The sequence below is a fragment of the Proteus cibi genome, assembly GCF_003144405.1.
In the GTDB taxonomy this organism is placed as follows: domain Bacteria; phylum Pseudomonadota; class Gammaproteobacteria; order Enterobacterales; family Enterobacteriaceae; genus Proteus; species Proteus cibi.
The window spans coordinates 1-57,671 of record NZ_PENW01000003.1; the positions used below are offsets into that span (position 1 = coordinate 1).

Sequence of the window (57,671 nt, forward strand, 5' to 3'; positions counted from 1 at the left end):
CATTTAGTTTAAAATCAAGAGAATATTTAGCCATAGAAAAACACCCCAAAGTTGGTGTCCAACTTTTGGGGTGCAGTTCACATAAGCGTCGCTGTTTTGAAGAAAAGAAAAAGAGAGATAAATTTATTTAGAGGTGTTGCTGTCGTCACTTTTTGTGAGCATTTTTTCTACTTGGTCGCCACCTAAGTGGCGGAAATCATGGCCTTTTACGTAATAGAAAATAAATTCACAAATGTTCTGGCAACGGTCGCCAATGCGTTCAATTGAGCGCGCACAAAATAGTGCAGTTAACACACTTGGAATGGTGCGAGGATCTTCCATCATGTAAGTCATTAATTGACGAACAATACCCTCATATTCGTTGTCAATTTTGGCGTCTTCACGATAGATGCGTACGGCTTCATCCAAGTCCATACGCGCAAATGCATCAAGAACATCATGAAGCATTTGTATGGCGTGTTGACCCAAAGATTCTAAACTTACGAGTAGCGGTTGATGCTGGTGTGAAAACTTTTCAAGCGCCGTTTTACAGATTTTTTCAGCAACATCACCAATACGTTCTAGCTCAGCGATCGTTTTTGATATCGCCATAATTAAACGTAAGTCACTCGCGGTTGGCTGGCGTTTAGCAATAATTCGCATACACGCATCATCAATGGCAACTTCCATCATATTGACGTTATGGTCACCTTGAATAACTTCATTTGCCAATGCTTGGTCTTGGTTATGCATTGCCATAATCGCTTTTTTCAGTTGCTCTTCAACAAGCCCACCCATAACCATCAGCTCGGTACGGATATGCTCTAACTCAGCATTAAATTGACCAGAAATATGCTTGTTGTGATTTAAATTATCCATTGATTGCCTCGTTATCAGCCATAACGCCCAGTGATGTAGTCTTCAGTTTGTTTTTTCGCAGGACGCGTAAATAATGTATCCGTATCGCTAAATTCAATTAACTCGCCTAAATACATAAATGCAGTGTAATCAGAACAACGTGCCGCTTGTTGCATGTTATGTGTCACGATCACGACGGTATATTCTGATTTGAGTTCGCTGATAAGTTCTTCAATACGACCTGTTGAGATTGGGTCAAGTGCTGAACAAGGCTCATCAAGTAATAAAACTTCAGGACGAATAGCGATACCGCGTGCTATACATAAACGCTGTTGTTGACCGCCAGATAGACTATATCCACTCTGATGTAATTTATCTTTGGTTTCGTTCCATAATGCGGCTTTAGTCAAAGCCCACTGAACACGTTCGTCCATATCCGCGCGAGACAATTTTTCGAATAAGCGTACACCAAAGGCGATGTTGTCATAAATTGACATCGGGAAAGGTGTTGGTTTTTGGAATACCATGCCGACTTTAGCGCGTAATAGCGCAATATCTTGCTTATCTGTCAAGATATTGTTGCCATCTAGCAGGATTTCGCCTTCTGCACGTTGTTCGCCATAAAGCTCATACATTTTATTAAAAGTACGCAGTAAGGTCGATTTACCACAACCTGAAGGGCCGATAAATGCAGTCACCTTATTTTTGGCAATATCTAAAGAGATATTTTTCAGCGCATGGAATTTACCGTAGTAGAAGTTCAAATCACGAACTTGAATTTTATTTCCTGCGTTATCATTAGCCATAATCATTCAACGTCTCTCTTGCTTAACTTTCTGCGTTAACCGTGTTTGCGTTTAGCAAACAGCACGCGCGCAATAATATTGATAAATAGAACACAGAGGGTGATAAGTAATACGCCAGCCCAAGCAAGCTCTTGCCATTGTGCAAAGGGACTCATGGCGAACTTAAAGATAGTGACAGGTAAGTTAGCTATCGGTTCGTTTAAGTCTGTGCTCCAGAATTGATTTGATAGTGAAGTAAATAACAGTGGTGCAGTTTCACCCGCAATACGTGCAATCGCTAATAACACACCCGTGATAATGCCTGATACCGAGGCTTTTAAGGTGATTTTAGAGATCATTTTCCACTTTGGTGTTCCTAATGCGTAAGCAGCTTCGCGTAAGCTATCAGGGACTAACTTCAACATATTTTCAGTGGTACGAATAACGATAGGAATTTGCAGTAATGCTAATGCGATAATCCCCGCCCATCCTGAAAAGTGCTGCATCTGTGCAACAACAATGGTGTAGACAAAGAGTCCAACAACGATTGATGGTGCTGACAGCAAAATATCGTTAATAAAACGTGTTGTTTCAGCAAGCCATGAACGACGACCATATTCAGCAAGATAAATTCCGGCAAGAATACCTAACGGTGTACCAATCACGGTCGCCCATAAAATCAGTAATCCACTACCGACAATGGCGTTTGCCAATCCACCACCATCAGTATTTGGTGGTGGTGTCATTTCAGTAAAAAGCGCAAGTGACATGCCATCAAAGCCTTTGGTGAACGTAGAGAATAGAATCCACGTTAACCAGAAAAGACCAAATGCCATCGTCGAAATCGATAAGAACAGTGCGATACGATTCTTTTGGCGACGCCAAAGTTGGCGTTTATGACGTATACGTAATTCACTTTCAGTCTGAACTTGTAATGAAGAAGAGGATGTTTTAGACATATCAGCGCGCTCCTTCATTTTTTGATAAACGTAATGTCATAAACTTAGAAATCGCAAGGACGATAAAGGTGATGACAAACAGGATAAGCCCTAATTCCATTAATGCGGCAGTGTGTAATCCTGTTTCTGCTTCAGCGAATTCGTTCGCTAATGCCGACGTGATACTGTTACCCGGCATAAACAGCGAGGCAGAGTCTAATTGGTAGGTATTACCGATGATAAAGGTTACCGCCATGGTTTCACCTAAGGCACGTCCTAATCCCAACATAACACCACCGATAACGCCATTACGGGTATAAGGTAGAACGATATTCCAAATCACTTCCCATGTTGTACAGCCAATACCGTAGGCAGATTCTTTCATCATGACGGGCGTCTGTTCAAACACATCACGCATGACAGAAGCGATATAAGGAATGATCATGATAGCGAGGATAACGCCCGCAGCTAAGATACCGATACCAAAAGCAGGGCCAGAGAAAAGTTCGCCAACGATAGGAATGGAAGAAAGCACATTACCAACCGGCTCTTGGAAATAGGTTGCAAAGAGTGGTGCGAAGACAAATAGTCCCCACATGCCATACACAATACTTGGAATCGCTGCGAGTAACTCAATCGCGATACCTAATGGGCGTTTTAACCAATTAGGGGCTAATTCAGTTAAGAAAAGCGCGATACCAAAACTGACAGGAACAGCAATTACCAGTGCGATGACGGAGGTAACAACGGTACCGTAGATAGGGACTAGTGCACCAAATTCCTGAGCAGGAGGGTCCCACTCTTTCGACCATAAGAATGAAAGGCCGAATTGTTGAATGCTTGGCCATGAGGCGAAAATCAGTGAAACAATGATACCTGTTAAAAGCAAAAGTGTAATCAACGCAGCTAGGCGAACCAGTGCGCTGAAAATAACGTCCCCTCGTTTACTAGGGGCCTTTATTACCGTTGTGTGCTCGGCCATAAAGCCTCTTTTAATTTATTACCCCCTGTTTAGCAGGGGGTGAACGTTAACTTATCTCTTAATGATTGCCGGTTTTATTAGTAAATCGGTTTACCATTACTGTCTTTAATACTTGTTTTCCATGCTGCACGAATTTGTTCTACAACTTCTACAGGTAATACTGCGTAATCTAGATTTTTCGCTTCTTGATTACCTTTGTCGTATGCCCAGTTGAAGAAATTCAGCACCTCTTTACCTTTTTCTGCATTTTGCTGTTTCTGATGCACTAAGATAAAGGTGGTTGAAGTAATCGGCCATGCGTTTTCACCTTTCTGATTAGTCAGGTCTTGTGCAAAGCTTTTACTCCAATCAATTTTTCTTGCCGCCGCACTGAAACTGTCTGCTGTCGGAGCAATAACTTCGCCGTCAGCTGTAACTAATTTAGTATAAGCAAGATTGTTTTGTTTCGCGTAAGCATATTCAACATAACCAATTGAACCTGGTACACGTTGAACGAATGCCGCGATACCATCATTCCCTTTTCCACCTAAGCCGGTCGGCCATTTAACGGTGGAACCTGCGCCTACTTCATCTTTCCATGCGCTATTAACTTTTGATAAGTAGCTCGTGAAAACGAAAGATGTTCCTGAACCATCAGCACGACGAATAACCGCGATATTTTGGTCAGGTAATTTTATGCCTGGATTGAGTTTAGTGATGGCAGGATCGTTCCATTTTTGGATCTTGCCTAGATAGATATTACCGATAGTGTCGCCATCTAAGGTCAGTTCACCTGATTTGATACCAGGAATATTAACTGCCATAACAACGCCACCAATCACGGTAGGGAATTGGAATAAACCGTCAGCTTGTAATTTGTCGTCTGCTAATGGTGCATCAGAAGCACCAAAATCAACGGTATTTGCAATGATTTGTTTAACACCACCAGAGGAACCAATGCCTTGGTAGTTAATTTTGTTACCCGTTTCTTTCTGATAGGAATCTGCCCATTTAGCATAAACTGGGGCGGGGAACGTTGCGCCAGCACCAGTCAGCGAGGTCGTTGCCTGTGCAGAAAGAGCGGTCATTGAAAACGCAGCGGCAATGACACTAGTCAGGGTGGTACGCATCAGTTTCATAATCCCTCCTGTGGGATAGGTAGAATAAATTTCGACATCTATCAACTTCGGTTACGGTACGCACAGACAATAGGTCAGTTTGATGACAATTAAATGTCTTAATTGTGACAGTTTTATGACAAAGCAGAAAAATGATGAAATATTTATAGGGAGAGTGAAATTAGAATGGAAATAGCGTAATAAAAAGGACTTCAATATTTGAAATAGAGAGGACTAATCATCCTCATCTTCGCGCTCTTTTAATGGGAAGTTAGCACGAATTAATAATCCACCTTTAACGCTATCATCAAGTTCAACATAACCACCATGAGCATCCATAATACGGCGAATAATGGATAATCCTAAACCCGCCCCTGTTGAGCTACGAGCTTGCTCACCTTGAACAAAAGGTTGGAAAAGACGTTGTCTATCTTCTTGTGGAATACCAGGACCATCATCTTCAACTTGGAACCAAGCATATTCTTCATTTTTTCCACTTGAAACGCTTATCCAGCCATTGCCATAGCGAGTAGCATTCACCACCATATTGGCAAGTGCTCGTTTTACAGCAATAGGGTTAGCTGTGATATTAATGGGTTCAGGATGAAGATGTTCTTCACTAATTTTTCCTGAATTAGATTCAGCGGAAATGACTTCTTGTAATAGATTATTCATATCACACAGTTCTAAAGACATCTCTTTACCTGTGCGCATATAGTCTAAAAATTGCCCAATAATGGCATCACAATCTTCGATATCTTTATTGATAGAGTCTGCGAGGTAGCTATCTTCGGGACTCATCATTTCAGTTGCCAAACGAATTCGAGTTAGTGGTGTACGTAGATCATGACTAACACCTGCCATAACCAGCGTTCTATCATTATCTAATGAGCGAATGCCTGAGGACATCTGGTTAAAGGCACGAATAATTGAGCGCATTTCAGAAGAGCCAGATTCAGGAATCGGTGGAGGAATAACGCCTTTTCCGATGCGGCGTGCTGCATATTCTACTTCATTGAGTGGGCGATTTTGAAAACGGCTATAAAGCCAGAAAAAAGCGACAACAATAATAATAAAAATAATCGCTTGTCGATAAACAGGCAGTAAGAAGTTTTGCCCTAATTCAGTCAGTGGTACGCGGATCCAAAGAGAAGGGGAAATATGTGTATTGACCCATAAAACTGGATATTCCAGCGTATTCTCGATCCAAATTTCGGTTTTTCCCCCAAGATACTCAGTCATTTGTTCACTTAATGCATCATCTATTTTTGCCCAATAGAGCCCTTCCTCAAGTGCCACGTCTCTATCAAAGAAAGAGATACCCAATTCGTTATAGATTTTATTGCGTAAAGCAGGGGAAATTTTTAGCGGAGTGCCATCGACGAGGATCAATTCTTCAGGCATCAATGTGCGTATTTCATATGCTAATACTTTATTAAATTGCTGAAGGCTTGGCCCAACAATAAGGTGCTGCACAACGATATAACTGGCTATCAAGCTAAAAAAAAGTAGCGAGATAACCAGAAATAACGAGCGTGTCAGTTTATTGTGAGGGGAAAGCCTCAGTCTTCTCATTGAACGCTGGTTCCATCAGGAACAAAGACGTAACCAAGTCCCCAAACTGTTTGAATGTAACGAGGATGCGTTGGATCTTCTTCAATCATGCGGCGTAAACGGGAAATTTGAACGTCAATTGAGCGCTCCATTGCACTGTATTCGCGGCCACGAGCAAGGCTCATTAACTTATCACGAGAAAGCGGTTCACGAGGGTGTGATACCAATACTTTCAATACCGCAAATTCACCACTTGTCAGAGGCATATGCTCTTCTTCGTGGAACATTTCACGCGTACCAAGGTTTAACTTGAACTTACCAAAAGAGATAATGGCGTTATCTTGTGATGGTGCACCAGGGAGTTCATTCGCTTGGCGACGAAGAACGGCGCGAATGCGTGCCAGTAATTCTCTTGGGTTGAACGGTTTTGAGATGTAATCATCAGCGCCAATTTCAAGCCCTACAATTCTATCAACCTCTTCTCCCTTTGCAGTAACCATAATAATAGGAATAGGGTTATTTTGGCTTCTTAAGCGACGGCAAATAGATAAGCCATCTTCACCTGGAAGCATTAAATCGAGCACAATAAGGTGGATAGATTCACGCGTGAGCAGACGATCCATTTGATCAGCGTTTGCAGCAGTACGGATTTGAAAACCCTGCTCTGTCAAATAGCGCTCGAGTAGTGAACGTAGACGTAAATCATCATCCACGATTAGCACTTTATAACTTTCTTGCATTTTTTAAGCTCCCGGAGTGCAAATGCTTTTGTTAGCGAATTCTATCATTGATAAGAATATTAAACCAAAACCAAAGAATAAATGTTAATAATTTATAGATAAAACTTGTTCCTTGGTGAGAATAAAGAGAATAAATCTATTTATTTGTCTTATTCCGAATGATACTTGATAGATAATACGCAGTAATTAACTTCACCACCTGGTGTTTGCACACTAATTTCATCATCAACTTGCTTACCAATAAGCGCCCTGGCAACAGGGGAGTCAATAGAAATCCACTGCTTTGCTGGATCAAATTCATCGGGACCCACAAGTCTAAAGGTTTTCACATTTTCGTCATCATCTTCAAGCGTGACCCAAGCACCAAAATAGACTTTTCCCTCTTGGCGAGGATCTGGATCAACGATTTTTAGTTCATCGAGACGTTTTGATAAAAAACGAACACGTCTATCAATTTCGCGTAATCGCTTCTTTCCATAAATATATTCAGCATTTTCTGAACGGTCACCTTGTGCTGCTGCTTCTGAAACCGATTGTGTGACACGCGGGCGCTCTTCTTTCCAAAGATATTTTAGCTCTTTGTCTAAAGCATACCAGCCATCACGAGTAATATAGTTACTTTTTGCCATTACAAATAAAAACTATCATCAACATTGAATTTCATAAAGGTACTATAGCGTGAATGTTAAAATAATCTGTTAATTTCCTCATAATTGTCGAGCTGGATAGGAAATTTGCCAAATTTTTTTAGTGTTCTGCGTGTATAATAGCCATCTTTTTTTAACTATTCCTCTCGGTAGGTAAATATTTTATGAATGAATCATTAAGCCGAATTATTGCAGATGAGCTCTCAGTTAAGCCCCAGCAAGTCCTTTCGGCTATAACGTTACTGGATGAAGGGAATACGGTGCCATTTGTTGCCCGTTATCGTAAAGAGGTCACCGGCGGATTAGATGATACGCAATTACGTCAATTAGAAATTCGCCTCAGTTATCTACGGGAACTCAACGATCGCCGCCAAACAATTTTAAAATCAATTGAAGAGCAAGGAAAACTGACGCCAGAATTGCGCTCTTCAATTAATGAAACGCAAAGTAAAACAGAGCTTGAAGATCTCTATCTTCCCTATAAGCCTAAACGTCGTACTCGTGGTCAGATTGCGATTGAAAATGGATTAGAACCCTTAGCAGATTTACTGTGGAATGAACCACAAAATAATCCGGAAGAGGCAGCAACTGCTTATATCAACACAGAAAAAGGGGTTGATGATACGAAAGCTGCTTTAGATGGTGCGCGTTATATTTTAATGGAGCGTTTTTCAGAAGATGCCGGATTATTGGCGAAAGTTCGTCAATATCTATGGAAAAATGCACACCTTGTTGCCAAAGTGATTGAAGGTAAAGAAGCGGAAGGGGCGAAGTTTAGTGATTATTTTGATCACCATGAGCCTATCTCTAATGTGCCTTCCCACCGCGCATTAGCGATGTTTCGCGGTCGAAATGAAGGGATACTTCAATTATCGCTTAATCCAGATCCGCAATTTGAAGAAGCCCCTAAAGAGAGTTACGGTGAACAACTGGTTACGGAGCATTTAGGGTTACGTTTAAATAATCAACCAGCAGATAGTTGGCGTAAAGCTGTTGTAAGTTGGACTTGGCGCATAAAAGTTTTAATGCATATTGAAACAGAACTGATGAGCCAATTACGCGAAAAAGCGGAAGAAGAAGCGATTAATGTTTTTGCTCGTAACCTTAATGATCTCTTGATGGCAGCTCCTGCGGGCATGCGAGCCACAATGGGGCTTGATCCTGGTTTACGTACGGGGGTTAAAGTTGCGGTTGTTGATAGCACAGGTAAATTAATCGCCACAGATACTATTTATCCACATACAGGACAAGCGGATAAAGCGGCAGCAAGTGTCGCGGCGTTATGTATCAAGCATAATGTTGAGTTAGTCGCGATTGGTAATGGTACGGCTTCTCGTGAAACAGAACGCTTCTTTGCTGAAACAGTAAAACGCTATCCAGAAGTAAAAGCGCAAAAAGTGATTGTGAGCGAAGCGGGTGCATCGGTGTATTCAGCGTCAGAGCTTGCAGCTAATGAATTCCCTGATTTAGATGTTTCTATCCGTGGTGCCGTTTCTATCGCGCGTCGCTTACAAGATCCTCTGGCTGAACTTGTAAAAATTGATCCTAAATCAATTGGTGTGGGTCAATATCAGCACGATGTTAGCCAAACATTATTAGCGAGAAAACTGGATACTGTCGTTGAAGACTGTGTGAATGGCGTTGGTGTTGATTTAAATACAGCATCAGTACCGTTATTAACGCGTGTTGCAGGGCTTAGCCAATCTATTGCGCAAAATATTATTAGCTGGCGCGATGAAAACGGTCGTTTTGTTGATAGAAAACAGTTACTCAAAGTAGCGCGTTTAGGGCCAAAAGCGTTTGAACAATGTGCCGGTTTCTTACGTATTCGAGGGGGTAAAAACCCGCTTGATGCCTCAACAGTTCACCCTGAAGCATACCCTATTGTTGAAAATATCCTGCAATCTACCCATCAAAAAATTGATGATTTAATGGGGAATAGCACTTTAATTTCACAAGTCGATGCAAGAGCCTTTATTACGGAGCAGTTTGGTCTACCAACGATTAATGACATCTTAAAAGAGTTAGCTAAACCGGGACGTGACCCACGTCCCGAGTTTAAAACGGCGACGTTTGCTGAAGGTGTCGAAACGATGAATGATTTAGTCAGTGGCATGATCCTTGAAGGAACCGTGACTAACGTAACTAACTTCGGTGCCTTTGTGGATATTGGTGTACACCAAGATGGTTTAGTCCATATCTCTTCTTTAGCCGATCGATTTATTGAAGATCCTCATACTGTGGTGAAAACCGGAGATATTGTTAAAGTTAAAGTTCTTGAGGTTGATTTAGCTCGTAAACGTATTGCACTGACTATGCGTTTAGACGAAGTCGCGGGAGATAGTGATAAAAAACCATCATCATCAAATAACACGAATTCTGGTAGAAATAACAAAGGGCAAAAACCCGCACGTAATAACCGTCAGCCAATGAATAATGGTAACAATGCAGGAAATAGTGCAATGGGGGATGCTTTAGCTGCCGCGTTTGGGAAAAAACGCTAATAGCGCATTTATTACTGTCGTATAAGTCGTTAAAAACAACGAAAATAGTGCACGTGATATAACCAATATTGGTTATATCACGTTTTTTTAATGACACCTTATTTAGGTGTTTTCTTTAAATAAAGATATTTATAAGAATTAATTAAATAGCCAAATAATATAAATTTACATTCATTTTTTTATAGGTTTAATTTTAAGCTGACTTAAGGGATATTGAAGAAATAATAGATAAATCATTCTCTGTTTTATCTCTATATTTATTTGTTATTCTGTTTATCATCGATCTACTATTCTCCCTTTCGCTGATTGCCTTTATATTATCAAATAAGAGTTGATGGTCTTTTATCCTTATTATTATTGAGGTTTTTAACGGCGACTCTCACGAGCTAAAACTGAAAAGTATTATTTCTGTTTATATCAACTCTACTTCAATTAATAGAATGAATATCCATGGGTTTATTTCACCTTTATTAGGTTATTAATATGAATTTAAACAAATTATCGTTTGGTTTGATTATGATTTCTGCTTCCCTACTCACAGGGTGTGCATCAGAATCTTCACGCTCTTTAGAAGTCGCTAAAGTGGCAACCTATAACACAACGTATACAGGTGCTAAAAGCGCAATTTCTATTGGTAAGTTTGATAACCGTTCTAGTTATATGAATGGAATATTCTCTGATGGCGTTGATAGATTAGGAAATCAATCTAAAACTATTTTAATGACGCATTTACAACAAACAGGGCGTTTTAATGTATTAGATAGAGCTAATTTATCTGAATTAAAAGAAGAAGCTGGCATTAAAGGGCAAAATCAACAATTGAAAGGCGCTACTTATGTGATCACTGGCGATGTGACAGAATTTGGTCGTAAAGAGGTCGGTGATCGTCAATTATTCGGTATTTTAGGTCGCGGTAAAACACAAGTTGCTTACGCAAAAGTGAATTTAAACGTTGTGAATGTGAATACATCAGAAGTGGTGTTCTCATCTCAAGGTGCAGGTGAATATGAGCTTTCTAACCGTGAAATTATTGGGTTTGGTGGAACAGCAAGTTATGACTCAACACTTAACGGTAAAGTGCTTGATTTAGCGATCCGTGAAGCGGTTAATAACTTAGTTGCGGGTATTGAGAGTAATGCTTGGCAGCCTTCAAAATAATACGCGTTTATAAGGATATAACGATGTCTAAATCATTAATAAGCCTTGTTTTGGGGGCATTATTACTGACGGGCTGTGCAAGTGGCCCTAAACCACTTTATAACTGGGACAGTTATCAACAAGTGGTATATCAGCACTATCAACAAAGTGAAAGTGATCCTCAAGCACAAATTGATGCATTGAAGAAAAGTATTGAGCTTTCTCGTGCTAAATCATTAGGTATTCCGCCAGGATTACATGCGCATTTAGGGATGTTATATGGTGCGACGGGCGCATTAGATTTAGCAATGGCAGAATTTAATGAAGAAAAAGTACTTTACCCTGAATCAGCGGAATTTATGGATCGCCTGATGAAAAATAAAGGAATGCAAAAATGAGTCGTTTATTCACTTTAATTTGCTTGGCTTTTGCGTTGGTATTAACGGGTTGCGCTCAGCCCGCTAAAACAGATTACACGGCATTTAAACAGAGTAAACCAAAAAGTATTTTAGTTTTAGTACCGCAAAACCATACAACGGAAGTCGGAGCGGGGCACAGTTTCTTATCTCAAGTGACATATCCTTTGGCTGAAGCGGGATATTATGTTTTCCCTGTTGCTGTCGTTGAAGAGACATTTAAGCAAAATGGTTTATCCATGGCTGGGGATATTCATGCAGTAAGTCCTAATAAGCTACGTGAAATCTTTGGTGCTGACGCTGTTTTATACTTAGATATCACAGAGTTTGGAACGTCATATCAAATTATTTCCAGTGATACGAGAGTGACTGTGACTGCTAAGCTTGTTGACCTACGCAATGGTGGTATGTTGTGGAGCAGTTCTGCAACGGCATCAAGTACAGAAACAGAAGGTTCGTCAGGCAGTTTAGTCGGAATGTTGGTTTCAGCTGTTGTGAATCAAATTGTGAATACAGTATCAGACAAAAGCTACCAAATTGCAGGTATAACAAGTGTACGTTTACTTTCAGCAGGAAAAGCGAACGGTATTCTTTATGGTCCTCGTTCTCCTCGTTACGGTAAAGATGCAGAATAAGCAAATGTAATAAAATAAGTATAATAATGAAAAGGCTCTGTTTAATTAGTTTAAAATAACAGAGCCTTATTTTATTCATGGATAATAATTATTCTTATTTGAGGTTAGATAATACTACTTATATTTATCACAGAATAAGTATGAAATAGAGAATCAATAAGAAAGAGGGGGGGATTGAAGAGATAAACCATCCTTGGTTGCTAGTCCGTTTCCTTCCGTGGTTAATAATCCATAATTCGGGTATATAAAAGAGACTGATTAAATAAGAGAAACGTCAATGAGAATAAGATAAGGTATGGGGGATGCTATCTTTCCTTGTAATATAGCGACCTTTATTCTTTAAATAGTCCTCAAATTTAAATCAAAACACGACATAATTGGATATTAATCAATGTTTGTCTCTAGGATATGTAATATTATAATTCAGGTAAAGATATAATTGTTAATATTATTATAATCATCGAATTAAGAAGGAATAAAAGAATAATAAAACTAATATAACGAGATATTTAATTAATTTAAATCGTATTTTGAGTAATATATCGTTTTAAACTCGGTGTGAAAGTCTTCTTCTGATATTCCACGATGAATTTAAACGACTAACATATTGAATAAGCTTAATTTATTCATGCATATATTTAATGGATAAGACTATTTTTACATAATGTGATTTACGTCACGTCATATATTGGCATGTTATCGCCTATCAATAAGAAGAGAGGGATTTATATTATACCTCTTTCAATCATATTCAGTACCCGATTTATTGGTTACACTATCCTTTCAGATATTCATGATGTCTGTTTGCTGGTATGAATACCCAGCGGTTCACTTTTGGAAGGTAGAAGCATGTCAGAACAAACAATTATTTGGGATCTTGACCTGATCCATAAGTATAACTATTCAGGTCCTCGCTATACATCATATCCAACAGCATTAGAGTTTAATCAGCAATATGGCGATGATGATTTTATCAAAGCGACTCAACGTTATCTTGAGCGCCCTTTATCGCTTTATATTCATATCCCTTTCTGCCATAAGCTGTGCTATTTCTGTGGCTGTAATAAAATTATTACGCGCCATAAACACAAAGCAGATGAATATCTTGATGTTTTAGAAAAAGAAATTATTAATAGAGCACGCTATTTTAAAGACAGAAAAGTCACTCAAATGCATTGGGGTGGAGGGACACCGACTTTTCTGGATAAGCAACAAATTAGCCGATTGGTTTCGCTATTACGCCACCATTTTCATTTTGTCGATAATGCAGAACTCTCTATTGAAATTGATCCTCGTGAAATCGAGTTGGATGTTATCGATCATCTACGTCATGAAGGATTTAATCGCCTGAGTATGGGGGTGCAAGATTTCAATAAAGAAGTGCAGCAAAAAGTAAATCGTGAGCAAGATGAAGCATTTATTTTTGCATTGGTAGAACGTGCGCGTGAAGTGGGTTTTCACTCCACCAGCATTGACTTAATTTATGGCTTACCGAAGCAAACCAAAGAGAGTTTTGCCTTTACATTAAAACGTGTTATTGAACTGTCGCCAGATAGATTGAGTGTTTTCAATTATGCACACTTACCTAATTTATTCGCAGCTCAGCGTAAAATTAAAGATGAAGATCTCCCTTTAGCAGAAGAAAAGCTAGAAATATTACAAGAGACCATTTCGACACTGACAACAAACGGCTATCAGTTTATTGGTATGGATCACTTTGCTAAACCTGATGATGAATTAGCGGTTGCTCAGCGTAAGGGTATTTTACACCGCAATTTCCAAGGCTATACCACTCATGAAGAGTGTGATTTATTAGGTATGGGCGTTTCTGCAATAAGTATGTTAGGTGATAACTATGCGCAAAATGAAAAAGTATTAAAAGAGTATTATGCGCGAGTCAATAGCGAAGGAAATGCACTATGGCGAGGTTTATCTCTGACTAATGATGATTGTATTCGTCGTGATGTGATTAAAACTTTAATTTGTAATTTTAGTCTGCGTTTTTCTGATATTGAAAAAATGCACAATATTGTCTTCCATGACTATTTTAAAGAAGATTTAGAATTACTTGTGCCAATGAAAGATGACGGTTTAGTTGAAATAACAGTAGAGGGTATTCACGTTACACCACAAGGACGTTTGCTTATTCGTAATATCTGTATGTGTTTTGATACCTATTTACGAAATCAAATGCGCCAACGTCAATTCTCGCGTGTTATTTAATGGATGAAGGGGTGGAGGATCAATATTCCTCTATCCCTAACTCTTTTAATTTACGGGTTAGCGTATTTCTGCCCCAACCTAATAATCTTGCTGCATCTTGTTTATGTCCTTGCGTATATGCCAAGGCACTGAGTAAGAGTGTGCGTTCAAATTGAGGTAGAGCATCTGTTAAGATGTTTTCTTTTCCTTCTCCTAATGCTTCATCTGCCCATAATGAAAGATGTTGTGACCAATGTTGAGAAGAAGCTATTCGACTAATATTTTTGTCTTTTTCATCAGGTTGGCGAATTTCTTGTGGTAAATCTTGAGGCATAATTTCTTGGCTTGCCGTCATTACCGTTAACCAGCGACATACATTCTCTAATTGTCTGACGTTACCTGACCAGTTGTATTCCATCATGATTTGCAAACTTTGCTGATGAAGGATCTTGGTTTCGACGCCCAATTCTTTTGCTGTTTTTTGCAGAAAATAGCGCGCCAAACTGGGAATATCTTCGGTTCTATCGCGTAATGGTGGTAACTGAATGCGTATTACATTGAGTCGATGATAGAGATCTTCACGAAAATCACCGGCTTGAACCCGTTTTTCTAAGTCTTGGTGTGTCGCGGCAATAATACGCACATCGACTTTTACAGGGGCATAACCACCAACTCGATAAAATTGTCCTTCAGCAAGAACCCGCAGTAAACGTGTTTGAATATCAAGAGGCATATCGCCAATTTCATCAAGAAATAGTGAACCGCCATTTGCTTGTTCAAATCGACCTTGACGTACTTGAGATGCGCCTGTAAATGCCCCCTTTTCATGACCAAAAAGCTCTGATTCAATTAAATCTTTCGGAATTGCCGCCATATTGAGGGCGATAAAAGGGGAGGAAACTCTTGGGCTGTGGCGATGTAATGCATGTGCCACTAACTCCTTTCCTGTACCCGATTCCCCATTAATAAGGACACTAATTGAAGAGCGAGAAAGCCGACCAATAATGCGGTAAACCTCTTGCATTGCAGGTGCTTCACCAATCATATCTGTCACTGATTGTAGCGAGGTTTCGTCGGTATTCGGTTGTTTTTGTTCGCGATAATGAGTAATGGCGCGGTCAATTAATGCTAATGTTTCGTCGATATCGAACGGCTTTGGTAAGTAATCAAAAGCCCCTTGCTGATAGGCATTAACAGCGGCATCGAGATCCGAATGTGCCGTCATAATAATAACGGGCAGAGTTGGATATTGTTCTTTAATTATTTTTAAAAGAGATAAACCATCAATATCAGGCATACGAATGTCTGATAACAATACATCAGGTATTTCTGTATTGAGTGCATTAAGCACATCATTCGCATGTTCAAAGGCTTTACAAGACATACCTTCACGAGAAATGGCTCGTTCAAGTACCCAGCGAATAGAGCTGTCATCATCAACAACCCATACATTTCCTTTTTGCATTGGTTATCTCCTACTTAATTGGTAAATAAATAGAAAACTCAGTATTTCCGGGCCAACTGGTAAATTCAATTTTACCTGCATGTTGATCCACTAAATTACGTGCAATAGAGAGTCCTAACCCATTACCCCCCTCTCTACCACTCACCATGGGATAAAAAAGCGTATCTTGTAGATGAGGAGGAATGCCATCACCTGTATCAATGACATCTATACGGGCAACAAGGCGATGACGCTCGCCATGAAGTGTGATTTGAAAAGCAGTACGGGTACGCAAAATAATCGTCCCTCCTGTTTTTTCAACCGCTTGTAAGGCGTTGCGTGTAATATTAAGCAGTACTTGTTCTATTTGATCTGGGTAATGTGATAACTCAGGTAAGCTGGGATCGTAATCTTTTAACAAGGTGACATTCTCAGGGCATTCAAGTGAGATAAGCTGAGCAACGCGCTCAACAACATGGTGAATGCTTTGATATGTTTTTGTACCGGGATGTTGGGGACCCAGTAATCGGTCAACCAGTACTCGTAGGCGATCAGCTTGTTCAATAATGACTTGCGTATATTCCGTTAAAGCAGGATCAGGTAGGGATTTTGCTAGCAATTGAGCCGCGCCCCGTAATCCTCCTAACGGATTTTTAATTTCATGTGCCAGCCCCCTAACCAATTCCCTAGCAGCCATTTGTTGGGCTTGTTGTATCTGCTCTTGGCTTAACCGGCGTTGACTATCCATAGGCGCCAGTTCCAGCAAAATATGTTGCTCGGAAATAGGTTGGGCACTGAGCGACATTGTGTGTGATTGGTTATTTACAACCAGTATCACTTCATTGTCGGTAAAGCTTTGTCCATTCGCTAATGTTTCACGCATTAAATCAGCATCAAAAGAGTAATAGCTGAAAAGGGCGGTGAAAGGTGTTTCAAATAATTTTCGACGGCTTTGCGCTAGCACCTGTAACGCAGAATGATTTGCGTAACAAATAATAAACTCTTTGTTGATAACCAATACAGAGTGTATCAATGAGTCTAAAATTAATGTGTTGTCAGGTAAGCCCGCCGTTTCCATATTGAATACCTCATTGCACCATTTTAGTGCATCTTACCTTTATTACATTTATGAACCAATGCGTAAGTGAAAAGACTGACTCCTTAAATGGGAGAAAAGTGCCCATCCGAAGATGGGCAAAATAGCTTCACGGCAAAAAAAACAGTTTTATATCTAGGCTTAAGTGTTTATCAATAAAAAGAGTCTTAAGCGCTGTAATACATTTCAAATTCAAGAGGATGCGGAGCCATACGTACACGTTGAACATCCGCACGTAATAATTCTAAATAAGCATCAATAGCATCATCCGTAAATACACCACCGCGGGTTAAGAATTCACGATCGGCATTCAATGTATTTAATGCTTCTTCTAATGAACCTGCGACAGTTGGGATCTCTTTCGCTTCTTCAGGCGGTAAGTCATAGAGGTTTTTATCCATAGCATCACCTGGGTGAATTTTATTGATAATGCCATCAAGACCAGCCATTAACTGCGCCGCAAACGCAAGATAAGGGTTTGCTAAAGGATCGGGGAAACGTACTTCAATACGGCGTGCTTTCATGCTGGCAACCACAGGAATACGAATTGACGCTGAGCGGTTACGTGCAGAGTAAGCTAGCATTACAGGTGCTTCAAAGCCCGGGACTAAGCGCTTGTAAGAGTTCGTGGTTGGGTTAGTAAAGGCATTTAGCGCACGAGCGTGTTTGATAATACCGCCGATGTAATACAGCGCCATTTCAGATAATCCGCCGTATTTATCACCTGCAAACAGGTTTACACCGTTTTTAGACAGTGACATATGGCAATGCATACCTGAACCGTTATCACCAACGAGTGGTTTTGGCATAAAGGTCGCTGTTTTACCAAATACGTGAGCTACGTTTTGTACCACGTATTTATAAATTTGGGTTTCATCTGCTTTTTTGGTCATGGTATTAAAGCGAGTAGCCACTTCATTTTGACCCGCAGTTGCAACTTCATGGTGATGAGCTTCAACAACTAAGCCCATTTCTTCCATAATGTTACACATGGTAGAACGAATATCTTGTGATGAATCGACGGGTGGTAGTGGGAAATAACCCCCTTTAACCATTGGGCGGTGACCTTTGTTGCCATCTTCATATTGGGTATTGGTGTTCCATGCCGCTTCAATATCGTTGATAGCGTAAGATGCACCGGAAATATCGTTTTTGAAACGAATATCGTCAAATAAGAAGAATTCTGGCTCTGGTCCAAACAACACTGTGTCTGCGATACCACTTGATTTTAAATAGTCTTCAGCACGTTTTGAGATAGAACGTGGGTCGCGATCGTAACCTTGCATTGTGCCCGGTTCTAAAACGTCACAACGAATAATCAGGGTTGGATCTTGGAAAAATGGGTCAAGCATTGCGGTTGTTGCATCTGGCATCAGTACCATGTCTGATTCGTTAATGCCTTTCCAGCCACCAATAGAAGATCCATCGAACATTTTTCCTTCTTCAAAGAAATCATCGTTAACCTGATGAGCCGGAATAGTAAGATGTTGTTCTTTACCGCGGGTATCAGTGAAACGTAAGTCAATATATCTAACTTTATGTTCTTCAATCATGGATAATACATGTTCAAGGGACATAGGAACTCTCCTGGCGAATGGTTTTATTGAGTGCAGTGGCCTTACACATTTTTCGGTGAATTTTTTGCTCACCCAAATTCTATTGCGAAAAGCATGCCAACTTATCTAAAAAGGGATATATACTGTATTGATGAAGTTTAGTGTAGAATATCCCCTGTGATTTTTTAATTATTGCACAAAGTTGGTGCAAATTAAGCCTAATTAGTTGCACTGTTTTGGTGCAATCGAACGGATGCTACTAAATTCTGAGGCGTGAAAAGGATCACAATTCAATTAATTGCATATTGTTAAGCAATCATTATTGTGATCTTGTTTAGTCTCTCGTCTAAAGCGTGTACAATACTGCGCTTATTTCTACAATGCCTGAGGCAAATTTTGTGATCGAAAACTTGCGTAATATCGCCATCATCGCCCACGTTGACCATGGTAAAACAACTATCGTCGATAAATTACTACAGCAATCTGGTACGTTCGGTGAACGTGAGACCGTTGCTGAGCGTGTGATGGACTCAAATGATCTCGAAAGAGAGCGCGGAATTACTATTCTTGCGAAAAATACAGCGATTAAATGGAATGACTATCGTATCAATATCGTAGATACCCCAGGACACGCCGACTTCGGTGGTGAGGTAGAACGCGTTATGTCTATGGTAGACTGCGTTCTATTGCTGGTTGACGCGATGGATGGCCCAATGCCACAAACTCGTTTTGTGACACAAAAAGCGTTTGCTAACAACTTAAAACCAATTGTTGTTATCAATAAAGTTGACCGCCCTGGTGCGCGTCCAGACTGGGTTGTTGATCAGGTATTTGACCTGTTCGTAAACTTAGGTGCAACTGACGAACAACTTGATTTCCCAATTATCTATGCATCTGCATTAAACGGTATTGCGGGAACAGATTACAATGACATGGCTGAAGATATGACTCCGTTATATGAAGCTATTGTCAAATATGTAGAGCCACCAAAAGTGGATCTGGAAGGCACATTCCAGATGCAAATTTCTCAGTTGGACTACAACAACTACATGGGTGTTATCGGTATTGGTCGTATCAAGCGTGGTAAGGTTAAACCTAACCAGCAAGTCACTATCATTGATAGCGAAGGTAATACTCGTAACGGTAAAGTCGGTAAAGTATTAGGTCACTTAGGCTTAGAGCGTATTGAAGTTGATGTTGCAGAAGCAGGCGATATCATCGCAATCACTGGCTTAGGCGAACTGAACATCTCTGATACGATTTGTGAAACAGGTGCTGTTGAAGCATTACCAGCATTAGCTGTTGATGAACCTACTGTTAGCATGTATTTCTGTGTTAATACTTCACCTTTCTGTGGTCGTGAAGGTAAGTTTGTGACTTCTCGTCAGATTTTAGATCGTCTGAAAAAAGAGTTAGTTCATAACGTAGCATTACGTGTTGAAGAAACTGAAGATCCAGATGCATTCCGTGTATCAGGTCGTGGTGAGCTTCACCTGTCAGTTCTGATTGAAAATATGCGTCGTGAAGGTTACGAATTAGGCGTATCTCGTCCTAAAGTTATCTTCCGTGATATTGACGGTCGTAAACAAGAGCCTTTCGAACAAGTGACTATCGATATTGAAGAACAGCACCAAGGTGATGTGATGCAAGCGATGGGCGAGCGTAAAGGCGAAATGCGTGATATGCAACCAGATGGTAAAGGACGTGTACGTTTAGACTACATCATTCCTAGCCGTGGTCTGATTGGCTTCCGTACTGAATTTATGACTATGACATCAGGTACGGGTTTACTGTATGCAACATTCAGTCATTACGATGATGTTCGTCCAGGTGAAATCGGTCGCCGTAATAACGGTGTTATGATCTCTAATGGTCAAGGTAAAGCCGTTGCTTACGCACTGTATAGTTTACAAGATCGCGGTAAATTATTTGTTACTCATGGTGCAGAGGTTTATGAAGGTCAAGTGATTGGTATTCATACTCGTTCTAATGACTTAACAGTAAACTGCTTAACGGGTAAAAAACTGACGAACATGCGTGCTTCTGGTACTGATGAGGCGACAACGCTGACTCCACACCTGAAACAAACATTAGAACAAGCGTTAGAGTTTATTGATGATGACGAGTTAGTTGAAGTCACTCCGCAATCAATCCGTTTACGTAAACGCTATCTGTCAGAAAATGATCGTCGTCGTGCTTACCGTAGCAAAGACTAATTGATTATTTAGACAACATAATTCTTAGGGCGCGTTTAGCGCCCTGAGTTTATACTCTTGATGAGTATATGTTGCTATAAAAGACGAATGCGGTGGAAAATAATCTCTGCCGCATAAGTTTTCTATCAATCCTTTCTTTCTTCTCGTCTCTTTTTTTAGCTCTCCCTCTTCTGGTTTTATGTTTTACAAAAAAATTAAGTGTGATTATTGTACTTTTTTGGTGTTTAAGCCTGTTCAGTAAAGCGATTTATGATTAAAGTAAAATGAGTTTTCTATTATGGAGAGGATTTATGCTTTATATCTTTGATATGGGTAATGTGATTATTGATATCGATTTTAACCGAGTATTTGCAGTATGGAGTAAGCTGAGTGGTGTTCCATTAGCAAGCATAAAAAAGAATTTCACAGCCGGCGAAGTATTTAAATTACATGAGCGCGGTAATATTACAGATATCGAATTTGCTGAAGAAATTAACTCAGAGCTTGGCATGAACTTAAGTTTTGAGCAATTTGCTGAAGGATGGCAGGCTATTTTTATCGCAGTACGACCTGAAGTCATTGATATAATGAATAAATTAAGAGAACAAGGACATCGGGTTGTGGTGTTATCAAATACTAACCGTTTGCACCAAGATTATTGGCCAGAACACTATCCTGAAATTGCGGCTTCCGCTGATTTTCTCTACTTATCGCAAGATCTTGGCATGAGAAAACCTGATCCTGAACTCTTTAAGTATGTTTTAGAATCTGAAGATGTTGAAGCACAAGATGCTGTTTTCTTTGATGATGTACAAGCCAATGTTGATGCCGCAATTGCGGTGGGTATGAAAGGTGTACATGTCATTGATAAACAGACTGTCATTGACTATTTCAAAGACTATGATTTTTCTCTCCCAGTAGAAGAATAATGCTATTGTAAGGATAGCAATGAATTGAATTTGTTATCCTTTTTTATTGATTTATTTTGGAGAGAGTATGATCGCGTTAATTCAACGAGTGACACAGGCAAAAGTGGATATTGCAGGTGAAACAGTCGGCGCTATTAATCAAGGCTTATTGGTTTTATTAGGTGTAGAGAAAGACGACAACGAACAGAAAGCCAAAAGATTATGTGAGAAAGTATGCGGCTATCGTGTATTTAGCGATGAAAATGACAAGATGAACCTAAATGTGCAACAAGCAGGTGGTCGTTTATTAGTTGTCTCTCAATTCACCCTTGCTGCAGAAACACAAAAAGGCATGCGTCCAGGATTTTCGAACGGTGCGTCTCCAGAATTAGCGAAAAATCTCTATCATTACTTTATTGAACAATGTCAGCAACAAGGTTTAGAAACGCAAACAGGCCAATTTGCCGCGGATATGCAAATCACACTGACGAATGACGGTCCCGTCACCTTTTGGTTACAGGTATAACGTTGAACGTACAGTGATGTTAAAAGGAGCTCAGATATGTACCATTTACGAACCCCAAAAACAGAGGCAGAATTTGATGCCTATTATGCTTTTCGCTGGGAAATGCTTCGTAAACCTCTACATCAACCTGAAGGCTCTGAAAAAGACGGTTATGACACCTTTGCACATCACCAAATGGTTGTTGATGAAACAGGGCAACCTGTTGCAATTGGACGGCTTTATATTAATGCGGATAACGAAGGTGCTATCCGCTTTATGGCAGTACGTACAGATGCACAAGGTAAAGGCTTAGGTACTCTTGTTGCCATGGCGCTAGAGTCGCTGGCTCGCCAAGAGGGTATAAAACGAATAGTGTGTAGTGCTCGAGAAGAGTCTGTAAGCTTCTTTGAAAAATTGGGTTATGAAAATTGTGGTCTTGTTACAGGCCCACAAACCACACCTATTAAGCACTTTTTTATGAAAAAAAGCATTGCGTCTTTGGATGATATTCTTCATCGACCAGATTGGTGTGCTGAATTACAAAAACAGTGGCACCAACATATTCCTTTAAGTGAGAAAATGGGGTTACGTATCACTCAATATACGGGAACCCGTTTTTATACCACGATCCCAGAATCAGGCAATCAAAACCCTCACCACACTATTTTTGCAGGTAGCCAATTTTCACTCGCAACATTAACGGGTTGGGGATTGATTTGGTTATTAATGCAAGAGCATAAGTTGCAAGGTGATATTGTGCTGGTGGATGCCCATATTCGTTATCGCAAACCTGTCTCGGGTCGTCCTGCCGCCGTTGCCGATATGGAAAATTTAAGCGGAGATTTAGGGCGATTAGCGAAGGGAAGTAAAGCACGAATTAAGCTAGATGTTGATATTTGTGGCGATGAAGGGGTCGGTGCTGTTTTTAGTGGTACTTATATTGTTTTACCTTCACAAAATAAGCAGTGCTAATTCAGCTAGCTATCTTTAGAGTAACTTAAAGGGAAATAACGATTTTCTTTTGGGTTACTTTTTCTATTTTTTGCATTTTTAATTAAAAAACCAGAGTATAAAAAATCTATTCTTGAATGCTGATGTTATAGAGTTTCTATCCCTATCCAATTGATGTATATTTCGCAGTTTACGGAGGGAAGCATGGACACCAATTTATCTACTCGTCTTAATAAATATATCAGTGAAAGCGGGATCTGCTCACGTCGTGAGGCTGACCGTTATATTGAGCAAGGACTTGTCCTTATTAATGGCAAACGTGCCGGTATTGGCGACCAAGTATTTGCGGGCGATGAAGTCAAAGTCAATGGTCGATTGATTGAAGCACAGGATAACTCTGAGCTGGTTTTGATTGCGCTGAATAAGCCTGTGGGCATTGTGAGTACCACAGATGATGGCGAAAAAGATAATATTGTTGACTATGTTAACCACAGTACCCGTATTTTCCCAATTGGACGTTTGGACAAAGATTCACAAGGATTGATTTTTCTGACCAACCACGGCGATTTAGTCAATAAAATCCTACGTGCAGGTAATGATCACGAAAAAGAGTACCTTGTGACAGTGAATAAGCCGATCACCGATGAGTTTATTCATGGAATGGGGGCGGGTGTTCCTATCATGGGACAGAAAACCAAGAAATGTAAGGTCAAGAAAGAAGCGCCAATGGTGTTTCGCATAACCTTAGTTCAAGGGTTAAATCGCCAAATTCGTCGTATGTGTGAATATTTTGGTTATGAAGTCACTAAGCTTGAACGCATTCGTATTATGAATGTTAGCCTATCAGGATTACCTGTTGGCGAATGGCGAGATCTGACCGATGATGAGCTGATCAAACTTTTTGACGCAATTGAAAAATCAACATCAGAAGCGCCACCTAAAGCGAAGCAAAATAAGCCCAAAAAACAAATCAGTAGTAATGCGAAAGCATTGGGTATTCATATTCCTCAAACAAAAACCAAAGAAACGGAAAATAATTCCCGTAAGCGTTTTGTTCAGCCCGGTCGTAAAAAGAAAAAACGTTAATGTTATTGGTGAAGATGCGATAAAAACAAAAAAACACCTGAAAGGGTGTTTTTTGTTTGTTCTATTTAAGCAAATTATAGCATCGACCAAATTAGTCTAAATTAAGATCATCTAATTTATTTTGGCGACGTTCAAGTACGATCGCTGCAAGTTCGGCATCCATAACTCGTTCAATCAATGCATCATAGTCTTCTTTAGAAAGGCAATAGAACAACGGAGTTTTGTTGTCATCACACACAAGCAGTGTGCTGTTATCTTCAAGTGCAGTTAAAGGAGATTGTTGAAACAGATTTAAAGATATTTTTTCAGGGGAAAAATCTTCGTCAGACATGAAAACTCCACAATAAAGAAAAGGGCAATAGCGCATTGTAACGCTTTTTATCAAGGGAGCAATCCGTGCTCCTGCGAAAGATCAATATTACAGGTGATTAATTATCTCACCATTTTGTATCACTGAGTTGAGTATTTGTTGATCACCCTTATTTCCCGTTAATGTACCATTAAGTGTTGATACCACAGGGTTTGAACGTAAATTACCTTTCAATTTTAGTGTGAACTGGCCTATTTCATCAGAGTAGGTTGTTTTTAAACCTAATGTATAAGGCGTTGATAAAGGGACATTTAGACCATTAGCAATAAGTGAAAATTGGCGCTGTTGGTTAGATTGCATTAAACCGGCTGAACCTCGAACAATACCGTCACCTATGAATGCTGAATATTGCTCAACAATAGCGTTATCTTGTTGAGTGACAAGGTTTAAATCAGGGCGACGTAATTCAATGCGATTTAACGTACCACTATCGGCATTTAATACGGCGGAACCTTGCCATAATCCCCATTCACCCTCTTTCGCAACCACTAAGTTTTGCAGTTTCCCTGTTAAGTTAGTGAATTGGAATGGAAATTCTGGTGTGATATCAATCAAAATAGATTGGTTGATAGATAACTGTTCGATAGTGATATTTTGAATATTACTCTTGTTATCTATTGGTTTCGCTAAAAAATTGAGCCAATTTTCAGGTAGTGTATATAAAAGGCCTGATAGCGTGGCGTCTTGGATCGTGATGGTTTTATTGTCTTTATTCCAATGACCTGCAAGTTTAATTAAGCCTTTTTCATAGCGTAGACTAAGATTATCTAGATTAAGTTGATTGTTTTGCTGGTTGAGCGTTGCGATAAGATCAGTGAAGTGTTCATCTTGAAAAACAACATCATTTGTATTGAGTTCGCCAGTTGTAAATGAAATAGCGTTATCCCAACTAAATTGAGAAAATTGCCCATCAAAGCCACTAATCGCCCACTGTTTTCCTTCCGCAGTAAAATCAACAATATTGAGTGCTCTTATGCTAATACGGGGATATTCAGAGAGAGACTGAATTAATTCATTAAAGGTTTTCGAGGATTGCCAGCGCAAGCCATTCATATACACTTCATCAAGTTTCCATTGATTATCTTGATATTGCCCGCTCAAGGAGAGTGAGCCATTCAGTAGGCGAGTACCTAATTTTTCTATTTGAATGTTATTCGGCTGATATTGCCCAGAAATAATAAAATTACTGAATTCATTATTATTTATCATGCCGTTAGCAATGGAAAATTGAAAATGACCTGCTCCAATTAAGTCGGTTGATGTCGGAACCCAAGGTGTGATCCCTCCGGTTACTTTCTTGGCATCAAAAGAAAAATCACTTTTTTCACTGCTTAATGCCATGTTTTTAAATTGTAAGATATCGGCACTTAACGGTATTAAAGGTGTTTTGTCTGCAAAATCAATATTGCCATTTTCTAATGTAATTTTTTGCAGATGAGAAGGGGAGGTAAAAAATTGCCAATTCAATCGAATTTGTGCTGATTTTGCCGACACAGTAGCTTTATTCTGTTTAGGATTGACGAGGAGATCACGAACAATGACTTGCTCGGGTTGCATAAGATCATGTTCAATACCTGAGAAGCGAATATCATAGTCAGTGTATTGTGTCAGCCATTCACTGGTTTTTTGTGCGCCCCACTGAGTCTGAATAAAAGCGTAAATTATAATAATAAATAAAATAACGATAAGTATCAGAGATACCAAACTTTTCATCAGCCAGCGCATAGCCCTTCTCCTGTTTTATACTCCATCAAAACAGTATACAGTTATGCCTGAAAACTAGACGATGCTCAAGTATTCATCACGATATAAACCGATATTATCTAACTGTCAGTTTATTTATGACGTCGGGTAGCTTGTTTCTCAATTCGATAGTGGAGTGACTCGTTTTATTCTGTATTTCGGTGTTAATTTCCTCCAATATTTTCTTTATAGAACTCTTATTCTGTTGTTCTTTATCATTTAATTCTTCTTTTATTAACTTATTGCCATAGTTAATAAGTTGAGAGATGAGTTCATTAGGTTCAAGGTTACCGGAATGATAAGTATCGTAAAAATTAGGGAGGATACCTGCTTGTGTTGGTAAGTATTGAAACTGATATGCCAGGGATCCCTTTTTATCTTTATCTTTCTGATTATTAAGGGAAGGATTTTGTAAAAACGCCACTAAGTCTGTTTTAATATGTTCTAAGTTGAACTCAGAAATAGACTTACTTCCTAAATGAGTAAATTTATGATCACTATTAAACAATGAAAGAATGGAATCTTTGAGATAAGTAAAAAATTGCCCAATAGTTTGTATATGGAAATCTTTAGTAGATGAGTGACTTTTTAAGTATTCGAGTGCGGGGTTTTTAATCGGGATCAAGGGTGTAGCCATTTTATTTTCCTTTGATTTTCAGTATTGCACTAAATAGTTATCGCAACTCACAGGAAAATGCTTTCATAAAAATATCATTGGTTTAAATATAATAAATAAAGCGCTATTTTTGGTCATGAAAATAGCGCTTTATTATTTTGTTGCTAGTTAATGATTATTTTTCTGGTGGAAAAATCAGATTTAAAATAATCGCGGTTAAACCGCCGGCAGCAATACCGGATGACAGCAATGTTTTTAGCCAATCAGGTGCAAACTGCAAGATTTGAGGTTGCTGTGAAACGCCTAGTCCTACCGCAAGTGAAATCGCGAGGATCATGATGGCTCTACGGTTTAATGCTTCTTTAGAAACAATACGTACACCAGATGCAGCTATCGTACCGAACATGACTAATGTGGCTCCGCCTAATACTGGCTCAGGAATTCTTTGCACAAATTCTGCAACGAATGGAAATAAACCTAAGATCACGAGCATTGCAGCAACCACATAACCCACATAGCGACTAGCAACACCTGTTAATTGGATCACACCATTATTTTGACCAAAGCAGGAATTTGGGAAGGTATTGAAAAATGCCGAAACCATCGAGTTAATTCCATTAGCTAATACGCCCCCTTTAATCCGTTTCATATACAAAGGACCACTGACAGGTTGCTCTGAAACATCAGAAGTTGCTGTAATATCCCCTATGGTTTCTAGTGATGTGATCATAAACACTAGCATTAAAGGAATAAGTAAATGCCAATCAAATGATAGCCCATAATAAAACGGCTCAGGAATGGTCATAAAAGGTGTTTCTTGATGTTCTATTGGTGTGGGCAACATATCTAACGCCCAAGCAAGAACATAACCCACAGCCATTGCAATGACCAAAGACGCAACGCGTAAATAAGGGTTTTTTTGTCGATTAAGTAAAATAATAACAATAAGAACAGAGCCTGCTAATAACAGGTTTTGTGGTGAACCAAAGGTATTATTCTCAATGGCTGCATAACCACCACCAATAGAGGTTAATCCAACTTGAATTAAAGAGAGACCGATGATCATCACTACGACACCTGAAACTAACGGTGTAATAATGCGTCTTGCTAAGTGAAGTACACGAGAAAGGATGATTTCAGTTAATGAGGCGACCATTAATGTGCCAAAAAGGGCTGCCATCATTGTTGGAATATCGGCGCCACCATTTTTAAGTGCTAATCCCCCCATAATGAGCGGAGCAACAAAGTTAAAGCTTGTTCCTTGGATTGATAACAATCCTGAACCTATCGGTCCCCATGCCCGAATTTGAATAAGAGAGGCAATACCTGATGCAAATAAAGACATGCTGATAATGCGTTGAGTATCGTGTGCAGGTAATCCTAATGCTTGGCAAATGAGGATCGCGGGTGTGATAACGGCGACAAACATCGCTAAAAGGTGTTGGCAAGCTGCAAAAAGTGTTTGTGGTAATGGCGGCTTTTCTTCTAAAGAAAAAAGAAGCTCACTATTTTTTTTAATTGGAACGTCACTATTTTTAGGCAAATTTTGATTTTCTGAAGTAACCATGGTGTGAATTTCTTATTCGGCAAAAACGGTATTTTAATGATCTGCGCCACAAAAGCAATCGTTTGCGTAAAAATGATGTTATCAAAATGCATAAGAGGCGCTCACATTTTTATATGTTTTAACTTGTGTTTGTCTCCGTTTTTTTTTCTAATCGGGGATACCTGCTTTTGGCGTTGTTTATGGATGAACTTAGCGTCGTAGTATTTTTATATAAAATTAACAAATAAGACGGGGTACATAAATGTATCATCTTGATGTTTATGGCACGCTGGTTGCGGCCACTTTGGTTCTCTTGATCGGACGTAAGTTAGTGAAATCTGTTCCTTTTTTAGAACGGTATACGATCCCAGAACCCGTTGCAGGTGGGCTACTTGTTGCAGTTCTGTTATTAGCATTTAAATCATTTATGGACTGGGAAGTTAGTTTTGACCTCTCACTTAAAGATCCATTAATGCTAGCCTTCTTTGCAACAATTGGTTTAAACGCGAACCTCGCAAGCTTAAAAGCGGGGGGAAAAGCGCTTTTTATTTTCGTCTTTGTTGTTGTTGGGTTATTGCTAGTGCAAAACACAGTCGGTATTGCATTGGCGAAAATGTTAGGCCTTGATCCATTAATGGGATTACTGGCTGGCTCGATTACATTATCGGGTGGTCATGGTACAGGTGCTGCTTGGGGTAAAACCTTTGTTGAAAATTATGGTTTTATGAGCGCATCTGAAGTGGCGATGGCGTGTGCTACCTTTGGTTTAGTATTAGGTGGATTGATTGGTGGTCCAGTTGCTCGTTACTTAATTAAAAATATCCCAACACCGGGATTAGGCGCTGATGACCATGAAATGCCAACTGCGTTTGAGAAACCGACAACAGGTCGAATGATCACTTCAATGGTTTTATTAGAAACGATTGCGATGATCGCTATCTGTTTAATGGCGGGTACGTTCCTTTCTCAACTGTTAGAAGGTACAGTATTCGCACTACCGACCTTTGTGTGTGTTCTGTTTATTGGTGTTATTTTAAGTAATAGCCTTTCAATGCTTGGATTCTACCGGGTTTTTGATAGAGCGGTGTCCGTCTTAGGTAACGTGAGTTTATCGTTATTCTTAGCGATGGCATTAATGAGCTTGAAATTATGGGAACTGGCGTCACTGGCGATACCAATGCTGGTTATCCTTGGTGTTCAAGCCGGTGTAATGGCACTGTACGCAATTTTTGTCACTTTCCGTGTTATGGGTAAAAACTACGATGCCGCAATTTTAGCAGCAGGTCACTGTGGTTTTGGTTTAGGTGCTACACCAACGGCGATTGCGAATATGCAAGCGGTAACAGACCGTTTTGGACCCTCTCATCTTGCGTTCTTAGTCGTACCTATGGTCGGTGCATTCTTTATTGATATTGTGAATGCCATAGTGATTAAACTGTATCTGATGCTACCGTTTTTTACACCTATAGTTGCAGGGTAGGTGGGTTGCTATAAATTAAAATAGTTTCAAAAACGTTAAAACACACCTCAATGTTGAATATCAGCATTGAGGTGTTTTTCTATGTGTATTTAATTTACGAATATTTCAAGATCAACCCAAAACGAGTTTAAACGCACGCTAAGCCATGCAAAAGCGTGACCTTAAGCTTGGCTGTATTGTGTCTTGGCTGGTAGCCAGCGTTCGATTAAGGCTTGAGAATGCTTAGGATAGTGTTGATGCAGATAACGAGCGATGCGCTGAACTTCAGGAACAAGCCCTTGGTCGCGTAACAAATCAGCGACTTTAAATTGTGCATTACCCGTTTGCTTAGTACCTAAAAGTTCACCGGGACCACGGATCTCGAGATCTTTTTGTGCAATCACAAAGCCGTCATTGCTATCTCTTAATACCTGTAATCGCAAACGTGCTGTTTGAGTGAGTGGTGTTTTATATAGCAAGACACAATGAGAGGCGATAGCGCCTCGACCTACACGTCCCCGTAATTGGTGTAACTGTGCGAGCCCTAGTCGTTCTGGGTTATCAATGATCATTAAACTTGCATTAGGCACGTCAACGCCGACTTCAATCACAGTTGTTGCAACTAAAAGTTGGAGCTCATTTTCTTTAAAGGCGGCCATTACTGCCTGTTTCTCTGCCGGTTTCATTCGCCCGTGTACCAATCCCACGTTGATTTCAAGGAGTGCAATTGTCAGCTCATCATAGATAACTTGAGCGGCTTGCGCTTCAAGAACCTCAGAATCTTCAATTAAGGTACACACCCAATAGGCTTGTCTCTTTTCTTCGGTACAAGCACGGCGAATTCGTTCAATAATTTCATCACGACGAGTATCAGGAATAGCCACAGTGGTTACAGGTGTTCTACCCGGAGGTAGTTCATCAATAATGGATGTATCCATATCAGCGTACGCGGTCATCGCTAATGTACGGGGAATAGGGGTTGCCGTCATAACCAGTTGGTGAGGATGAAAACCTTGTTCTTCGCCTTTTTTCCATAGCGCTAATCGTTGATGAACACCAAAACGGTGTTGCTCATCAATAATGACTAAAGCAAGAGAATGAAACTTCACTTGTTCTTGGAAAATTGCATGAGTACCAATAATGATTGAGACTTCACCATTTGCAATGGCATTTTGCTGTGTTTCTCGTGCCTTGCCTTTTTGCTTACCTGCAAGCCAGCCCACCTGAATACCAAAGGGCTCAAACCATTTTCTAAAGGTGATAGCGTGTTGTTCGGCAAGCAGCTCTGTCGGTGCCATTAACGCCACTTGTTTGCCATTAGCAATCGCACGTAGCGCACTGAGTGCTGCAACTAAAGTCTTACCTGAACCTACATCCCCTTGGATCAGTCGCATCATTGGATAGTTTTTTTCTAAATCTGTTTCTATCTCATTGACGACACGTTGTTGTGCATTCGTAGGGGTAAAAGGGAGCGAAGCGAGAAATTGCTGACGTAATGTTGACGTATTTGGCATAAACAATGGCTCTGCACGATAAGATTGTGCACCCGCTCTTGCATTGAGCATACCTAGATTGTGGGCGAGTAACTCTTCAATAATGAGTCTTTTTTGTGCAGGGTGTTGCCCTTTCTCTAGTTCTGCAAAAGCGATATCAGGAGGCGGATTATGCAATGTCCGTAATGCGGTGGCTAGTGGAGGTAAACCGTGAATAAACTGATCGGGTAATAATTCGTTGATAGCACAGGTATCAAGTAATGTTAATGCTTGCTCTATTAATTTACGTAGTGATGTTTGGCGTAAGCCTTCTGTTGTTGAATAGATAGGCGTGAGCGTTTCTTGCAGTTTAACTTCAGAGCCTGCAACTTTGATTTTGTATTCAGGGTGAATAATTTCTGGGCCCCGACTTCCCCGTTTAACTTCGCCATAAGCCGTGACTTGTTTACCTTGAGCAAGATTGTTTTTCATTGCTGCGGTAAAATTAAAAAAGCGAAGTGTTAAAATTCCAGAGCCGTCAGAAATTTGGCAAGTCATCATTTTACGCCGGCCAAAACTGACTTCAGTCCTTAATATTTCGCCAGAGACAGTGGCAGGAATACCGGGAAGGAGATCGCTGATAGCATAGAGGTGCGTTTGATCCTCATAACGCAAAGGAAGGTGGAGTAACAAATCCTCAATAGTCACAAGCCCTATTTTTGCCAGCTTGTCTGCCTGACTTGCACCTACGCCGTGAAGAGTGGTTAAGGGGATTGCATCAAGCAGTTTTCCTTTCATGGGATCAATACTCCGTCTTTTTTAATTTCCTAAGTTGTTTTTGCGTCATTTGCATTTCAGCCCACCATGACTCAGGCGCTTCAATCTCACCGCGATCATTAATATAAGGGCGAGGCAGTCCTTTTCGACGAGAAACTTCTGCCAATACTGGGTATCCACCTTCAAAGAGAAGAATTTGTTGTTCTTCTTCTGTTAAAGTGCTTTCTGTTCGATTATACATACCCGCAGCCTGACGTTGGCGTTGTGCTTCATATAAAATGAGCGCACTGGCGACAGAAACATTTAGGGATTGTACCATTCCCATCATCGGCACAATAATATCTTGATCTGCAAGTGCGATGGCATCTTGTGAAATACCTGTTTTTTCTTGCCCCATAATAATACAAGTTGGACGTGTGTAATCAATCTCACGAAAATCAATTGCTTTATCTGAGAGATGAGTCGCAAGAACTTGCATACCTTGGGCGCGAAAGGTGCTAACCGCATCTGTAATAGAAGGATGAGTTTCTACATTGACCCAGCTGTTACTCCCTGCGGCAGGGGAAACTAGCATCCGCATTTTTTCTTCAGGCCAAATAGCATGAATTTTAGGGATACCCACAGCATCAGCTGTTCTTATAACAGCAGCAACATTATGGGATTTATGTACTTCTTCAAGGCAAACGGTAAGATCAGGCTGCCGCATCGCCATCATTTGGCAGATGCGGGCATATCGAATTGAATTCATGACTAGTTTTTATTACGGCTAACGCGCAGAACGTCTGGCATGATACGAAGCTTACGCATGATATTGGCTAATTGAATTCTGTCTTTCGCGGTTAAGCGAATAAAAGCACAATACACGCGACCATCTTTCTCTTCTGTATTCATACTTTGAATACTTGAGTTTGCATCATTAATAGCTGCGGTTAAGTTTGCTAAAGCGCCTTGGTGGTTAATCATATCGACTTTAATTTCAGTAATGAAATCGCTGTTGATCTCTTTATCCCACTCGACAGGCATGAATTTTTCAGGCTCTTTTTGGTAACCACGAATATTACGACAAGATTCATGGTGAATAACCAAACCTTTACCCGGGCTAATATGTGCAATGATAGGATCACCCGGAATAGGGCGACAACATTTAGCGAAGGAGATCAATACGCCATCAGCACCTTTAATTGGGAGTTTAGGCGTTTCATGATGGGTTGTGTCTGTTTGTGCGTTTTCATCTTGATTTTGGCTATCAATTAATAAATTACGCGCAACAACAACGCTCATCGTATTACCTAAACCAATTTCAGCCATTAAGTCGTCGATTGAATGAAGCTTCATGCGCTTCAACTCGCGCTCAATATTTTCAGCTGAAATATCAGCAAGCTTGTGTTCACCTAATGCATGATTGAGTAAACGACGGCCTAAATTAATAGAGTCTTCACGTTTTAGGTTTTTCAGCAATTGTCGAATTTTAGAGCGCGCTCTTGAACTGACGACAAAGTTTAACCAAGCTGCATTGGGTCTTGCACCTGGAGCGGTAATAATTTCAACCGTTTGTCCGGTACGTAACGATTGTGAAAGTGGGTAAGGTTGTCTATCCACCCTTGCCCCTACACAGGCATGACCGATATCTGTGTGTACGGCATAAGCAAAATCGACAGGGGTAGCACCTGTTGGTAATTCAACAATGCGACCTTCTGGCGTGAAAACGTAGATTTCATCAGGAAAGAGATCGGATTTTACGTTCTCAATAAATTCAAATGAGCTACCCGCGCTTTGTTGCAATTCAAGTAAACTTTGCATCCAGCGTTGGGCTCTCACTTGTGCAGTTGTACCCGGTTGTTCACCTTGTTCTTTATAAGCCCAATGTGCAGCAACCCCCATTTCTGCCATTTGATCCATATCTTCAGTACGAATTTGTACTTCAACGGGCACTCCATGAGGACCAATGAGTGAGGTATGAAGAGATTGATAGCCGTTGGCTTTGGGGATGGCAATATAGTCTTTAACTCGACCAGGACGTGGTTTATAAAGACTGTGCATTTGGCCTAAAACGCGATAACAGGTATCGACTTCTTTCACGATAACGCGAAAGGCGTAAATATCCATGATCGAGTGAAAACGTTGCTCTTTTAACAACATTTTCCGATAGATAGAGTAAAGATGTTTTTCGCGACCGTTAACTTTGCATTCGATATGCGCTTCTGTCAGGCGACCTTCAATTTCAGAGAGGATTTTATTAATCATCTCTTTACGGTTGCCTCGAGCGGCTTTAACAACTTCTTTGATTACACGGTAGCGATTAGGGTGTAGCGCCTCGAAACCCAGCTCTTCAAGCTCTGTTTTGATATGGTGTATACCTAAACGGTGTGCAAGAGGACTGTAAATTTCGAGTGTTTCGCGAGCAATACGGCGACGTTTATCTGGGCGTAATGATCCCAGCGTGCGCATATTGTGAGTTCGGTCTGCCAGCTTGATCAAAATGACGCGGATATCTTTTACCATCGCCATAATCATCTTACGGAAGTTTTCAGCCTGAGCCTCTTTTTTGTCTCTAAACTTCAATTTATCAAGTTTAGAGACGCCTTCAACAAGATCGGCTACCGTACTACCAAAGAGGCTTTCGATATCTTGGAAAGTTGCAGGTGTATCTTCGATAACATCATGCAACAGCGCCGCCATCAGCGTTTGGTGGTCTAATCGCATATCTGCAAGAATACACGCAACCGCAACAGGGTGAGTAATATAAGGCTCACCACTTGAACGAGTTTGTCCCTCGTGGGCATTTCGGGCGACGATAAAGGCTTTTTTAAGTTGTTCAACTTGCTCCGATGGCAAGTATTTTTGAACGATTTGATTCAGGCTTTCAAACAGGTACAAGGCAGACCTACCCCTATTTTATAAAACGATTAACGACGACCTTCCGCAATCGCTGAAACAGCTTGTAATTCTGCTGCTTCTTGCTCTTGCTGCTCTTGACGTTCACGAGCATCAAGAATTTTACCGTTAATCAGGCCTTCTTCGATTTCACGTAGCGCGACAACAGTCATTTTATCATTTTCTTCTGGAACTAAAGGATCTTTAGCGCCAACTTGTAACTGACGCGCACGACGTGCTGCGACCAGAACGAGGTCAAAACGGTTACCAATTTTTTCTACAGCGTCTTGAACGGTTACGCGTGCCATATTTGTGTTACTCCACCATTAACGAAATGACTGGGCATAATACTGAAAGTTAACTCAGTCTGCCAATAATTTGCTGATTAAATCACCATGTCGTAGTGTTTGACGATCAAGGCGTAATTTTTCTGAACGAATAATTGATTGTAAATCAGCAAGCGCAGTATTGAAATCATCATTAATCAGCAAATAATCATACTCATTAAAATGTTCCATTTCCGATACAGCTTGTGACATACGTTTTGTAATCACTTCTTCGCTATCTTGCCCACGTCCACGAAGACGGCGGTAAAGCTCTTCTTTTGACGGTGGCAGAATAAAAATGCTGCGAGCTTCTGGCATCGCTTTACGCACTTGCTGTGCGCCTTGCCAGTCGATATCTAAAAAGACATCGACACCACTGGCTAAGATTTCTTTGATAACTTTGCCGGATGTTCCGTAGTAGTTACCAAAAACACAAGCATGTTCGAGGAAATCCCCGCTGTCTATCATGCTTTTAAATTCTTCTTCAGTAACAAAGAAGTAATGTTCACCATGGTTCTCTCCCGGTCGCATTGGGCGGGTTGTATGAGAGACAGAAACCTGTGTGTCATATAAAGGCTGTGTTTTTAACAGCGCTTGAATAAGACTTGATTTACCCGCACCGCTTGGAGCGGAAACAATATAAAGTGTTCCTTGGATCATGATGACTTTCTGAATTTGACTGGAGAATTAAGTATAAATACATGTTTAGGGAGCAAATCCCCCATATAGTATACACATACAATGAATGACATACAGTGCCCATGTTTAATACAGGGGCATTTTTTTCTTATTACATTCTATTTTTTTAATGTAGAAACAAGAGAAAAATTAAACGATATCAATATTAACATACAATTAAAGGTTGAGTGATAGGAATTACCTTTTATCACAATAGCGAAAAGAGATTATATTTTGAGATACCCCACAGAATCAAAAAGAACCGCTATCGTTAAAATAGCGATTCGTTAATCTTGATTCTCGTAATTAAAGACAGGTAAGCCCAATTTATAACGAATAGCGAGAAGTCGAGCTGTTAATCCAGCAATTAGGGTAATGATGATAATGACGTCTCTTGGTAACGGTGTATAAAACAGTAATCCCATATAAAGCCACGCAGCACCAAAAGCGATACCGGCATAAATTTCTTTTTGGAACACCAAAGGAATGGTATTACAAAGCATATCTCTTAATACACCACCAAAAGCGCCTGTAATTACCGCGGCAATAGCTGCAATAATTGGACCATACTCCATATCGAGTGCGATTTGCGCGCCGATAATAGAGAAAACCATTAGACCAATGGCATCTAAGATAAGAAAGAGTCGCTGTAAGTGTTTCATCATCGGAGCAACCCACATGGTGATAACAGCAGCACATGCAACAGTGACGATATATTCAGGATGTTTTACCCAACCCAACGGGTAATGGCCGAGTAAAATGTCTCTGACAGAGCCACCACCAATGGCAGTTGCAGAGGCGATAATAATAACGCCAAAAACATCCATTTTACGACGACCAGCAGCAAGTGCACCGGTCATGGCTTCTGCAGTAATACCAATAATATAGAGAACACTAAGTAACATGATTTTCTAATTTTCTGACTATTTAGTGAGGGTAGAATAATTACCTTGCGAAAAAGTCTCGACTGAATTTTTTTAGTGCCAGGTAAAATTAATTAGTTTTTATAATGTGGAAATTTATTTCCCGATAAGGATAAATATGTCTTTTCAGGAACACCAGATTACGTTTGATAGCCGTCATCATCAGCTAACTAATATAAATGTTTGGACGCCAGATAGCCAGTGGTTAGTCTATGATGTACGTCCCAATGGGGGATCTTTTACAGGTCTAACCATAGAAAAAATTCATGCGAAAACAAAACAGCAACAGATTATTTACACAGCAACACAAGGGGCACATGTAGGCGTTGCGACAGTATGTCCAACAGAGCCTGTGCGTTATGCGTTTATTCATGGACCCGAAAATCCAGATAATGAATGGCATTATGATTTTCATCATCGTCGAGGTGTGATTGTTGATGAGTCAGAAAATAACCGTGCATTTAATATTGATGCGTGTTCACTGACATCACCTTATCAAGTTGGTGCATTACGTGGCGGCACGCATGTTCATGTTTTTAGTCCTGATGGCACACGTTTAAGCTTTACTTACAATGATCATATTATGCACGAACTTGGTGGCGAATATGATCAACGTAATGTGGCTGTGGCTGTACCACTGAAAGCGGTTAATGTTGCTAAAAAACATCCTCGTGAATATGACGGTGAATATTTTTGTACTGTAATAAGCCAAACTGTTGCTCATCCACAAAAGGGGAGCGATGAAATTAATAAAGCTTATGAAGAGTGTTGGGTGGGTACTCAGGGTTACACAAAGGTGGATGGTTCACAACAACGTTGGGCTATTGCATTTATCGGTGATACCGTGAGTGAAAATGGCAATAAAGTTTCTGAAATTTTCTTAGTGGATTTACCTGATGATAATCAGGCTTTCAGTATTGAGGGTGATAAACCACTGGCAGGAACCGAGACAACAATGCCAGCAGTAGCTAAAGGCATCCATCAAATTCGCCTAACAAATACCGCGAATAGAAAATATGCAGGTGTTTTAAATCAGCCTCGTCACTGGTTAAGAAGTTCGCCACAAGGCGATGCGATTGCTTTTTTAATGAAAGATGATCATGGTATTGTGCAGTTATATACCGTTTCGCCAACTACGAAAGAAATAAAGCAAGTCACCTCGCAGGATTGGGATATTCAGTCAGCGTTTACGTGGAATCGTAACGGACAATATCTCACCTTTATTTGTGATAATAGCGTGATGCGATGTAATGTGAAAACGGGTGAGTTAACTCGACTCACAGAAAAAACAGCACAAGCACCGAGTAGTGATGCTGTCGTATTCTCTCCTGATGACCAATATATTGCCTTTATGCGTGATGTTGATGGTTATCGTCAGATATTTACGGTAGAGAGTGGGCTGTAGTTAATTATTATTCTGCTAGAAAAATAGAGTCTGTATATATAGGTTCTATAGTAAATTAGATTAAAAGTGATTTTTGAGCATATTCTATTAAAAATGAACAAAAAAAAACCGGCATTGCTTTCACAATGCCGGTTTACGCTTTCTGAGCTTTATAACTTATTGTAAAACAGAAATATCTGCGACTTTTAAGAACAGTTCGCGTAATTGACTTAACATGGTTAAACGGTTGATACGAACAGCTTCGTCTTCATCCATCACCATGACTTTATCAAAGAAGTTATTGACCACATCACGTAATGATGCCAGCTCAACTAAGGCTTCTTGGTATTTACGTTCTGCAAATAACGGTGCCAATTTATCTTGTAATACAGCAAGATTAGCCGCTAATTGGACTTCTTCAGGCGCTTTTAGTACCGACGCTAACACTTTATCGTTCAGCTTAACGTTAGCCGATTTTGCTAAAATATTAGAAACACGTTTATTGGCTTCTGCTAACGCAGAGGCTTCCTCTAATGTGCGGAAATAAGTGACTGCTTTAACGCGCGCATTGAAGTCAGCAGGTTGTGTTGGGCGACGAGCTAATACAGCTTGAATAGTATCAATGCTGTAACCTAACTCTTGATACCAAGAACGGAAACGGCCTAACATAAATTCAACCACATCATTGACGACATTTTTATTCGTCAGTTTGTCACCGTAAAGGCGAACCGCTTCTTGTGTCAGCTCTTCAATATCTAACGGTAAATCTTGCTCAACGATAATACGTAAAACACCTAATGATGCACGACGTAGAGCAAATGGGTCTTTATCCCCTTTAGGATGTTGACCAATACCGAAAATACCGGCAAGTGTATCCATCTTCTCTGCAATAGCAAGGGCGCTAGCAACAGGATTAGACGGTAATTCATCACCCGCGAAACGAGGCTGATATTGTTCTTTCAATGCAACGGCGACTTCTTCGGCTTCACCATCATGACGAGCATAATGCATACCCATAACACCTTGGGTATCGGTGAATTCGAACACCATATTGGTCATTAAGTCACATTTTGACAGTAAGCCTGCACGGGTTGCTTTATTAACATCTGCACCCATTTTGCCCGCAATAAAACCAGCTAATGCTTGAATACGGTCTGTTTTATCACGCAACGTGCCTAAATCTTTCTGGAATAATACGGTTTCAAGGCGTGGTAAGTTATCTTCTAAACGTTGTTTACGGTCAGTTTTGAAGAAGAACTCAGCATCCGCTAAACGTGGACGTACTACTTTTTCGTTACCGCTAATGATTTGTTGTGGATCAGAAGATTCAATATTAGTGACGAAAATAAAATTAGGTAACAATTTGCCTTGCTTGTCATAAACAGGGAAGTATTTTTGGTCACCCTTCATGGTATAAACCAGTGCTTCAGCAGGAACTTCAAGGAATTTTTCCTCAAATTTTGCTGTTAACACAACCGGCCATTCAACCAGTGAAGTGACTTCTTCTACTAAGCTATCGCTTAAGTCTGCAATCCCGCCTAATTTTTCGGCAGCAAGACGCGCATCATGAAGAATAATTGATTTACGTGTTTCGTAATCAGCTATTACTTTTCCGCGTTCATACAGAATTTCAGGATATTGGTCAGCGTTATCAATAGTGAATTCAGCTTCACCCATAAAGCGGTGACCACGAATAATACGGTCACTTTGGATGCCTAAAATTTCACCATCAATAACAGTATCACCTAATAATAAGGTAACCGTATGAACAGGACGAACAAAGTGAGTGTCTTTATCGCCCCAGCGCATTAATTTAGGGATCGGTAATTTTGATAATGCACTGCTTACCATGCCAATCAGTAATTGGTTAACTGCTTCACCTTTTACTTCTGCACGATAAAATAACCATTCGCCTTTATCTGTTGATAAACGTTCTGCTTGGTCAACAGTAATGCCATTACCTCTTGCCCAGCCTTCAGCTGCTTTAGTTGGCTTACCTTCAGCATCAAAAGCTTGTGCAATAGCAGGACCTCGTTTTTCAACGGTTCTGTCTGCTTGCGATTTTGCCATATTTGCCACTTTAATGGCTAAACGGCGAGGAGCTGCAAACCAAGATACATCACCATGAGTGATATTGGCGTTATCCAGTTCAGCAGTAAAATTAGCAGCAAAAGATTCGGCTAAAGAACGAAGCGCTTTCGGCGGTAATTCTTCTGTGCCGATTTCCACGAGGAAAGTCTCAGTTGTCATGATAGCCTCTTACTTTTTACACATAGGGAAACCAAGCGCTTCACGAGAAGCATAATATGCTTCAGCAACCGCTTTGGTTAAAGTACGGATACGTAAAATATAACGCTGACGCTCTGTGACAGAGATAGCTTTACGTGCATCCAATAAGTTAAAAGTGTGTCCTGCTTTTAAAATACGTTCATAGGCAGGTAAAGGCAGAGGTTTTTCTAACTCTAACAACTCACGTGCTTCTTTTTCATATTGCTCAAAGCAAGAAAATAGGAAGTCTACGTCGGCGTATTCAAAGTTATAGGTTGATTGCTCAACTTCATTTTGATGATAGATATCGCCGTAGGTGGTTTTACCTAATGGGCCGTCACACCAAACTAAGTCATAAACGCTATCAACACCTTGAATATACATAGCAAGACGTTCTAAGCCGTAGGTAATTTCACCCGTAACTGGTTTGCACTCTAATCCGCCTACTTGTTGGAAATAGGTAAACTGCGTCACTTCCATGCCGTTGAGCCAAACTTCCCAGCCTAAGCCCCAAGCACCTAAAGTTGGGTTTTCCCAGTTATCTTCCACAAAACGAATATCATGGATTGTTGGGTCTAAACCTAACTCTCTTAATGAGCCAAGATAAAGCTCCTGAATATTATCAGGTGATGGCTTAATGATAACTTGGAATTGGTAATAGTGCTGTAAACGGTTAGGGTTTTCACCGTAACGTCCGTCTGTTGGACGACGTGAAGGCTGTACATAAGCCGCAGCGATAGGCTCTGGACCTAATGCTCGTAAACAAGTCATCGGGTGTGATGTGCCTGCGCCCACTTCCATATCTAATGGTTGGACAATGGTACAGCCCTGGCGAGCCCAGTAATCCTGCAGTGTCAGGATAAGACCTTGAAAGGTTTTGGTATCAAACTTTTGCATGTTATATCCGCATGGCGATACATAGAATAAAAAGAAAGGTTTCAGTATACCTTCTAGACGAAAGATATACAGCAAGGAATGCGGGCAATTTTCCCTCGATCAAAAAAATAATCCCTTAATTGAGTTTATGACTATGCTCAAAGAATTAGATTGAATTTTTTTTCGCCTATTTACATGTATATTTATACAGTATATAAAATGGTGCTATTAAAAGTTATTGATAACAAGGAATGAAAAAATGAATAAGCAGCGTTGCGGTTGGGTGACCAGTGATCCTGAATATTTGGCATATCATGATGAAGAATGGGGTAAACCTGAACGAGATAAATATAAGCTTTTTGAAATGATCTGTCTTGAAGGTCAACAAGCGGGGCTATCTTGGTATACCGTACTTAAAAAGAGAGAAGGTTTTCGTCGCTGTTTTTTTGATTTTTCACCTGAAAAAATTGCCAAAATGACGGATAAGGATGTTGAAACCTTACTGCAAGATCCCGCGATTATTCGTCATCAAGGAAAAATTAACGCCATTATTAATAACGCACGTATTTTTATGGCAATGGAAGAGCAAGGTGAAGATTTCAGTCAGTTTATTTGGCAATTTGTGGATGATAAACCAATCATTAATCAATGGAACGATATTTCTCAGGTACCCGCATCAACTGATATCTCAGATAAAATGGCGAAAGCTTTAAAGAAAAAAGGATTTAAATTTGTTGGTACAACGACCTGTTATGCTTTCATGCAAGCGGTAGGTATGGTGGATGACCATATTCTCTCTTGTTTTTGTCGCCAAGATGAGAATAAAAACACTAATAAAAAGTAAAATATGAGTTGAGTTATCTTTAATCTTGAATGTTGTTAGCTGTGCATTTCAATATATAAAATCATATTAGTATTACTGTTTTATCATTTCAATTATAACTATTGATGCAGATTAAAGCTCAAGGTATGGTATTTCTTAATGAGAAAGCAACATAGAAGATACCTGCAAAGATGACTCAACTATCACAATTTGGGCAAAAATTTGCTCAGCATTCAGGCATTGCTCGCTTGATGCAAGATTTAAATGAAGGGATACGTACACCTGGCGCTGTGATGCTCGGGGGCGGAAATCCTGCTCATATTCCTGAAATGGATAACTATTTTCGTCAATTACTTAAAGAGATGACGGAAAATGGTTCATTAAGTGATGCGGTTTGTAACTATGATGGCCCGCAAGGTAAAGATGCCATGTTACAAGCGTTGGCGGCATGTTTAAAAGAGAAACTAGGCTGGAATATTTCGGCGAAAAATATTGCATTAACTAATGGTAGCCAAAGTGCTTTTTTCTATCTGTTTAATGTATTAGGTGGCACAACCAAAGATGGGAAAAAACGGAAAATTCTTTTCCCAATTGCCCCTGAATACATTGGCTATACTGATTCAGGATTAGAAGAAGATCTGTTTGTTGCGAATAAGCCAACAATAGAAATATTGCCGAATGGGCAATTTAAATATCATGTTGATTTTGCTCATCTTGAAATCAGTGATGATATTGCGGCGATTTGTGTTTCAAGACCAACAAACCCAACGGGTAATGTGATTACAGATGACGAAGTTGAAAAGTTAGAGGTTTTAGCTAAACAGCACAATATCCCTCTGATTATCGATAATGCTTACGGTGTTCCTTTTCCTGGTATTATTTTCACTCAAGCAACACCTCGTTGGAATAACAACACTATCCTTTGTATGAGTCTGTCTAAGTTAGGCTTACCGGGAGCACGTTGTGGTATTATTATCGCCAATGAAGAGCTGATTTCAGTCATTACAAATGTTAACGGCATTATTAGCCTCGCACCGGGTGGCATTGGACCTGCAATGGCATTAGAAATGCTAAAGCGCGATGATTTAATGCGGTTATCTCAAGACGTGATAGGCCCTTTCTATCATCAACGAGTCCTTGAAACTATTGATATTATTCGCCGCTATTTACCTGAAGAACGTTGTCTTATTCATAAGCCTGAAGGTGCAATCTTTTTATGGCTCTGGTTTAAAGATTTACCTGTTTCTTGTGAGGAACTTTACCGCCGTTTGAAAAAACGGGGCGTATTAATGGTGCCGGGACACTACTTTTTTCCGGGATTAGAAGATTCATGGGATCACGCTCATCAATGTATGCGGATGAATTACGTGCCTGAGCCTGAATTGATTGAGAAAGGAATAAAAATTCTGGCTGAAGAAATCGAGAATATCTATCAGCCAGTGAATATCTAATAAAAATGCCCCTTCAGCGAGAAGAAGGGGCAAAGACAATAACGAGGACTTTTGAGCATAAGTTTGACGGAAAGAAATTGATTACTAAAAATTTAGCAATCCGTCTCAATCTAAATTTCTTAGCACGAGAACTATTAAAACAGACATTTATAAAATCTATGGCTTAAATAAGAGCCATTCATTGCCTTAATTATCCCTCTGCTAAGCTAAATGTGGATTTTGATAACAAATTTGGTTCAACTATTTAATATATTTATTATTTTTACTACAAAGTCCATATAATAAGAGCCATTAATTGTGGTGTTATGATGCGTAAAAACATTGCTAAAGGGTAAACTGTGGCATAAGAAAGTGCGGCAGCCCCACTTGAGCTATGAATTGAGTTTGCGAAGGCCAATGCAGGGGGATCGGTCATTGAACCGGCTAACATTCCGCAGAGACTTAAATAATTAAGTTTAAAGAAGACCCTAGCGATGACACCGACAATCAATAACGGTAATAACGTAATCAAAATACCGTAGCCAATCCAACTTAAGCCCTGACCATAAATTAATGTTTCGACAAATTCACCACCAGAGTTTAACCCTACCACTGCAAGAAACATGACAATACCCAGCTCTCGCAATGCTAAGTTCGCGCTTGGAGGCATAAACCAATAGAGCTTACCAAATGTACCAATACGCCCTAAAATTAAGGCAACAACAAGGGGGCCTCCGGCTAATCCCAGTTTTAATGCCACAGGAATACCGGGAATAAAAATAGGAATAGAGCCAAGTAAGACCCCTAAGCCAATACCTATAAAGACAGGGAGCATTTGAACTTGTTCTAATTTCTGGCGGGCGTTACCTAACAGGACTGTAATGGCTTCGATCGATTCAGGGCGCCCAACGACATTAAGGATATCCCCGAATTGCAACATACTATTATTGCTTGGAATAAGTTCGATACCCGCACGGTTCAATCGAGTGACGACAACATCGTATTTTCTTTTAAGATCCAGATCTTTTAAACGTTTACTGAGCACTGAATCATTGGTGACAACGACCCGCACTGATTGCAGTAAATTTGTTGATGTTGAAAGTGAAGCATCAACCTCTTCACCGAGTACTAGACGTACTTTATTGAGATCTTCTTTTGAACCGACAATATGCAGTAAATCTCCCAATTGAATAATCGTTGATGGCATAGGCACCATAATATTATCTCCACGCTTTAAGCGAGAGCAGACGATGGCATCTTCATTGAGCAGAGGAATATCTTGCATTAATAAGCCATCTAAATTGGGGTTTTTAATTGCAATATTTATAGTATGTAGTGCATCTTTAGTGCTGTGTTGTTGGTTGCTGAAAGCTTTTGCTTCTTCATCAATGTTAATTTTAAAGAACACACGAATAAGCCACATGACTAGCAGAATGCCGCAGATCCCCATAGGATAAGCCATAGCATAGCCCATTCCCATTTGCCCCACAGATGTTGGGTCAATATGCAGATCAGTCAGTATTTGTTGTCCTGCACCTAAAGAAGGGGTGTTGGTCACCGCACCTGAAAAAATACCCAAAATAATAGGCAAAGGAACGTCAAATAGACGATAAATAAACGCGGTTATGATTGAGCCAAGAAGAATAATTAATATGGCAAACGCATTTAGTTTTAAACCTGAAACGCGTAATGAGGAGAAAAAACCAGGACCGACTTGGATACCAATAGTATAAACGAAAAGGATAAGCCCAAATTCTTGAATGAAATGAAGAGTTTGGGCATTTAGTGAGAGATTATAGTGTTGAGCAAAATGACCAACAATTATGCCACCAAAAAGAACGCCACCTATTCCTAGGCTGACTCGATAAATTTTGATATTGCCAATCCAAAGACCTAGAGCGCCTGCTAATGACAACATCACCATTGTTAATGCAATATCACTCATAAAAAAGATCCTGTACCTCAAAATAAAAATGAGAAAATTTGAGCTAAAACGATAAACCTATTTTGGCAAAGAACGAAGAAACTCGCTGTGTCTTATCGCACAGATTCCGCATATATAAAGATCAAAAAAATAAGAAAGATAAATATAGAGCTAAAATGTTTTATTAAAATAAATAAGGTTGAATTCTAATATCATAAAAACATAATAGTTATGTAATATTATTATGTTTTTTTTAATTAGATAAAGAGAAACTTTCTTACACTAGAATTATTTATTTAAGGATTGAAAATTTAAGCGTTTTATATCATCTTTCTCTTGTTCTGTAAGAGAAAACAGGTTTAACTATATGATAAAAAGCGTTGACTCCAGATCTCGTTTTATAGGTGCCCTATGATATTCAGAACGACAAGTAAAAATTTAACATTAGTCACATTTTTGACGACATTACTCACTGGTTGTTCAAGTGTTATGACTCATGCAGGTCCGAATAAAGAACTTTATTCAGGGACAAAAAATAATATGACAATGCTAAAAGATGATGAAACTGGATGGGCAATGAAGCCATTGGTTATTCTCGATCTCCCTTTCAGTGCTGTATTAGATACTTTATTATTACCTTATGATTATTATACTCAGGGTGATGATAAAAGTGATAATTCACCTAAAGAACGCATAAAAAGATTGGAAACGACGACTACGAATAATAATCATGAAAATAAGAATTAATATCAAATTAATGACTAAATAATAAATAAGTAATTATATTTAGTCATTATCTGTTTATTATTTATTTAAAGTTGTTTCTTTTTTAGGACCAAACATTTTATTCAAATTATTAAGCTCTAGCATTTCCTTATCACATATCACTTTTTGTTCTGCCAGAGGGGTTGTCATTATCTGTTTTTTGCTTTGCTCGAAGTTAGCTTTAATCTCCGGCATATTATGTTTTAGATCTTCTCTTTGAGAAATGTACTGAATAAATCTATCCGCTTCTTTAAAGTACACTTGGCAAGCATGAGCTGTAGATGCTTGAACTGGAAGTGTGGTTGACAATAAAAGTAATGCGACACTCCACCAACATTGTTTCATTCTCTAAACTACCCACCTTATTTGACATAAGCGAATTATATAAAAAGCACATTAATTAAACGATAATAATTAAGAATAAATTTGTTATTTTTCTTATTTTTTTATCAGCATTGTAAAGAAACGCGGGCTCAGGAGAAAAATAGAAAACATTGATTGTTATGGTAACGCTAAAAATGAATGATTTTTATGATAAAAAAGTTAAAAATCAACCGTTTTGATTGAAAACCATACGAACAGTCAGGAGAGACTAAAAAAGTATTGACGGAGTGGGTTTCTGGCAGTAAGATGCACCTCGTTTTCGGCGAGTAGCGCAGCCTGGTAGCGCAACTGGTTTGGGACCAGTGGGTCGGAGGTTCGAATCCTCTCTCGCCGACCATATTAAGAAACCCCGCTTTTAAAGCGGGGTTTTGTCGTTTTAGCCTTACTCAAAATGCGTTGCTCTTATTTTTGATTTCGCCATAAAGGGTATTTTCTTTCGATCATCTTACTTTTATCCCATCACTATCTTGCATTCAGAGAACCGTGGAAATATTTTCCAAATCAAGAAAAATATTGGCTAAAAATGGCATTGGGTTTAGTCGACGCAATAAAGTTGTTTAGTCCTTAAACTATTTTAGAAGCCCCTTGCTAATAACCTAAAGAAGTCTCTACGCTTTTCGTCTAACCCATTTTTTATGGGGGATGAAACTTCTGTGAATATTTAAAGAACATAAACTTTTCACTATGAAAGAGTGAAAGTCATTAATAACAGACTGAATTTTATAGTCTTATCTAGTTAAGTGATTTGTTAATAGCCAAAATTGATACTTTTCACTCTATTTGCCTGATCAAAACTAAAATCAGGATCCTCTAACAAGGTGATTATTTTTCTGCCATAACAGAATAAAGCACCAAGTTCTTTGTTTCATTTCAAAATATTCGTTCAATATTTAAGCGTTCAATCACAAATTATGGCTTTTTTTAAAACAGTCATTTCACTTAAGGATTTATTAATGTGTGGTTTTATTGACTAGATATTAGCCAGAGACTTATTTTTTTATTCTGAGTTTGTTCAATATTTGTTTCATTTGTGTTTATAACGAGTTCATTTTACCTTCTAACACCTTATTGACGTAAGGGAATACAGTTGGTTAATTGAACAATGACAAAATAAAAAGGTATTCCGTTTTTAAACAGGAAACCAAAACACAACAGAACAATTTCGGAGAGTAATGATGAAAAGCTCCAAAAAACAGACAGGAATTTTGACCGCCACAATTGGATTGCTCGCATTAGCTGTTTCTGCGGGTGTGCAGGCTAAAACATTGGTGTATTGCTCTGAAGGTTCACCTGAAGGATTTAACCCTCAGTTATTTACCTCTGGAACAACCTATGATGCAAGTTCAGTGCCTATCTATGACCGTTTAGTTGAGTTTAAGCTGGGGACTACAGAAATTATTCCGGGCTTAGCTGAAAGCTGGGATGTGAGTGATGATGGCAAAGTGTATACCTTCCATTTACGTAAAGGCGTAAATTGGCATAGTAGTAAAACCTTTAAGCCAACACGTGAATTTAATGCGGATGACGTGATGTACACGTTTATGCGTCAAATGGACCCAAAACATCCTTACCATAAAGTCTCTGGTGGAAGTTATGAATACTTCTCCGGAATGGATATGAACAACATGATCGAGAAAATCGAGAAAGTTGATGATCATACTGTTCGTTTTGTTTTAACTCGTTCAGAAGCGCCTTTTATTGCTGATATGGCAATGGACTTTGCATCTATATTATCTGCTGAATATGCGGATAACATGATGAAAGTTGGTACACCTGAGAAAGTGGATCTCGATCCTATCGGTACGGGACCTTTCCAATTACAGCAATATCAAAAAGATTCTCGTATTCTTTATAAAGCCAATGACCAATATTGGGGCAAAAAACCCGATATTGATCGTTTAGTCTTCTCTATTACACCTGATGCCTCTGTACGATATGCAAAACTGCAAAAAGGCGAGTGTCAGGCAATGCCTTTCCCAAATCCTGCTGATATTGCGAAGATGAAACAAAATAGCGATATCAATCTATTAGAACAACCGGGCTTAAACGTAGGTTATATCTCTTTTAACGTTGAGAAAAAACCACTGGATAACCAAAAGGTTCGCCAAGCATTAAGTATGGCAGTGAATAAAGACGCCATTATTGAAGCGGTTTATCAGGGTGCCGGACAGAAAGCGAAAAACCTTATTCCTCCTACCATGTGGGGTTATAACGATGATATCGTCGATTACGAGTATAACCCTGAAAAAGCGAAAGCACTGCTAAAAGAAGCCGGTCTTGCAGAGGGCTTTACTATCGATTTATGGGCAATGCCAGTACAGCGTCCTTATAACCCAAATGCTCGTCGCATGGCTGAAATGGTACAAGCGGATTGGGAAAAAATTGGTGTTAAAACCAAAATAGTAAGTTATGAGTGGGGGGAATATCTCAAGCGTGCTAAATCCGGTGAACACCAAGCGGTTATGATGGGTTGGACGGGTGATAACGGGGACCCTGATAACTTCTTCGCTACGCTATTTAGTTGTGCAGCCAAAGAGCAAGGTTCGAACTATTCAAAATGGTGCTATAAGCCATTTGAAGATCTGATCCAGCCAGCACGGATCACCGCCGATCACGACAAACGTGTTGAACTCTACAAACAAGCTCAAGTTGTGATGCATGATCAAGCACCTGCTCTAATTATTGCTCACTCGACCGTTTATGAACCAGTGAGTAAAAAAGTAGAAAACTATGTGGTTGATCCATTAGGTAAACATCACTTCGAGAATGTCTCTCTTAAATAATAGCAATACCTAATCGTTGGGTTGTCTTAAGTACGGTGTCTTTCTTTATGAAAGGCACCGCTATTCAATAATAACGAATACATTCAGTACACTGTGGGCGCAGGGGACTTTCCCCTGATTTATCAGCGCTATCTTTTAGCTGATGTTTGAAAAGAGAATTAGGATATGCTGCAATTTATCCTTCAACGTTTGGGACTTGTGATCCCTACGTTTATCGGAATTACATTATTGACGTTTATTTTCGTTCATCTTATTCCCGGTGATCCGGTAATGATTATGGCGGGTGAGCGTGGACTTACTCCAGAGCGCCATGCTTATTTAATGGCAGAGTTGGGGCTAGATAAGCCTTTATGGCAACAATATATCAATTACCTAAATGGCATTTTCCATGGTGATTTGGGTATCTCATTAAAAAGCCGCATTCCTGTATGGGATGAATTTTTACCTCGCTTTAAAGCCACTTTAGAACTTGGCGTTTGTGCCATGATTTTTGCGGTTTCGGTTGGGATCCCTGTTGGGGTTTTGGCTGCGGTAAAACGTGGCTCTATCTTTGATCATACTGCGATTAGTGTGTCATTAGCTGGTTACTCCATGCCAATTTTCTGGTGGGGGATCATGTTAATCATGCTAGTGTCTGTAAAATTAGATCTAACCCCAGTATCTGGGCGTCTTGCTGATAGCGTCTTTTTAGATGACAGTAATCCACTCACCGGATTTATGCTGATTGATACCTTTATTTGGGGTGAGGAAGGGGATTTCTTAGATGCCGTTCATCACATCATTTTGCCTGCCATTGTATTAGGAACCATTCCTTTAGCTGTTATCGTCCGTATGACGCGTTCTTCGATGCTTGAAGTATTAGGCGAAGATTATATTCGTACTGCTAGAGCAAAAGGTTTAAGTCGCGCTCGCGTTATTCTTATCCACGCATTACGTAATGCGATGTTGCCTGTTGTCACCGTTATTGGATTACAAGTCGGAACAATGCTGGCGGGTGCAATCTTAACAGAAACTATTTTCTCATGGCCGGGATTAGGACGTTGGTTGATTGATGCTTTACAGCGACGTGATTACCCCGTTGTTCAAGGTGGTGTGCTTTTAATTGCAACGATGATTATCTTCGTCAATCTGTTGGTTGATGTTCTTTATGGCATTGTAGATCCTCGTATTCGCCATAAAAAATAAGGAATGCATAATGACTGAAAATAAAGTAACACCGGTCATCAGTGCACCGGTTCCTATGACGCCCTTCCAAGAATTTTGGCACTACTTTAAACAAAATAAAGGTGCCGTTATTGGATTGATCTATATTGTAATTATGTTGCTTATTGCATTACTGGCTGGTTTTCTTGCACCTCACGCCCCTAATGAGCAATTTCGTGATTTCTTATTAGCGCCTCCTGTTTGGCAAGACGGGGGAAGTTGGCAATTTATTCTAGGTACTGATGATGTTGGGCGCGATATTCTTTCTCGCTTAATGTTTGGTGCTCGCCTTTCATTATTGGTGGGCTGTATTGTTGTCGTGCTATCACTTATCTTAGGAATTATTTTAGGGCTGGCAGCGGGCTATTTTGGTGGTCTTGTGGATATCGGCATTATGCGTGTCGTTGATATCATGTTGGCATTACCCAGTTTATTATTAGCGTTAGTATTAGTTGCTATTTTTGGTCCCTCTATTGTTAATGCATCTATCGCATTAACTTTTGTTGCCTTACCGCATTATGTTCGACTGACTCGTGCTGCCGTCTTAATCGAAGTTAATCGCGATTATGTGATTGCCTCTCGTGTTGCGGGCGCGGGTTCACTGCGTCAGATGTTTATTAATATCTTACCTAACTGCCTTGCTCCTTTAATTGTTCAAGCCTCTTTAGGTTTTTCTAATGCAATCTTAGATATGGCGGCATTGGGCTTTTTAGGCATGGGTGCGCAGCCGCCAACACCTGAATGGGGAACCATGTTATCTGATGTGTTGCAGTTTACACAAAGTGCATGGTGGGTTGTGACGTTTCCTGGTCTGGCGATTTTGTTTACCGTATTAGCCTTTAACTTAATGGGTGATGGTTTACGAGATGCGCTTGATCCGAAATTAAAGCAGTAACGGGGTAAGAACATGGCATTACTAAATATTAATCAACTATCTGTTCACTTTGGTGATGAAGATACTCCGTTTAAAGCGGTAGACCGAATTAGCTATCAAGTTGAAGAAGGGCAAGTTGTCGGTATTGTAGGGGAATCCGGTTCAGGTAAATCAGTCAGCTCATTGGCGATTATGGGGCTTATCGATTTTCCTGGGCGAGTAAGCGCACAAGAGCTCTATTTTGATGGTAGAGATCTGATGAAAATCTCTGAATCAGAGCGACGCAATTTAGTCGGTGCTGATGTTGCGATGATTTTCCAAGATCCAATGACAAGCTTGAATCCTTGCTTTACGGTTGGCTATCAAATTATGGAAGCGTTAAAAGTCCATCAAGGAGGGAGTCGTAAAACACGTAAACAACGTGCTATCGATCTCTTAACGCTGGTGGGGATACCTGATCCCGCTTCTCGCTTAGATGTCTATCCGCATCAGCTTTCAGGGGGAATGAGTCAGCGAGTGATGATCGCAATGGCGATCGCTTGTCGCCCTAAATTATTGATTGCTGATGAACCGACCACTGCACTGGATGTAACTATTCAGGCTCAAATCATAGAGCTTTTGCTTGATTTACAAAAACAAGAAAATATGGCGCTCGTGTTGATCACTCATGATCTAGCATTAGTGGCAGAAGCCGCAGATACCATTATTGTGATGTATGCAGGGCAAGTGGTGGAATCCGGAAAAGCATCAGAAATTTTTAAAGCGCCTCGCCATCCTTATACTCAAGCATTATTAAGAGCACTTCCTGAGTTTGCGAGTAATAAGGCACGATTAGCATCGTTACCGGGCGTTGTACCAGGGCGCTATGATCGACCAACTGGTTGCTTACTCAATCCACGCTGCCCATATGCTCATGATGAATGTTATAAGATTGAGCCGGAATTAAAAGAATTAGGAACGCATCGTGTGAAGTGTCATACACCGTTAGATAATGCAGGGGAACCTACCCATGGCTGAAGTTAATCCAAATGTATCAACTCCCTTATTAAAAGCGGTTAATTTAGCGAAATATTACAGCGTAAAAGGCGGGCTTTTTTCAAAAGAGAGAACAGTTAAAGCCCTTGATGGTGTTTCTTTTGAATTAGAACGCGGTAAAACTTTGGCGATTGTCGGTGAATCGGGATGTGGTAAATCCACATTAGGTCGATTATTAACGATGATTGAGATCCCTACTTCCGGCGAGCTTTCTTATCGAGGGCAAAATCTGTTAATTAAAGATAAATCGGCTGAGAAACTACGTCGCCAAAAGATCCAAATTGTGTTTCAAAATCCTTATGGATCATTGAACCCGCGTAAAAAAGTGGGGCAAATTTTAGAAGAGCCTTTATTGATTAATACAACACTAAATGCTTCTGAGCGTAAAGAAAAAGTATTATCAATGATGGCTAAAGTTGGATTAAAAACGGAACACTATAGTCGATACCCACATATGTTTTCTGGTGGTCAACGTCAGCGTATTGCTATTGCACGTGGTTTGATGCTTGATCCTGATATTGTGGTAGCCGATGAGCCGGTTTCTGCACTCGATGTATCCGTTCGTGCCCAAGTTCTCAATTTGATGATGGATCTGCAACAAGATATGGGACTCTCTTATGTTTTTATTTCCCATGATCTTTCGGTTGTTGAGCATATCGCAGATGAAGTTATTGTCATGTATTTAGGGCGTTGTGTAGAAAAAGGAACAAAAGCTCAAATTTTTGAAAATCCACAACATCCTTATACACAGGCATTATTATCAGCAACACCAAGATTGACGCCTGAATTAAGACGAGAGCGTATTAAATTAACGGGAGAATTACCAAGCCCATTAAATCCGCCATCAGGTTGTGCTTTCGCGGCTCGTTGTCGCCGTGCATTTGGTCCATGTAGCCAATTACAGCCATCATTAAAAGAGTATAATGGTCAGCTTATTGCTTGTTTTGCGGTAGAGCAAGATAATACAATAGTTTAAATAAAATAAATTTATTTCATTAAATAAGAACAATATACTGATTTATATTGTTCTTATTTTTTTATTAATAATATTTAATTAATCTTAACTAAATAATCTAATAATGATTTTACAGATATCAAATATTATATTTATATGATTTTTTTAAAATATAAACTTCAATGATATTAATAGAAAGTAATATTTTCCATTAGTAAATAGACTGCGCTTAACATTGTATTTTAACTTAGCGGTGAGGGTTTAATAGTGTTTAATTTTATATGTCATGGTATTTTTTAGTGAATTGTATCTTTTCATTAAAAATGAAGTGGGTTTGTTGTAAATAATTAAGAGAGAGTAAGGTTTTATTTTACTATTTTTATCTTATCACTATACTCAAATAATAATAACTATATATTTATCTACTTTTATTTTAATGGATAGGCGCTCTTTATAACGTTATTTTCTTTATTGAGAGTGATACATAATCACAAAAATACAGTATAATCACTCTGTTCAGACATGTATATTGGAAATAGCAATGATGAAACCTCATCTTAAACATTCATTAACAATAAAACAGATGGCCGCTGTTGCGGGCGTTACGTTGGTGACTATTGCTATTTTTATCAGTATTCAACTTGTTTATTTAATAGATCAACGCCGTGAAGATTATCAAAATCAGCTTTTTAATGCCGGTGTAAGTATCCAACAACCACTCGCAGATGCATTGTTACGATCAGATTTGAACGATGCTAAACAGCAGATAGTTACCCTAAAAGCGACCGGTATTTTGGGTAAAGCGATTGTCATGCAACCTGAAAATGTGCAAGTGATGAATTTAGATTTTGCACCTAAGAAAGAAGTTTCCGACTTCTCCAGTTGGCTTTTTGGTATTCCCGTTGAAGCTGTTATTCCTTTACAGCCATTAGGTATTACTTCAACAGATGATAAGTCTTATAGTGGTCATCTCATTTTACAGGCTGACACAAATCGTTTTTATCGTTTTGCCAGTAATACGGTTGCCTTGATGCTAACAACTTATCTGTTGATGGGACTTATTCTTACGGTTGCTATTAGTTGGTGTATTAATCGTATTGTTGTAAAACCTTTACGCCAAATTGCCGTCACCCTCAATAAAGATAACCAAGTTTCAGCGTTATCTTGTCCAAAATCACATTGTGATGATGAGATTGGTTTGCTGGTTAAAGGATATAATCATCAAAAATCTGAGCAAAAACTGCCGAAGGTCTGAACCTTCTTACACCATAATGAGTCTAATCACTATAGTGATTTCATTTCATGTTTCTGTGGTGATAAAGAATGATAATACAAAAAATAGATATCCGACATCTAACATGTCTTTTAGCACTTATTGTTAAACCTCATAAGTGGTTTAATACCAAGGATTAATACAACAGAGGTTCACATGCAGGGTGTAATAACACGAATTTTATTGGGAAGCGTTATGTTCGGCGCTGTTATTTGCCAAGTTCAAGCTGAAGCTTTACAGCCTGATCCGGCTTGGCAAGAAGGGCGACTAGCAAATGGTTTTCAGTGGCAAATCTTACAAACACCACAACGCCCAAATGATAGAATACAGATCCGTTTATTAGTCAATACGGGGTCTTTATCAGAAAAAAGCAGTGAAACGGGTTTTTCATCCTTGGTGTCCAAACTCAACGTTTTGGAAAATACGAGTTTAACGCCAGAAAAACGCGAAAATCTATGGAAAAATGCGTTAGATCCTGACTATCCGTTACCTCCGATGATCGTTTCATATGATTTTACTGTTTATAATCTAAGTTTACCGAATAATCAGCCTGAACTGTTAAAGGATGCTTTTGCATTATTAGCAGGCATTGCTAAACCGGCACAATATACTGAAGATGCGGTTCGTAATGCAGTTCAATCACAGCTTCCTATTGCAACATTTCCTCTTAATATTGAAGATCCTATCTGGCGCTCACGTCTTGAAGGTTCTAATTTAAAAGGTCACAATCCGGGCAAACCTGTTAATCAATCTGTAAATACTAAAGAGCTGTCAGATTATCAGCAACGCTGGTATACCCCTGATATGATGACACTTTATATTGCAGGGAATGTTGATAATCGAGTATTGACTGAAAGTATTAATCAGGTTTTTTCACCTCTATCAGGAAAGCGTGTAACACCTGTTCCAGTGCCTGTTCTTGCCGATATGAAACCTGAAACGTTATATGTGCAAGAGCCTATGCGTGCAAAAGACCAAATTGCTTTAATTTGGGATTTAGATTGGTCGCCAGTAAAAGATTCTGACACGTTAAATAAATATTGGTTAAGTGATTTAGCTCGTGAAGTGATTTTTGTGCATTTAGGTCGTAGTCTTGAACAACGTAAGGAAAACGACAGCACTCAAATTAACATTGATTGCCGAGTACAATATCAGCGTGCAAGTTGCTCGCTAAATATTGATACAGCCACAGCGCATATTCCTGCATTAGCATCATGGGTAGGAGAAGAATTGGGTCGCTTGCGTAACCAAGGTATCAGTGATGAATTATATCAAGAGCTGCAACAAGAAAAACAACTTCAATTAACGCAGTTGTTTGCACGTTATGCTAAAACCAGCACGGCTATTTTAATTAATCAGCGTCTGTTATCACAACAAAGCAATATTATTGATATCCCACCTGAACAATATCAGCGTTTACGCCAAGCATTTTTAGCTGGTTTAACAAAAGAGACATTAAATCAAGAGCTTTCACGAGTTTTATCTGAAGATATTACTTTTGTATTAACGCAAAGTGGTGAAACACCAACGGTAAATTTAGGTGAATTGCGTATTCAATTTGAAAAACAAGTTCATCCTGAAACGACAAATACACCGGCACCTGTGGCAACTGATGTTACACCCAATAAAGTCGTTGAAACTCCTAATGTAACAATTCCAGCGGTAGCCACAACGCCGACGAAGAAATCGTAATAAATTAAAGATAGGCTGATATTAATAATATATCAGTCATAAAATAGACAAAAAGCCAAAAGTGTTATTGATACATTTTTGGCTTTTATTTTTTGATTTAAAGGCGTTTAAACGCTTCTTTAATAATGGCTATCAAATCTTCGCGGTTATTTCTTTGGGTTGTAAAACCGGCAATAGCAATCTGTTTTTCAGGTAAGTAATAAGCGACAGAGCCCCAATAACCAAGGTGATAGTAAAGTGTGCCTAGGGCAGTTTCTTCTGCCATTAAACCTAAACGATAATTCGCAGCACCTATATGTGAGCCTTGCCATTTCATCTCTTTTAAGGTTGATGGATGCAAGTAAACTCTATCTTCGAAGAGGTCAGCTGTAAATTTAGCTAATTCCAGAGTTGTCATCACAAGTCCGCCACCGCCAAAAGCATCCATTGAAGCATCAATATGAGTACCTTCATGCTCACCTGTAAATTGTCTCGCTCGTGCTTTAGGATGCTTAGGTTGTTGTTCTAAATCTTCCCACCACGTTTGTGGTAAATCTAAGTCTTGAAAATGCAATAATTCACGAACGGCAGTGGCCATATTTTTTCTCATAAATTGGGAAAGAATATCACCTAACAAAATGTATCCTGTATCTGAATAAATGAAGCGTTTCCCTGCCGGAATAATCGGAAAGCCTTGTTGAGCATAGCGCGCTATTTGCTCTTCTCGTGTCCATTTATGAGAGGGATCTTTAATCACCTCGGCAAGATAAGCTTCATTTGCATGATCGAATAATCCACTACTATGGCTTAATAAATGGCGTAGTGTAATGGTTTTAAGATCATACCCTAACTCTAATAATGTCTGTTGATAATTCGAACTTAAGTATTTAGTTATATCATCATCAAGGGACAGTGCATTTTGTTCCCATAAACGTAAAAAAGCAGCAGCGAGAAAGGTTTTCGTATTACTCGCGATTCGAAAAGGCGTATCTACAGTTAATTTTTTCTGGGTACTTTCATCAGC

General features: G+C 39.5%; 48 protein-coding genes and 1 tRNA gene (1 of these 49 running past the window's edge). 23 read left to right on the plus strand and 26 right to left on the minus strand.

Going from position 1 to position 57,671, the window contains the following annotated elements; translation table 11 throughout:
* Positions 1-123: 123 nt before the first annotated feature.
* From phoU to greB, 8 genes are all read right to left on the minus strand, one after another.
* On the minus strand, positions 124-858 hold the full coding sequence (phoU, locus tag DK865_RS00350) for a phosphate signaling complex protein PhoU (protein WP_023583225.1): 735 nt from the start codon (positions 856-858) through the stop codon (positions 124-126).
* Positions 859-872: 14 nt separating this feature from the next.
* Complete coding sequence (pstB, locus tag DK865_RS00355; protein WP_006534565.1) at positions 873-1,649, minus strand: phosphate ABC transporter ATP-binding protein PstB; 777 nt, start codon at positions 1,647-1,649, stop codon at positions 873-875.
* A gap of 29 nt (positions 1,650-1,678) precedes the next feature.
* Positions 1,679-2,581: a phosphate ABC transporter permease PstA gene (gene pstA / locus DK865_RS00360; RefSeq protein WP_036914354.1), complete on the minus strand. Its 903-nt coding sequence runs from the start codon at positions 2,579-2,581 to the stop codon at positions 1,679-1,681.
* Between the two features lies 1 nt (position 2,582).
* Positions 2,583-3,542: a phosphate ABC transporter permease PstC gene (gene pstC / locus DK865_RS00365; RefSeq protein WP_109390899.1), complete on the minus strand. Its 960-nt coding sequence runs from the start codon at positions 3,540-3,542 to the stop codon at positions 2,583-2,585.
* A gap of 77 nt (positions 3,543-3,619) precedes the next feature.
* Positions 3,620-4,660 (minus strand): phosphate ABC transporter substrate-binding protein PstS, encoded by a 1,041-nt coding sequence (gene pstS, locus DK865_RS00370; RefSeq protein ID WP_023583228.1) that lies wholly within the window; start codon positions 4,658-4,660, stop codon positions 3,620-3,622.
* 213 nt (positions 4,661-4,873) lie between these two features.
* A complete protein-coding gene (envZ, locus tag DK865_RS00375; protein ID WP_109390900.1) occupies positions 4,874-6,214 on the minus strand; it encodes a two-component system sensor histidine kinase EnvZ in 1,341 nt (446 codons plus the stop codon).
* Positions 6,211-6,933: an osmolarity response regulator transcription factor OmpR gene (gene ompR / locus DK865_RS00380; protein WP_023583230.1), complete on the minus strand. Its 723-nt coding sequence runs from the start codon at positions 6,931-6,933 to the stop codon at positions 6,211-6,213. The genes envZ and ompR overlap by 4 nt, the downstream gene beginning before the upstream one ends.
* Positions 6,934-7,082: 149 nt before the next feature.
* Positions 7,083-7,562, minus strand: a complete 480-nt coding sequence (gene greB / locus DK865_RS00385; RefSeq protein WP_006534574.1) for a transcription elongation factor GreB — start codon at positions 7,560-7,562, stop codon at positions 7,083-7,085.
* A 182-nt stretch (positions 7,563-7,744) separates the two neighbouring features.
* On the opposite strand from greB, the gene DK865_RS00390 reads away from it, so the two are divergent.
* From DK865_RS00390 to hemN, 5 genes are all read left to right on the plus strand, one after another.
* Complete coding sequence (locus tag DK865_RS00390; protein ID WP_023583231.1) at positions 7,745-10,084, plus strand: Tex family protein; 2,340 nt, start codon at positions 7,745-7,747, stop codon at positions 10,082-10,084.
* Positions 10,085-10,567: 483 nt separating this feature from the next.
* Complete coding sequence (locus DK865_RS00395) at positions 10,568-11,242, plus strand: CsgG/HfaB family protein (protein WP_023583232.1); 675 nt, start codon at positions 10,568-10,570, stop codon at positions 11,240-11,242.
* 23 nt (positions 11,243-11,265) lie between these two features.
* Positions 11,266-11,619, plus strand: coding sequence for a DUF4810 domain-containing protein (locus tag DK865_RS00400; protein ID WP_023583233.1), 354 nt, complete (start codon positions 11,266-11,268; stop codon positions 11,617-11,619).
* Positions 11,616-12,272: a DUF799 domain-containing protein gene (locus DK865_RS00405; RefSeq protein ID WP_023583234.1), complete on the plus strand. Its 657-nt coding sequence runs from the start codon at positions 11,616-11,618 to the stop codon at positions 12,270-12,272. The genes DK865_RS00400 and DK865_RS00405 overlap by 4 nt, the downstream gene beginning before the upstream one ends.
* An 849-nt stretch (positions 12,273-13,121) precedes the next feature.
* A complete protein-coding gene (hemN, locus tag DK865_RS00410; RefSeq protein WP_023583235.1) occupies positions 13,122-14,495 on the plus strand; it encodes an oxygen-independent coproporphyrinogen III oxidase in 1,374 nt (457 codons plus the stop codon).
* A gap of 19 nt (positions 14,496-14,514) precedes the next feature.
* Here the strand turns inward: hemN and glnG are convergent, their stop codons facing one another.
* The 3 genes from glnG to glnA form a co-directional block, all read right to left on the minus strand.
* Positions 14,515-15,939, minus strand: coding sequence for a nitrogen regulation protein NR(I) (glnG, locus tag DK865_RS00415; protein WP_109390901.1), 1,425 nt, complete (start codon positions 15,937-15,939; stop codon positions 14,515-14,517).
* A gap of 10 nt (positions 15,940-15,949) precedes the next feature.
* On the minus strand, positions 15,950-16,996 hold the full coding sequence (glnL, locus tag DK865_RS00420) for a nitrogen regulation protein NR(II) (RefSeq protein WP_023583237.1): 1,047 nt from the start codon (positions 16,994-16,996) through the stop codon (positions 15,950-15,952).
* Positions 16,997-17,181: 185 nt separating this feature from the next.
* Positions 17,182-18,591 (minus strand): glutamate--ammonia ligase, encoded by a 1,410-nt coding sequence (glnA, locus tag DK865_RS00425; protein ID WP_036914358.1) that lies wholly within the window; start codon positions 18,589-18,591, stop codon positions 17,182-17,184.
* A 359-nt stretch (positions 18,592-18,950) separates the two neighbouring features.
* Between glnA and typA the strand changes: the two genes are divergently transcribed.
* The 5 genes from typA (at position 18,951) to rluF (ending at position 24,215) form a co-directional block, all read left to right on the plus strand.
* Positions 18,951-20,786 (plus strand): ribosome-dependent GTPase TypA, encoded by a 1,836-nt coding sequence (typA, locus tag DK865_RS00430; protein WP_023583239.1) that lies wholly within the window; start codon positions 18,951-18,953, stop codon positions 20,784-20,786.
* A gap of 290 nt (positions 20,787-21,076) precedes the next feature.
* Positions 21,077-21,694 (plus strand): glucose-1-phosphatase, encoded by a 618-nt coding sequence (gene yihX, locus DK865_RS00435; protein WP_036914361.1) that lies wholly within the window; start codon positions 21,077-21,079, stop codon positions 21,692-21,694.
* A 67-nt stretch (positions 21,695-21,761) separates the two neighbouring features.
* On the plus strand, positions 21,762-22,199 hold the full coding sequence (gene dtd, locus DK865_RS00440; protein WP_023583241.1) for a D-aminoacyl-tRNA deacylase: 438 nt from the start codon (positions 21,762-21,764) through the stop codon (positions 22,197-22,199).
* Between the two features lie 36 nt (positions 22,200-22,235).
* Positions 22,236-23,150: a fatty acid biosynthesis protein FabY gene (gene fabY, locus DK865_RS00445; protein ID WP_023583242.1), complete on the plus strand. Its 915-nt coding sequence runs from the start codon at positions 22,236-22,238 to the stop codon at positions 23,148-23,150.
* A gap of 183 nt (positions 23,151-23,333) precedes the next feature.
* Positions 23,334-24,215, plus strand: coding sequence for a 23S rRNA pseudouridine(2604) synthase RluF (gene rluF / locus DK865_RS00450; RefSeq protein ID WP_036914364.1), 882 nt, complete (start codon positions 23,334-23,336; stop codon positions 24,213-24,215).
* A gap of 91 nt (positions 24,216-24,306) precedes the next feature.
* Here rluF and DK865_RS00455 read toward each other — a convergent pair whose 3' ends face one another.
* From DK865_RS00455 to DK865_RS00470, 4 genes are all read right to left on the minus strand, one after another.
* A complete protein-coding gene (locus DK865_RS00455; RefSeq protein ID WP_023583244.1) occupies positions 24,307-24,546 on the minus strand; it encodes a hypothetical protein in 240 nt (79 codons plus the stop codon).
* An 87-nt stretch (positions 24,547-24,633) separates the two neighbouring features.
* Positions 24,634-26,310 (minus strand): AsmA family protein, encoded by a 1,677-nt coding sequence (locus DK865_RS00460; protein WP_109390902.1) that lies wholly within the window; start codon positions 26,308-26,310, stop codon positions 24,634-24,636.
* A gap of 94 nt (positions 26,311-26,404) precedes the next feature.
* Positions 26,405-26,965 carry a hypothetical protein gene (locus tag DK865_RS00465; RefSeq protein WP_109390903.1) on the minus strand — a complete coding sequence of 187 codons (561 nt, stop codon included), beginning with the start codon at positions 26,963-26,965 and terminating at the stop codon, positions 26,405-26,407.
* A gap of 154 nt (positions 26,966-27,119) precedes the next feature.
* Positions 27,120-28,511, minus strand: coding sequence for a uracil-xanthine permease family protein (locus DK865_RS00470; RefSeq protein WP_109390904.1), 1,392 nt, complete (start codon positions 28,509-28,511; stop codon positions 27,120-27,122).
* Between the two features lie 241 nt (positions 28,512-28,752).
* Between DK865_RS00470 and gltS the strand changes: the two genes are divergently transcribed.
* Positions 28,753-29,970, plus strand: coding sequence for a sodium/glutamate symporter (gene gltS / locus DK865_RS00475; protein WP_023583247.1), 1,218 nt, complete (start codon positions 28,753-28,755; stop codon positions 29,968-29,970).
* Between the two features lie 161 nt (positions 29,971-30,131).
* Here gltS and recG read toward each other — a convergent pair whose 3' ends face one another.
* The 6 genes from recG to DK865_RS00505 form a co-directional block, all read right to left on the minus strand.
* The gene (gene recG / locus DK865_RS00480; RefSeq protein ID WP_109390905.1) at positions 30,132-32,219 is read right to left on the minus strand and encodes an ATP-dependent DNA helicase RecG; all 2,088 of its coding nucleotides are present in this window, start codon (positions 32,217-32,219) and stop codon (positions 30,132-30,134) included.
* 4 nt (positions 32,220-32,223) lie between these two features.
* Positions 32,224-32,946 carry a tRNA (guanosine(18)-2'-O)-methyltransferase TrmH gene (trmH, locus tag DK865_RS00485; protein WP_036914367.1) on the minus strand — a complete coding sequence of 241 codons (723 nt, stop codon included), beginning with the start codon at positions 32,944-32,946 and terminating at the stop codon, positions 32,224-32,226.
* 2 nt (positions 32,947-32,948) lie between these two features.
* Positions 32,949-35,075, minus strand: a complete 2,127-nt coding sequence (gene spoT / locus DK865_RS00490) for a bifunctional GTP diphosphokinase/guanosine-3',5'-bis pyrophosphate 3'-pyrophosphohydrolase (RefSeq protein WP_036914370.1) — start codon at positions 35,073-35,075, stop codon at positions 32,949-32,951.
* Positions 35,076-35,104: 29 nt separating this feature from the next.
* Complete coding sequence (rpoZ, locus tag DK865_RS00495) at positions 35,105-35,380, minus strand: DNA-directed RNA polymerase subunit omega (protein WP_006534607.1); 276 nt, start codon at positions 35,378-35,380, stop codon at positions 35,105-35,107.
* 54 nt (positions 35,381-35,434) lie between these two features.
* Positions 35,435-36,058: a guanylate kinase gene (gene gmk / locus DK865_RS00500; protein ID WP_023583250.1), complete on the minus strand. Its 624-nt coding sequence runs from the start codon at positions 36,056-36,058 to the stop codon at positions 35,435-35,437.
* A gap of 305 nt (positions 36,059-36,363) precedes the next feature.
* Positions 36,364-36,981, minus strand: coding sequence for a trimeric intracellular cation channel family protein (locus DK865_RS00505; protein ID WP_006534609.1), 618 nt, complete (start codon positions 36,979-36,981; stop codon positions 36,364-36,366).
* A 136-nt stretch (positions 36,982-37,117) separates the two neighbouring features.
* Here DK865_RS00505 and DK865_RS00510 point away from each other — a divergent pair, with 136 nt between their 5' ends.
* On the plus strand, positions 37,118-38,404 hold the full coding sequence (locus tag DK865_RS00510) for a DUF3748 domain-containing protein (RefSeq protein WP_109390906.1): 1,287 nt from the start codon (positions 37,118-37,120) through the stop codon (positions 38,402-38,404).
* 156 nt (positions 38,405-38,560) lie between these two features.
* Here DK865_RS00510 and glyS read toward each other — a convergent pair whose 3' ends face one another.
* Both glyS and glyQ read right to left on the minus strand, forming a co-directional pair.
* Positions 38,561-40,633, minus strand: a complete 2,073-nt coding sequence (gene glyS / locus DK865_RS00515; RefSeq protein WP_109390907.1) for a glycine--tRNA ligase subunit beta — start codon at positions 40,631-40,633, stop codon at positions 38,561-38,563.
* 9 nt (positions 40,634-40,642) lie between these two features.
* On the minus strand, positions 40,643-41,548 hold the full coding sequence (glyQ, locus tag DK865_RS00520) for a glycine--tRNA ligase subunit alpha (protein ID WP_004246832.1): 906 nt from the start codon (positions 41,546-41,548) through the stop codon (positions 40,643-40,645).
* 238 nt (positions 41,549-41,786) lie between these two features.
* On the opposite strand from glyQ, the gene DK865_RS00525 reads away from it, so the two are divergent.
* On the plus strand, positions 41,787-42,371 hold the full coding sequence (locus DK865_RS00525) for a DNA-3-methyladenine glycosylase I (RefSeq protein WP_023583253.1): 585 nt from the start codon (positions 41,787-41,789) through the stop codon (positions 42,369-42,371).
* A 170-nt stretch (positions 42,372-42,541) separates the two neighbouring features.
* Positions 42,542-43,801, plus strand: a complete 1,260-nt coding sequence (locus DK865_RS00530) for a valine--pyruvate transaminase (protein WP_109390908.1) — start codon at positions 42,542-42,544, stop codon at positions 43,799-43,801.
* A 265-nt stretch (positions 43,802-44,066) separates the two neighbouring features.
* Here DK865_RS00530 and DK865_RS00535 read toward each other — a convergent pair whose 3' ends face one another.
* Complete coding sequence (locus DK865_RS00535; protein WP_023583256.1) at positions 44,067-45,725, minus strand: putative transporter; 1,659 nt, start codon at positions 45,723-45,725, stop codon at positions 44,067-44,069.
* 390 nt (positions 45,726-46,115) lie between these two features.
* On the opposite strand from DK865_RS00535, the gene DK865_RS00540 reads away from it, so the two are divergent.
* Entirely contained in the window at positions 46,116-46,451 is a 336-nt protein-coding gene (locus tag DK865_RS00540) for a YceK/YidQ family lipoprotein (RefSeq protein WP_036914373.1), read from the plus strand.
* A gap of 57 nt (positions 46,452-46,508) precedes the next feature.
* Here the strand turns inward: DK865_RS00540 and DK865_RS00545 are convergent, their stop codons facing one another.
* Positions 46,509-46,814 carry a DUF5339 family protein gene (locus tag DK865_RS00545; RefSeq protein WP_023583258.1) on the minus strand — a complete coding sequence of 102 codons (306 nt, stop codon included), beginning with the start codon at positions 46,812-46,814 and terminating at the stop codon, positions 46,509-46,511.
* Positions 46,815-47,113: 299 nt separating this feature from the next.
* On the opposite strand from DK865_RS00545, the gene DK865_RS00550 reads away from it, so the two are divergent.
* The 8 genes from DK865_RS00550 to DK865_RS00585 all read left to right on the plus strand — a co-directional run bounded on the left by DK865_RS00550 (position 47,114) and on the right by DK865_RS00585 (position 56,668).
* Positions 47,114-47,190 (plus strand) — tRNA-Pro (locus tag DK865_RS00550).
* A gap of 838 nt (positions 47,191-48,028) precedes the next feature.
* Positions 48,029-49,636, plus strand: coding sequence for a dipeptide ABC transporter periplasmic-binding protein DppA (gene dppA / locus DK865_RS00555; RefSeq protein WP_109390909.1), 1,608 nt, complete (start codon positions 48,029-48,031; stop codon positions 49,634-49,636).
* 165 nt (positions 49,637-49,801) lie between these two features.
* The gene (gene dppB, locus DK865_RS00560; RefSeq protein WP_023583260.1) at positions 49,802-50,821 is read left to right on the plus strand and encodes a dipeptide ABC transporter permease DppB; all 1,020 of its coding nucleotides are present in this window, start codon (positions 49,802-49,804) and stop codon (positions 50,819-50,821) included.
* A 10-nt stretch (positions 50,822-50,831) separates the two neighbouring features.
* The gene (dppC, locus tag DK865_RS00565; RefSeq protein WP_023583261.1) at positions 50,832-51,734 is read left to right on the plus strand and encodes a dipeptide ABC transporter permease DppC; all 903 of its coding nucleotides are present in this window, start codon (positions 50,832-50,834) and stop codon (positions 51,732-51,734) included.
* Between the two features lie 12 nt (positions 51,735-51,746).
* A complete protein-coding gene (dppD, locus tag DK865_RS00570) occupies positions 51,747-52,730 on the plus strand; it encodes a dipeptide ABC transporter ATP-binding protein (protein ID WP_023583262.1) in 984 nt (327 codons plus the stop codon).
* The gene (gene dppF, locus DK865_RS00575; protein WP_109390910.1) at positions 52,723-53,724 is read left to right on the plus strand and encodes a dipeptide ABC transporter ATP-binding subunit DppF; all 1,002 of its coding nucleotides are present in this window, start codon (positions 52,723-52,725) and stop codon (positions 53,722-53,724) included. The genes dppD and dppF overlap by 8 nt, the downstream gene beginning before the upstream one ends.
* A gap of 523 nt (positions 53,725-54,247) precedes the next feature.
* The gene (locus tag DK865_RS00580; protein WP_109390927.1) at positions 54,248-54,958 is read left to right on the plus strand and encodes a HAMP domain-containing protein; all 711 of its coding nucleotides are present in this window, start codon (positions 54,248-54,250) and stop codon (positions 54,956-54,958) included.
* Positions 54,959-55,132: 174 nt separating this feature from the next.
* Entirely contained in the window at positions 55,133-56,668 is a 1,536-nt protein-coding gene (locus DK865_RS00585; RefSeq protein ID WP_228407703.1) for an insulinase family protein, read from the plus strand.
* A gap of 97 nt (positions 56,669-56,765) precedes the next feature.
* Here the strand turns inward: DK865_RS00585 and DK865_RS00590 are convergent, their stop codons facing one another.
* Positions 56,766-57,671: the 3' portion of a serine hydrolase domain-containing protein gene (locus tag DK865_RS00590; protein WP_023583266.1), read on the minus strand. The gene runs 105 nt beyond the window's last position; 906 of the gene's 1,011 nt are visible here — the last part of the coding sequence; the start codon falls outside the window, past its right edge — the gene reads right to left on this strand; it ends in the stop codon at positions 56,766-56,768.

What these genes read in the sequence shown, in the direction of transcription:
- rluF (WP_036914364.1), top strand. Translation starts at nt 23,334, where the DNA reads ATGGACACCAATTTATCTACTCGTCTTAATAAATATATCAGTGAAAGC.
- pstA (WP_036914354.1), bottom strand. Translation starts at nt 2,581, where the DNA reads ATGTCTAAAACATCCTCTTCTTCATTACAAGTTCAGACTGAAAGTGAA.
- glyQ (WP_004246832.1), bottom strand. Translation starts at nt 41,548, where the DNA reads ATGCAAAAGTTTGATACCAAAACCTTTCAAGGTCTTATCCTGACACTG.
- DK865_RS00455 (WP_023583244.1), bottom strand. Translation starts at nt 24,546, where the DNA reads ATGTCTGACGAAGATTTTTCCCCTGAAAAAATATCTTTAAATCTGTTT.
- DK865_RS00470 (WP_109390904.1), bottom strand. Translation starts at nt 28,511, where the DNA reads ATGGTTACTTCAGAAAATCAAAATTTGCCTAAAAATAGTGACGTTCCA.
- dppB (WP_023583260.1), top strand. Translation starts at nt 49,802, where the DNA reads ATGCTGCAATTTATCCTTCAACGTTTGGGACTTGTGATCCCTACGTTT.
- DK865_RS00465 (WP_109390903.1), bottom strand. Translation starts at nt 26,965, where the DNA reads ATGGCTACACCCTTGATCCCGATTAAAAACCCCGCACTCGAATACTTA.
- dtd (WP_023583241.1), top strand. Translation starts at nt 21,762, where the DNA reads ATGATCGCGTTAATTCAACGAGTGACACAGGCAAAAGTGGATATTGCA.
- rpoZ (WP_006534607.1), bottom strand. Translation starts at nt 35,380, where the DNA reads ATGGCACGCGTAACCGTTCAAGACGCTGTAGAAAAAATTGGTAACCGT.
- glnL (WP_023583237.1), bottom strand. Translation starts at nt 16,996, where the DNA reads ATGGAAACGGCGGGCTTACCTGACAACACATTAATTTTAGACTCATTG.
- recG (WP_109390905.1), bottom strand. Translation starts at nt 32,219, where the DNA reads ATGAAAGGAAAACTGCTTGATGCAATCCCCTTAACCACTCTTCACGGC.
- DK865_RS00585 (WP_228407703.1), top strand. Translation starts at nt 55,133, where the DNA reads ATGCAGGGTGTAATAACACGAATTTTATTGGGAAGCGTTATGTTCGGC.
- DK865_RS00535 (WP_023583256.1), bottom strand. Translation starts at nt 45,725, where the DNA reads ATGAGTGATATTGCATTAACAATGGTGATGTTGTCATTAGCAGGCGCT.
- glnG (WP_109390901.1), bottom strand. Translation starts at nt 15,939, where the DNA reads ATGCAAAAAGGAAATGTATGGGTTGTTGATGATGACAGCTCTATTCGC.
- DK865_RS00390 (WP_023583231.1), top strand. Translation starts at nt 7,745, where the DNA reads ATGAATGAATCATTAAGCCGAATTATTGCAGATGAGCTCTCAGTTAAG.
- DK865_RS00395 (WP_023583232.1), top strand. Translation starts at nt 10,568, where the DNA reads ATGAATTTAAACAAATTATCGTTTGGTTTGATTATGATTTCTGCTTCC.
- trmH (WP_036914367.1), bottom strand. Translation starts at nt 32,946, where the DNA reads ATGAATTCAATTCGATATGCCCGCATCTGCCAAATGATGGCGATGCGG.
- DK865_RS00530 (WP_109390908.1), top strand. Translation starts at nt 42,542, where the DNA reads ATGACTCAACTATCACAATTTGGGCAAAAATTTGCTCAGCATTCAGGC.
- gmk (WP_023583250.1), bottom strand. Translation starts at nt 36,058, where the DNA reads ATGATCCAAGGAACACTTTATATTGTTTCCGCTCCAAGCGGTGCGGGT.
- phoU (WP_023583225.1), bottom strand. Translation starts at nt 858, where the DNA reads ATGGATAATTTAAATCACAACAAGCATATTTCTGGTCAATTTAATGCT.
- greB (WP_006534574.1), bottom strand. Translation starts at nt 7,562, where the DNA reads ATGGCAAAAAGTAACTATATTACTCGTGATGGCTGGTATGCTTTAGAC.
- glyS (WP_109390907.1), bottom strand. Translation starts at nt 40,633, where the DNA reads ATGACAACTGAGACTTTCCTCGTGGAAATCGGCACAGAAGAATTACCG.
- DK865_RS00505 (WP_006534609.1), bottom strand. Translation starts at nt 36,981, where the DNA reads ATGTTACTTAGTGTTCTCTATATTATTGGTATTACTGCAGAAGCCATG.
- ompR (WP_023583230.1), bottom strand. Translation starts at nt 6,933, where the DNA reads ATGCAAGAAAGTTATAAAGTGCTAATCGTGGATGATGATTTACGTCTA.
- DK865_RS00545 (WP_023583258.1), bottom strand. Translation starts at nt 46,814, where the DNA reads ATGAAACAATGTTGGTGGAGTGTCGCATTACTTTTATTGTCAACCACA.
- DK865_RS00580 (WP_109390927.1), top strand. Translation starts at nt 54,248, where the DNA reads ATGAAACCTCATCTTAAACATTCATTAACAATAAAACAGATGGCCGCT.
- DK865_RS00405 (WP_023583234.1), top strand. Translation starts at nt 11,616, where the DNA reads ATGAGTCGTTTATTCACTTTAATTTGCTTGGCTTTTGCGTTGGTATTA.
- dppC (WP_023583261.1), top strand. Translation starts at nt 50,832, where the DNA reads ATGACTGAAAATAAAGTAACACCGGTCATCAGTGCACCGGTTCCTATG.
- typA (WP_023583239.1), top strand. Translation starts at nt 18,951, where the DNA reads ATGCCTGAGGCAAATTTTGTGATCGAAAACTTGCGTAATATCGCCATC.
- pstC (WP_109390899.1), bottom strand. Translation starts at nt 3,542, where the DNA reads ATGGCCGAGCACACAACGGTAATAAAGGCCCCTAGTAAACGAGGGGAC.
- dppA (WP_109390909.1), top strand. Translation starts at nt 48,029, where the DNA reads ATGAAAAGCTCCAAAAAACAGACAGGAATTTTGACCGCCACAATTGGA.
- glnA (WP_036914358.1), bottom strand. Translation starts at nt 18,591, where the DNA reads ATGTCCCTTGAACATGTATTATCCATGATTGAAGAACATAAAGTTAGA.
- DK865_RS00540 (WP_036914373.1), top strand. Translation starts at nt 46,116, where the DNA reads ATGATATTCAGAACGACAAGTAAAAATTTAACATTAGTCACATTTTTG.
- DK865_RS00460 (WP_109390902.1), bottom strand. Translation starts at nt 26,310, where the DNA reads ATGCGCTGGCTGATGAAAAGTTTGGTATCTCTGATACTTATCGTTATT.
- gltS (WP_023583247.1), top strand. Translation starts at nt 28,753, where the DNA reads ATGTATCATCTTGATGTTTATGGCACGCTGGTTGCGGCCACTTTGGTT.
- dppD (WP_023583262.1), top strand. Translation starts at nt 51,747, where the DNA reads ATGGCATTACTAAATATTAATCAACTATCTGTTCACTTTGGTGATGAA.
- DK865_RS00400 (WP_023583233.1), top strand. Translation starts at nt 11,266, where the DNA reads ATGTCTAAATCATTAATAAGCCTTGTTTTGGGGGCATTATTACTGACG.
- fabY (WP_023583242.1), top strand. Translation starts at nt 22,236, where the DNA reads ATGTACCATTTACGAACCCCAAAAACAGAGGCAGAATTTGATGCCTAT.
- hemN (WP_023583235.1), top strand. Translation starts at nt 13,122, where the DNA reads ATGTCAGAACAAACAATTATTTGGGATCTTGACCTGATCCATAAGTAT.
- pstB (WP_006534565.1), bottom strand. Translation starts at nt 1,649, where the DNA reads ATGATTATGGCTAATGATAACGCAGGAAATAAAATTCAAGTTCGTGAT.
- yihX (WP_036914361.1), top strand. Translation starts at nt 21,077, where the DNA reads ATGCTTTATATCTTTGATATGGGTAATGTGATTATTGATATCGATTTT.
- dppF (WP_109390910.1), top strand. Translation starts at nt 52,723, where the DNA reads ATGGCTGAAGTTAATCCAAATGTATCAACTCCCTTATTAAAAGCGGTT.
- envZ (WP_109390900.1), bottom strand. Translation starts at nt 6,214, where the DNA reads ATGAGAAGACTGAGGCTTTCCCCTCACAATAAACTGACACGCTCGTTA.
- DK865_RS00510 (WP_109390906.1), top strand. Translation starts at nt 37,118, where the DNA reads ATGTCTTTTCAGGAACACCAGATTACGTTTGATAGCCGTCATCATCAG.
- pstS (WP_023583228.1), bottom strand. Translation starts at nt 4,660, where the DNA reads ATGAAACTGATGCGTACCACCCTGACTAGTGTCATTGCCGCTGCGTTT.
- DK865_RS00525 (WP_023583253.1), top strand. Translation starts at nt 41,787, where the DNA reads ATGAATAAGCAGCGTTGCGGTTGGGTGACCAGTGATCCTGAATATTTG.